This window comes from Paenibacillus yanchengensis, assembly GCF_042684845.1.
Lineage (GTDB): Bacteria > Bacillota > Bacilli > Paenibacillales > Paenibacillaceae > Pristimantibacillus > Pristimantibacillus yanchengensis.
This window is the reverse complement of record NZ_JBHUMH010000053.1, coordinates 1-57,671: the sequence shown is the minus strand read 5'-3', so window position 1 is coordinate 57,671 and position 57,671 is coordinate 1. Positions and strand designations below refer to the sequence as shown.

Sequence of the window (57,671 nt, the reverse complement as noted above, 5' to 3'; positions counted from 1 at the left end):
AAAGGTGCCGTATTGCAGCTGTTGCAAATTATTTATGAACGTAAAACGATTTATCAAGCGATGATGCAGCAATCGAAGGAAAGTAATTTGTTAACGGGCATTTTTAAAGAATTTCGCACAATCTTTTTTCAACGAATTAAAGCAGATCTCGGGGAGCGAACAATTCCAGTTACAGCTTCCGATTATTATTTTACATATATGATTTACGGCTGTACAGGTATTATTAACGAGTGGCTGAAGTCGGAACAGCAAGCTAGCCCAGAGCAAATTTCTCAAATCATTACAGAGCTATCGGAGACAACTATTCGTTTAACGGAGGGACAGAAAAGTATATAATAGTCATTATAAATAGAGAAATTCCGTTGGGAGAGATAGAGATGAGTAGATATCAATGTGAACGTTGTCAAATGGAGATTGGATTTCAAGGCGTGTGTTGGAAGTGTAGCAGTCGTGAAAAACGTGAAAGTTACGAACAACTGACTACAGATCAGTTGCAATTAAAATTACAAACCATCATAGAAAGAATAGAGGAAGTAGAGAAGTGGAAAGAAATCTATGACGATTTTAATGGCTTGCTTGCTTATCATGATATAAATTTGGCGGAAGTAGCAGAAGCAGCATTACAAAAAAATATTTATTACCCCGGCACCTTATATCGAGATGCGACGAAAGTAGTGCAAGAAGAAATAATTAGCCGCTTATTACAGCCGGATTGTCCTTCGCAAGATGCTAGTAGTATGATGCTTTGCTTAGCTGCAAGCGGTGGAGACCGAGTAGTCGAAGTATTCGCTCAGTTGGAGAAAGAGCCGCTGCCGTGGCAGAGTAATTTATATGTAGGTCCTGCCATCTATGCACAAGAAAGTAGTTGGGGATTTAACCGTAGCGGTCAAGCGGTACAACTGCATTATGATACTTGTTTTGCCATGCTGCCTGATGGAGACGGCGATGCCGCAGCTGCTGCTGGGCGATTGCGACAGGACGATTATTGCTCGGATTGTGGTTGCCAAATGATTGATATACTGCGTCTCGATGGACGAGATGATCGTTTTTCTTTTTTGAATGTGACAGGAGTACTAGCTATTCCAGTCTGTCCAAATTGTTGTATGATGCATGAGACAAACTATGTGCGGTACGACGCTTATGGTAATTGTACGCTTATGAAGCAAGAAAGTTCGGGAGAAAAAAATTATGTTTCGGCAGCAGACTTGCAAGCAATGGATCAAATGAAGTTAACACTTACAGCTACTAGTTTGCCTAAATATTATGCTTGCGGTGGGGATGAAGTAATTACTATTGGCGGCGTACCGGAATGGATACAAGATGCACAGTTTGATTCGTGCCCGGATTGCGAAGAACGGATGACTTTTTTTGCTGCGGTTCCGTGGTCGACATTGTATGATAGCGCAGAAGGTACGCTCTATATAGAACATTGCCCGAATTGCCGAACGATTGGCATGCACCACCAACAAACGTAGCAATCCAAAAGCTATCGGTCTGTTTTTTTAGTCATATAGTTACTTGCAAACCGATAGCTTAGTTGATTTTATTATGTTTTTACAAACTAACTAGAATATAGCGAACAGTAGGTTCGATCAAACTTTTGGGCAAGTAAATCCTCTTTTCGAACATAAAATTGCAAAGCACCAGCATCCCACCAACAGAAGCCAATGTCATTGTCAGAATCAAGTTGTAGCAACAATAGTATGTAGGAGATTTCTTGTTTAGCTTTAGATTGGTCACCATTTAGAGCAGCAGTTATTTTTTGCAGAGCATTTTCCATACTATAGTCATACTCTTTGCCAGTTAGGAGCATTAGTGCTGCTTCGTATTCGGCATCATCATGTTGCCCATCAGGGTAGCTGAACATTTGCAGTACATCATGATTGCCTTGTATCGATTCATGGACAGCATCCAGAAAATCTTCATAATCGTCAGACGATGCGTCTTCGTCATCTAAATAATATTTGTTTTTTACGATTGTATCACGTCGAATCTGCAAAATTGAAGGGTAAATCATGAAGGATGTTTGCTGATTTTTAGTAGAATAATTGAAATTTTCGAAACCAATTCTTTGCGCAATGCGTATCAAAACTTTGAACCAATTAGAGGAGGTATTATCTGATGACATTATTTAAGAAAATGCTCGCTAGTGCAGGAATTGGTGCGGCGAATGTAGATCTTATATTAGAACGAGATCATGTACAGGCGGGAGAAACGATTCATGGCGTCGTTCGCATTCAAGGCGGGCGAGTGGATCAACATGTCGATGATATTTATGCATTTTTGAAAACAAGATATATAAAAGAGCAAAGTGATTCGAAAGTTAGTGTGGATGCTACGATAGCGAAGTATCAATTGGCTGGAAAGTTCACTGTTTTGGCGGAACAACGGTATGAATTTCCCGTTACGATGAAACTACCGGATATTTTGCCAGCTACTATAGGTAAAACACCGGTTTGGTTTCAGACTGGGTTAGATATTAAAGAAGCGATTGACCCGCAAGATAATGATTATTTGTCAGTCGCACCACACCCACATGTTGCCGTCGTGTTAGATGCTGTACAACAAATGGGCTTTCGTATGCATGAAGTTTCATGCAAAGAAGTAGCCAGAAGATTTCGTGTAGACAATATTCCATTTGTCCAAGAGTTCGAGTTTATTCCGACAGCACATTATCGAAACGTATTGGATGAATTAGAGTTTATGTTTTATCCCAATGCCAGTGGTATTGAAATGCTTGTACAAATTGACAGACGAGCAAGAGGGTTGTCTGGTTGGCTAGCAGAAGCTGCTGATATGGATGAAAGTTATGTCACTATTCGTTTTGATCGGCAAGAACTAGCAAATGGTAGCTCATATATAGCGCAGCAATTAGCAGCTCATATTAATAAATATACGTAAGCAAAAAACAGGGTGCCTGGGCACTCTGTTTTTTTGTTGAGAAGGACTATATAAACATTGATAGCATAATCATCGTTACGGTGAAGCTACTTGATTAGGCTGCTCTTGCTCTGGATCATCTTGTTGCAGCATACTGCTAATGTCATGTCCGGTTGGGCTTTGGAAGGTGCGTAATCCGAATTCAGGAGCAACAGCAAATATATGATCAAAAATATCGGCTTGTACTGATTCGTATATAGCCCATGTCGTGTCGTTAGTAAAAGCATAGATTTCTAGTGGCAGCCCACTATCGCCCGGAGCAAGCTGTCGTACTAAAAGTGTTAATTGCTGGTGAATTTTAGGATGATGCTTTAAATATTGTTGTACATAAATACGGAATACACCGATATTCGTTAATTGTCTACCGTTTACTTTGCTGGAAGTGTCGATCTGATGCTCATTGTTATATTGTTCTATTTCCTCCATTCTCGTTGTCACATAATCTTTTAGAAAGTGAATTTTTTTGAATGCTTCAATCATTTCTGGTGTACAAAACTGAATACTGGTCGTATCGATATAGAGCGAGCGTTTAATTCTCCTACCACCTGCGGTTTGCATACCACGCCAATTTTTGAAAGAATCAGAAATAAGCGCATAGCTTGGCAGCATCGTAATTGTTTTGTCAAAGTTCATCACTTTCACTGTGTTTAACGTAATTTCGATAACATCTCCATCTGCATGATACTTCGGCATTTCTATCCAATCTCCGACACGTACCATATCGTTCGATGATAGCTGTACACCTGCAACAAGACCGAGAATCGAATCTTTGAAAATTAACATAAATACAGCAGACAGAGCACCTAGCCCACTAATAAGAATGAGCGGATTTTGCCCGATTAAACTAGAAATAACAGAAATACCACCGATAATATATAGCACAATTTTGACGACTTGAATGTAACCTTTAATAGGTCGAACTTTGGAAATGGGATAGGTGTGGTAGATAGCATCTAATGCATTTAGTGATGCGTTGATGATACTAATGATGATAATTGTAATGTAAATAACGGCAGATTTTTCAATCCAATATTGGTATTTGGGAAACGTTTCACCCGAGGAATAGACAATAATAGCTGGTACGAGATGCGATAATTTATGAAATACTTTTTTTTCTAAAACAATATTGTCCCATGTGTACTTATTTTTCATAATCATCGGGGTAATAATTTTAAGAATCACTTTTTTAGTAATAAAATTGAACAAAATGCACACTGCCGCAATGAACAGTATCATAATAATGCTGGCTAAGTAGGTAACAGTCGTTCCTGAAAGACCATAATTTTCTAATTCATTTCTAATGAAGTCCATGCCATCCTCCAAATTGATCTTGTTAGCTTACTATTATAAAATAGTTATTCTTTTTTCGCAAAAATAGGGAATGCTATCTATATTAGTTTAACATGAAAATCGTCATAACGTGGTTAATAAAGGGCATGTTTCTACATGAATCGACATTACTACACGCAAAATTCTGTGGTATAATCTCCAAGTGAGCTTTTTAATATATTACAAGTGGTATAAGGAGATATTATGAGTTTTCAAAAACAATATGATGAAATTTACCGTATTGCACGTACGATTTTTGAACATCCAGAGCTAGGTTATAAGGAATTTCATACAACTAATTTGGTGCAGGAGTTCATAAAGTCGGTCCATCCAGAAGCAGAGCTAGAACTATTCAGTACAACTGGAGTGAAAACTTCACTAGGCAAAGGAAAGTCGCTTAATATTGCGTTTATTGCAGAGCTGGATGCAGTTTATGCTCCTTCTCATTGGCAGGCAGATCCGAAAACAGGCGCAGCACATAATTGTGGGCACTATACTCAAGTAGCAATTGCTCTTGCGTTATACAAACACTATGTAGAAACTAAAAACTATGAAGCGTTGGATTATACCCTTACTTTCATCTTTATTCCAGCTGAGGAATATTTGGATCTTACTTATCGTGATCAGCTGTTGCAAGAAGGTACTATTTCTTATTATGGCGGTAAACCTGAAGCAATGAAACTTGGTGTGTTTGATGATATCGATATTGGAATGTGCGTTCATGCTATCGGTGGAGAATTCGAAAAACGGACAATTGAAATTAATTGTGATCTGGCAGGCTTTTTGTATAAACACTATACGTTTATTGGCAAGGCGACTCATGCTGGATTTGACCCATTTTCGGCAAAAAATGCATACAGTATGTCTACACTCTTTAACGTAGCACTGGGGTTAAGCAGGCAACAGATGAAGGATAGTGAAAAAGTACGAATCAATCCCATTGTGATGGAGTCGGATATGTCTACTAACGTTATTCCTAACCGAATCAAAGTAGGCACTGATTTACGTACGCTGTCTACGGATTATATGAAGGAAGCAGCCAAACTTCTCGACGCAGCAGCGAACGGTAGTGCGATAGCTTTGCAGGGCGAAGTAGAAGTGAAGACACAAATGGGCTATTTGCCATTTCATCAAAATCATGATTTGAATGAGTTTGTAAGAGAAGCGTTTGAACAAAATGAGGAAATTAGCGATATTTGGGATGGCAATACGATTAGTGCAGCAGGAGATATTGGAGACTTGTCGTTTATGATTCCGTGTATCCAAATTGGTCATAGTGGATTCAGTGGGACGATTCATGGTGATGATTTCAAAGATGTCGATCCGGAATTTTTGTTTGACATATTTCCGCAGTTTTTGACGCAGGTGCTGGAGAAAATGAATGGACGTATAGATCGTACGAAGCTTTACCGTCGTTCTTTTGAGCAATATGAACAATTATTACAGTCGATAGTAGCAACAGAGTAGTACGACTTGAATAGATGAATTGTAGACAGAAAAGAGGATCAGGTGTTGAAGTCAAAATTATCACTACTTATTTTAATCGCATTTGTTATGGTCGTAATAGCGATATCAGAACTAATTGGGATTAGACCAATTACGATAGGAAGCCTCAAGATTAGTTTGCTACCACTTGTCTTTGCTATTGTTATTACGATGGTATTAGGGATGGCCATTTTTCGAAAAGGGTTTATGAAACAGATTTACAGTAAAGCGAATGTTGGGTTTTCTAGTAAGTATTTAATTTTTATTATGCTACCGTTGATGGCAAGATACGGGGCAGACGTTGCACCGAAACTAGAGGAAATTATGAAAGTTGGCTGGGTTTTCTTGCTGCAAGAGCTTGGTAATTTAGGAACAGTTTTGATTGGTTTGCCAATTGCGATTGCACTTGGTTTACGTAGAGAAGCAATTGGTTCCACGCTTGGGCTAGGACGCGAAGGAGAGCTCGCCTATATTTCTGAAAAATACACATTGGATTCTCCAGAAGGTCGAGGAGTATTGTCGTTGTATATTATCGGTACGTTGTTTGGCGCTTTATTTTTTAGTATTTTAGCACCGATTATGCACTCCCTTGGTTTTTCGATTGAAGCATTAGCGATAGCGTCTGGTGTTGGCTCGGCTAGTATGATGACAGGTTCATCCTCTGCCCTAGTAGCTATTGCACCTGAGATGGCAATAACGATTAATGGTTATGCCGCTGCCAGTCAGTTGTTAACAAGCTTCCTCGGGACGTATACGATGGTATTTCTTGCTGTGCCGCTTCAACGCTTCATGTACAACCTGATGGTAAGAGGTGGAAAAAAATGAGTCAACAAACAGTGAAAGAACAACCAGAACAACCAGTAGAAACAAGCTTGAATAAATATATTAAATATGCGCTCGTCTTGTTACTCAGTGTTAGTTTAATTTTGTTTACAGAACAAATGAAATTTATAAAAAGTGGCGAAGGATCTATTACGTTAGGTACGTTAGCTGGTTTAGGTGTATTGTGGGGTTTTTCGTTAATAGGTGTTATTATTTCAGAGTTAATGAAAAAAACATCGATTAGAATATTGCAAGAATTCCCTGTTCTCGGCTGGGTTTCGATTGTTTCGTTAGCGGGTTGTTTATTATCTGATGATTTGGTAACAGCAATCGGTCATGTTAATTTCTTATCGATAACAACACCAATATTGGCATTTGCCGGTATTTCCGTTGCTGATCGCTTGGCAGATTTGCGTAAAACTTCTTGGCGAGTAGCGATTATCGCTATATTTGTTTTTACAGGAACGTATATCGGTAGTGCGTTGCTAGCTGAATTTGGTTTATTCGTATCTGGAAATTAGTTGCAATAAAAAAAGTTGTACTTCCAGCCTATTCATTCGGTTGGAAGTGCGACTTTTTTGCAATTTCGGCGGAAGAGTAAATGGTTACCTGCTGTTTGCTAGGTACTAACGCAATCTGTTTCATTGCTTGTGCTACTTCAGCGCCTTGTATCGAACGGAATTTGCGAAATGGACCGATTAACAACGGATTAACTACTTTAAACGACCATTCGCCTAACTTTTCAGCAGTTCGCACTTCAGGGCGCTCACCAGTTAATAAAGAAGGACGCAAAATCGATAAACGCTCAAATGATAGGGCGATCAGTCTATTTTCTAATTTTCCTTTGACATGATTATAGAAAATGGGGGAGGATTCATTGGCTCCCATAGCGGTAATAACGAGAAAATGCTCGGCTTGCTGCTGTTTGGCAAAAGTAGCTACGGTTAGCGGATAGTGATAGTCTACTTGTTCAAAGGCAGGGCGAGAGCCAGCTTTTTTGATCGTAGTCCCTATACAACAAAAGACATCCTGCACGCCATGCAAATGTTCGCTAGTAATATTGTCAAAATGACAAACGGTAACTTCTAATTTTGGATGAGAAAATGAAAGAGAACGTCTGGCAATTACTTTAATCTGTTGATAGTGTTCACCTATGCAAAGCTGTTTTACTAGTTCACTACCGACTAAACCTGTTGCTCCAATGACGAGTGCAATTCTATTATTAGGCAAAGTTATTCCATCCCTTCTCCTATGTTGCTATAATTAATCTATCGCTAATTGCGAATTAAAAACAAATGATTAGTCACTATTGTACATGATCTTTGCCGACATAGATAGGTGAAGAAAGATGATGAAGGAGGAACAAATGAAAACGCTACAATTCCCTTTAACAGAAGATGGTCGAGTAACATTAACGGCATATATTATTGACACGTCACCAGAGATGAGCAATTGGAAACAGCGTCCAGCGGTTTTAGTTTTACCAGGTGGAGGCTATATGATGACATCTGATCGTGAAGCTGATCCTGTTGCATTTCATTATTTGAGCAAAGGATTTCACACGTTCGTATTACGTTATTCCGTTGGGGTACATGCAGCTTTTCCAGCACCGCTGATTGATGTTTCAAGAGCGATGGCATTGATTCGGAATTATGCGGAAGAATGGCATTTGGATGACAAACGGGTGGCTATATGTGGTTTTTCGGCGGGAGGACATTTGGCAGCGAGCTTAGGAACGATGTGGCATGAGGAACAAATAGTCCAGCAAGCGGGCATTGCACCGGGGACGAACGAACCGAATGCATTGATACTTGGATATCCGGTTATTTCGTGTGCTGATGATTCTGAGAAAAGATTGGAGAAGATGTGGGAATGTGCTATGGGAGAACAGCCTTATGAGCAAATGCAGCAGCAATTATCTTGTGAGCTACATGTTGGCTCGCATACACCGCCTACGTTTCTCTTTCACACGTTTGCTGACAATGTTGTGCCAGTAGAGCATTCCTTACTATTTAGCCAAGCGTTAGCAAAACATGATATTCCTTTTGAGTTACATATTTACCCAAATGGAGTACATGGTATATCACTAGCGAATGAAATTACATCCACTGGTAGAGATAACTTAGTTGATCGTGATGTAGCCGGTTGGGTGGAACAAAGTAGTGCGTGGTTATGGCGTTTATTTGGTATGTATGCAACATCTAGTGCTGGTAATAAGCAAGTAGATATTTTATCGAGAGCAAAGCTACTATGAATTATAGTTGCACCCGGTAACTGCTAGGTGTTACGCCGATGAATTTTTTGAATTGACACCCCTTTTGGTTATCTTATATCTTACTACGTTCTTATCCAGAAGAGCATCGTATTTCATACGAAAAAACATATAAACGGTCATGTGAAGGGGCTGGTAACGTAGGTTTTGTATGAGAAAACGTATAAATGGATGTGTGAAGTAGCTAGTAACGTAAGATTTCATACGAAAAAACGTATAAATTGGCTTTTTGAAGGTTGTATTAAGCAATAAACAAAGCAAACAGTACAAAACTATAATCAAAAGCACCTTCCACTAACGATTGTTATGATGACATAAGGTCTGGTGAAAGGTGCATTTTTGATCATTGTTTAGTCTATAACCACTTTGTCTAACTGTAGCTCGTATCCATCCGGTGTTATGATCGTCGCTTTTATATGAGCGGGTATAATGACGCGGAGTGAGAAGAGACGTGATGTATGATCAACATGCCATTCTATATCGACTCTACCGTCACCTGGCAGAGGAACAGTGCCGCGAGCCCAATCTAAATCAACGATATGCGGTTCGATAGTAATCTGATTCCATCCTGGATCATCACTAGTAACGCCAAGTAAATACGCACTCAAGAAATAGGCAGGACCAGCGGACCAAGCATGACAATGACTACGAGTTAACAGCTGTTCATGTTCTCTTACATCTAGTGGTTTCGGATACATTTCCCAACAAGTCGTTGCACCATAACGGAGCATCGTACCGTAATGATGGCGAATGTCGTCAATCATAACTTGCTGTTGTCCAAGCTTCACTAATGCCTCGTAATAAAAGAAAGACATAAACGGGCTACCAATCGGTACAAAGTGTACAGGGGGCTTCAAAATATATTGCTCTAGGTAATGTAGTCGATCTTCTCCAGCAATGTTGCATAGATAGGCTACCGTTTGCGTTTGCATACTATAAATAGTAGAGCGTCTTCCATCCTCATGAATGCAGTCGATATATGCCTGTTCTTCCTCTGACCACAAATGGTGATTAATCGCTAATTGCAAAGTATGTGCTGCTGTTTGCCATTGTTGAATAGGCATGTGCGTTTGATTGGTTAAATTAGCAAGTGTAGCTGCATGTTGCAGCGCCCGTACGAGAAACATATTTTGATGCGAAACAATTCCTTCATTTGGTTGATCTATAGGTGCCCAGTCCAGCAAGTTCCATCCGTTCATGTCAAGCAAACCTTGCGGGTTGATTCGTTGTTGATAGGCATCTAGCACTGTTTCCATCGCTGGAAGGACGTTTTGGGCAAATTGCTGATCACCACTAAACAAATAGTATTCGTAACAAGCGGTTATCCAAAAAAACGTCCAATTGGGAATGACACTATTCCAGCCACTAGGTACTTGATTAACGAGTAGTGGTGACTGAAATCCGGAACCGATCACTAGCTCTAAGCTTCGTTTCGTAATCGCCGTATTACCAAATAAGTAGTAGTTAATTAAAGCTTCATTACGTGCATCTCCAACCCAATATACTTGCTCATAAGAGGGGCAATCGACAAACGTATCTTCCATACAAAGCTTTGTCGTATGTTTACTCATTTCCCAAATATCGTTAAGCAAAGCATCGGAGCTATGAAACTGCCCTATTTCGGCGACAGGAAAATGGCTTTGTAACATCGTTAGTTTTTCGAATCGAACCGGATAACTAGCTTGACGTACAACTATTTGTAAATATCTAAACCCGCGCCGAATATTCGAAGTGTACGTTTGATAACCTTCATGACAAATATAACGCATCGTATTATCTAATTGATAAGTGTGTTGTATCCAATTCGCATTCATATATTCAAAACCATAAAAATCGATAATTGTATTCGCTGCTGCAAATAAAGAAAATGCAATATAACCAGAATATTCTTTGCCGAAGTCAACAATAAATTCTGTATCTGCTTGATCAAATAACGGAATTTCCGCTACCGTTCGATTAGCAATCACTAAGTTATGCAACGTGTAAGGAATGGAGATTGTTTTCGCTTCTGTCGTCCAAACACAGGCTGAAAAAATGTCATCATCGCTCATTAAAGCTGCATCTAATGTACGTAATAGTGGTAGAAAATTTTGTAAGTCTCCAGCGCTTTTTAACGTTGCTTTCGCTCGAATGTACTCTGGATGATTGTCCTTTATTGGTTTAGTAGGCTGGTGATCGATTTTTTCGATGTAATCAAAAGGACCAAGTGTTACGAAAGGAGTAGCCATGATTTTGTTCTGCAATATAGTTAATGGTGAAATAAGCTCGATAGGTATAGGAGCGTCAATAGCGAGATGGTAACTGTGCCCATGGACTGTTCCTTCTAGGTCAAGCAGAACAAAGTGATCCCCAGCTTCTAAGGGGATGTGTAAATATTGTTCGGACATCTTTCGTTCGTAATCTTGCTCAGTATACCATCTTCCATTAATAGCTATCTGTGTAGTAAAGCGACCGCTGTCTACAATGCCGATAGTTAGCGTTGTCGGTTCCGTGAGACGTAATATCGTCGCTGCTATGCCGTATAGTTGAATGACGTTTGCATGATCGGGGCTACTTGGTACAAAGTGGTTGCGCCAATCTATTGCACTACCCCACTGTCGTGGGACAACTGCGCGTAATCGCTCTATGCGAAGCGGATCAACAGCTGTTTCTGTGAGCGGAGGAATGTCTGTAGCTACAATTTCCGTCCACGGATGCATGCCGACAGCACCAATAACGGTCGCTGAATCCCAGTTGCTATCATCGAAATCGCGTGCAAACCAATCCACTTCTGCTTGATTGGCATCAAACATTTCTACAAACGGTAGCTGACAGGATATTCGACTAGCACGTGTTGCATAGCTGGCATGTATCGTTGTTTTCCAGCTATCGTCTGTAGTGACAATGGGGGAAAACTTCGATTGCTCGGCATAAGTATTCGTAGTAGCATCGATTTGTGCTAGCAATCCACCTCTACCTCGCAAATATTGAAACGTCGACACGCCATAATGCATGACCAGTACAGCAATGGAGTTATATTGACCTATGCGTACGAGATGGGTAATGTTGTATTCATCATAAGCAAGACTCGTTTGCCAAGAACGGACTGGTCCTCGCCCGAGTAATTGTCCATTAATATAGACGACATATCTAGCATCTGCTGTTAGTTTTAAAATGAGCGGTTCAGCGGCATCTATATAAAATTGTTTGCGGAATAGCCGCCATTCATTACGGGGACTTGCTTCGCCGACTCCCCAAATCCAAGTAGCGCGCCAATTGTTATGGGGTAGGTGGTGTTGTACGATTTCATTCATCTTCATATTTCCTCCTTGTTAATTTATGTAGTCGTTATTTACACTAATGCATCTATATTAACGATAAAAAATATTAAATAGTAATGCCAATACGGACATTGTATGATGTTTAATAGGACATATTATCAAACGTAAAAGAAGGCGAGAGATGATGCGTAGATTTGTAGAAACAACGACGAAGGAACTGTACTTGAATGCACATACGCCAGTCTATATTAACCGAGTACAAGAGTCGTTTACCCTTTCGGAACATAATCATGAATTTATCGAAATTAATTATGTAAGCGAAGGAACTGGATTTCAATATATTGCCGGAGAAGTTATTGCTGTAACGAAAGGTGATTTGTTTTATTTACCGATTGGCGTTTCTCATATTTTTAGACCTGCTACTTCCGATAAAGATCGGCAACGCCTCATTGTTTATAATTGCTTGATAGAACGGGAGTTTGCAGCACAATTGGCATGTTATGTGGATAAGTCAGATCAATTGCAACGTTATCTGTTACAGCCCTATCCAGAGCAACAGTGGTATCAATGGCGTGATAGTGATGGTACGCTACAATCGATATTTTACTCGTTATATAAAGAATTTACGGGGAAACCGAAAAATTATATGTATGAAATACAAGCACAAATTATTCGTTTACTTATTCATATGGAGCGTTCATTAGAGAAACAACGACATTCTAGTGCTGTACAGGAACATATCGCATCCGATCAATTAATGGAGGAGCTATTACGCTATATCGAACAAAAGTTACCAGAAGCAGCGACAATGGCTACGTTAGCAGCTAATATTGGATTAAGTGAACGCCAGTTACGGCGCAAATTTTTAAATGATGTAGGAATGAATTATACAGAATATATTCAACTCAAACGGATAGAAGCTAGTTGTCAGTTATTGAAGTCAACGAACAAAAAAGTAGTGGAAATTGCTAGATTATCTGGATACGAAGATATTACTTATTTCAATAGGTTGTTCAAAAAAATAGTGGGTATGTCCCCTAACCAGTTCAGGAAATGAGTTCGTTGCCCTCTTCCGTGTAGGTCTGTCTCACTCACGCTAGCAACGCTGTCATTTTTCATTCGACGGTTTCACTATTCTTATTCACATCTGGTGTCAAGGTTGAACGCCGTCCATTCGTTTAAATCAACTACTGATTTATTTACCTTTGACTATAGTTGAAGGTGACTACGCGAAATAGAATGGTTTATATGTGAGCTTCTACAGATACTTTTTATGGAGAACTTGATCAATGTCACCTTGCAACCTTTTGATTATCTATCCAATTAATTAGGTAATTTAACTTGAAATGTAGTACCTTTTCCAAGTACACTCCGTACTTCTACAGTACCTTTGTGCAGACCAATAATTTTTTTAACAATAGATAGCCCTAATCCACTACCGGAACGAGCAACATTTCTTGATTTATCTGCTTTGTAAAATCGATCAAATACATGAGGAAGCTCCAACTCTCCAATGCCAATTCCATTATCGGTAATTTCCACCACAATGTCTCGATCAATTATAATTTCAATTTGAATATGACCACCTACATGAGAAAATTTAATACAATTGGTAATCAGATTAAACCATACTTGATACAAGAAATACTTATCTCCAGTAATAACAACCTCTGGTAAATCAAGATCAATGACCAACTGTTTCTCTGTCCAATGCCACTCTGTAGCAATTAAAACTTCCCGCAGCTGTTCATCCAAGCGAAAACTTCTTCTTTTAATTAAATTCTCCTCTTTTTCTAGAGTTGCCAAAGTAAGCAGTTGTTTACTGAGTAAAGATAATCGTCTGCTTTGTTCATTAATAATTTGGAGATAGTATTCCGTTTCTTCAGGTCCAACTTCTTTATCAATAATACTTTGACTAAAACCTTGAATAGACGTTAAGGGCGTCTGTATTTCATGTGATACATTGGCTACAAATTCCTGTCTCATATCATCCAATTGTTTAATTGAATTCGCCATTTTTGTAAAATGCTTTGCTAAATCTCCAATTTCATCTTGGCTTAAAACATTCAATTTAATATCATAGTTACCTTTGATAATTTGATTGGTTGCCTTAGTCAGATTTTTTATTGGCTTTACAATATAACTAGATAGGATAATAATAAGAACTACACTAGATACGAAAGTTAGAATCAATAGAAGAGCCATGTATACTCTAATTTCGCCAATTTGTTGCTTCATATTGGGACGTATAAAAAGTGCAATTGTATTCCCATCTACTTCTAATGGGATACCAATACTATTATGAATACTATTTTCAAAAAAGTTAATAATAAACATTCCTTGTTCTAGCAAAATTCCATTATAAATTTCTCCACGCAACACACGTTTAATTTGTTCCAATTTAATTTCTGTATCTTTAAAAGAACCACCATAAAATCTACCTTCTAGTTGTTCATTAACAGCATAAATCTGAAAACCCATGTTAGCGATATGCGATAAATATACATCTACATCCATGTTAGGGATTTTGTTGTATAAATCACGTATTTCTTTACTAATGTCCAATACTTTTTGTTCATTTTTGTTCATTAGCTGGTTTTGGTAATAAAAATCAGTTGCAAAAAGTGCAAAAAAACTACTTATCAAAGAAATAAAGATAAAAGTTAAAACAACACGTGTATATAATGTTTTCATTTTTCCTGTGCCTCAATCTTATAGCCTATACCTCGCACCGTTTTAATTACAAAATCATCCGTTTTATTATGGAATCTATCCCGTAACCTTTTAATATGTACATCAATTGTACGACTATCTCCTTCGTATTCAGCACTCCAAATCAATTGTAACAGCTGCTCTCTCGTAAAAGTTCGACCTGGATGACTAGCCAATTGCGCAAGCAATTCAAATTCTTTTAATGGAAGAGAAATGACTTCATCGTTTATTCGTACTTCGTAACTGTTGCAATTTATAATCGAGCCATTCAATTTAATAATGTCTGAAGATACATATTGATACCTTCTTAGTAGTGCTTTAATACGAAAAAGCAGTTCCTTAGGTTCGAATGGTTTTACAATATAGTCATCCGTACCTGATTTAAATCCTTTTTCTTTATCATCCATTTCTCCTTTTGCTGTTACCATAATAACCGGTATATTATAATTTTTTCGTATTTCTTCACAAAGTGCCCAACCATCTTTTAACGGCATCATAACATCTACAACAGCCAAATGTATGGAGTGGCTTTCCATTACTCGAGAGGCAACCTCACCATTTTCAGCTTCATTCACAGTATATCCTTCTTTTCTAAGTATAAGGCGCATCAATTCTCTAATATGTGGATCGTCATCAGCTACTAAAATATGTATGGCCACAGTAATTCCTCCCACTTGTTATGAACATCTTGCTATGATCATTATTGTCTTCTACAGTTACTATATTATCCTCCCAAATAGAAAAAAACCTCACAATTAGCAGGTGTTGAATCTTTCACCTATCTATTGTAAGGGGGGCACGCTGCTGTTACAATTAACTTTATTTCAAAACCCTTTAAAATTTTTAAATCTACACTCGGTTCAATATATAAATATTTTTAACAAGAAGACTAATAAGATTACTTGTTACAACTTACTATAGTCTGAAACTTACTACTAGTATAACGGAAAGTATGGCAAAAATAATGACCAATAATGAAGTAAGATAGGTTCCTCCACGCAGAGATAACGCGGATTGATTATTTCCCACAGATCCTAACCGTTTAACCATTCTGCTACCCATCAGTGCAATAATTGCAATACCCAGTAAGATAACGACACCGCCGCCTCTTTCCATATAGATTAACCATAATGGTTTCGCCGTATCGCCAAAATTCATTTCAATAACCATAAATATACCACTAACCAGCACCAAAATTGAAGTAGGGTGAGCTATCCAACCCAAGGTGCGAATTGTTTTACGTAAAAATAGTCTTGTTTCATTAGACTCAATCTGACGATTCGAAAACAAAATAACAAATGTCATACCCATTAATGATCCGAACCAAATAACCAAACCTGCTAAATGCAGAAATAACATTGTTTCAAACATGAATAAAATTCACCCTCCAAGAAAAAACATTTTTCTTTACTTTTGTAAATTATACTCTGTCTGTTATTCTACAGTAACATTATGAACAACAGATGAATGCAATGTTACAAATTAATTTTCTGAAGATTTTCGCTTCATTGCCAATATGGAAGGTAGCAATATTCCGCGTACCAAAAATGTATCAATGATAATTCCTATCGCCATAATAATTCCGAATAGAAATAACTCTTGCATTGGTTGTGTAATTAGTACAGCAAATGTTGCAGCGAGAATAAGTCCAGCTGATGAAATTACTCCCCCTGTTTTTTCAAGCGCAATCTGAATGGCATGCTTCCATTCATGTTTAGCAGCTTCCTCACGAATTCTTGATACAAGCATAATATTATAATCTACTCCAAGCGTAACTAAGAATATAAACGTGTACACTGGAATTCGATAGCTGATAGCATCATATCCCAAAATATTTTCGAATACCAACCATCCTAAACCTAGAGTAGCTACATATGACAACAATATAGTGGATGTCATCAAAACTGATAACCATATGGATCTAGTTTGGAAAGCAAGCATTATTACGATCGCTCCAGCAATGAGTGAAAAGATTAGAATCATATCACGTGTGTTCATATTGCTAACGTCAAGTTGCTCTGCTGTTTGACCTGCGACATAATAATCGAAATAACCGCCACCTAAACCACTATCTTGCAGCATCTGATCTTTATTTTTTTGAAGAGCTTCCACGACCTGCAATGCTTCCTTATCATACGGATTATCTGATAAAGTTACCTCAAACTTAATCGCGTGCTTGTCTCCCGATAAAAAGTTTCTAGGAAGAGTAGCATCTGCCTGTGCCATTTCAGGTGTCACTTGAGGTGAGATGGAATCAATTCCTCCTACACCATTTATGTCTTCAAGCAACTTCGTCACATTTTGCAAAAATGGCTCATCTATTATAATTTCTTTTTCTGAAGTTAAAACAATATGAACTGGAGCAAGCTTGCCTTTAGGGAAATTTTCTTCCAAAAGCTCAAACCCAATGCGTGATGACAAATCATCAGGGAAAGATTTCATTAAGTTAAATGAGTATTTCATATTAGTTGCATTGATCGAAGCAGCAAGCATAATCAACAGTAAAATACTAGCAAATATAGCTGGACGTTTTACTACAGCTGATGCAACTTTTCCCCAGATTCCTTGCTTATTCACCTTTTCCTCCGTTTCTAGCTTTGGTACAAAAGGCCAGAACGATTTACGACCTAGAAGAGAAAATATTGCAGGAATTAAAGTTAGTCCACCCAGTAAAATAAAAATGACAGCAATAGAAAACACTGGTGCAAAGTTGTGATATGGCTTGAATATAGCTGCAAATAAAATTAACATAGAACCAAGAATTGTCCCACCACTGAACAATATCGGCTCGCCTACTTTAGACATAGCCAGTTTCATCGCATCAAATTTATCACCTACTCTTTTTAATTCCTCGCGATATCGTGAAAATACAAACAAACAGTAATCTGTTAGTACAGCAAATAACAAAATCATCATAATGGATAGAGCTTGAGAATCTATAACAAACCAGCCTTGTTGACCAGCAAACCCAATCACACGATCTACCATTTGATAAACTAGAGCTGCAACGACTAGTGGAATTAGTGCAAGAAGCGGAGAGCGATAGATGGCTAAAAGGAGCACTAAGATTAAACCAACTGTCGCAAAAAGTAATACAAAATCCGCATTTCTAAACAAAGATAAAGTATCAGAAGCGATACCTGCTGGTCCCGTAATTTCTACCTGCATACCTACTGTACTATTTTTGGAAATCCACTGCTTTATTTCTTCTAATGAGTCATGTACTTCATCGGTATTAAGATCTTTCTTCATACTAAAATGATATAAAAAAGTTGTATTATTTTCAGAAAACATTTGGTCTTGAACATTTTCAGGTAAGAAATGGAATGGTAAGGTACCACCAATATTTTCTGGTTTTTCTGATGATGAGATCCATTCGCTAAAAGCGACAATTTCTTTACGTCCCTCTTCATTTATGCCATCCGGTTTATAAAATACAACGAGAGCAGGTAAGCCATCGTCTGTGGGATAATGTTTATCCATAATCTGCTTAGCTATGGCGGAAGGTGTATTTTCATGAATGCTTCCTTCACCTGCGCTAATAGAATAATTTTTGGCTGTTGGTGCAATTCCACTAACAATAACAATTGCTGCAAGCCACACAATTAAAACAATTTTTGAACCTTTACGACTACTTGCCCATCCAGTAAGCTTATTCAATTGCTTCAACATAGTTTCTACTACCTCCTATATTTCTTTCTCTTCATAATGCTCACATTGTATATAAGGAGTATGAATAACAAATGAACAGAACATTACATTTTACAGGTGGAGCGCGGAATATATTGAGATTTGTAGAAAATACATAATTATTTTGAACGTACAGGATGTTGCTAGTAGAGAAAGCGGTTTTCATCTAGAACTGCAGGGAAATACGGTTACTATTACTGGAGAAGAACAAACTGGGACATTATATGGTGCCTATGAGTTGTTACGGATGCAAGGTTGGCGCTGGTTTACACCTGGTGTTGCTGGTGAGATCATTCCTCAACCAGTTTAAGAATTAGTTTGCCCTATCTGTAGTCGGACTGGCACACCTTCTATGAATGGAGCATCATGTTCGCTTTATTTTATGCAGTTATGAAGGACTGGCACGATTTCAGCGCCGACGCAATTCGTACCATCATCATTGATGGCAGCCGGTGATCTCGTAGTTGTCTATCCGATTAACCGTAGCTATGCACATTGGTGGGACGATGAGAGTTGTGATAAAAATAAGCAATATTTAGTGTAGTGGATGAAAGGTCGTTACTTCTCATTCCCTACATAACATCATTAGAGAAAGCGGGAAGGAGATTAACGATGAGAAATCTGCTACGACGTACACCACTATTTGGCTTTAAACAATGTTTATAGAGATAGGCAAAGCATTTGTTGAATATGTTACGCAATTAAGAATGACAAAAGCTCGTAATCTATTAGTTGATCCACAAATGCATGTCAAATTGAAAGGTGCTTTTTTTATTATTTAAAACCTACTTGACACATGGGAATAATGTGTATAAAATTTAAAGTAATCATAGTAAAAATATAGGAATTAATCATATTCAATGCAATTATTCCATTAGTATCTGTAACTTAGTGTGTAAGGAATACAAATAAATACGTTGGAGAGGGGATATGGTAAGTGCTGAATGTAAAGAACAGTCCATTTACAGAGCAGCAAGCGGAGTTGCTTAACCGTTTATTGCCGGAATTTACTGAAAAACAGCAAATTTGGTTAACGGGCTATTTAAGTGCTTTTGGAAGTAGCTGTAGTGATGGACTACTAGCAAGCCAAGTGGTAGCCACTTTAGAACAGCCGCAAACAACCGCTATTAAGCAAAGTGAGCAGGCGCAAGCGGTGCAGGAAATTACTTTTTTATACGGTTCGCAAACGGGTAATTGTCAGCATTTGGCGGAGCGCTTTGCTAAGCAGTTAAGCAATCCAAATCGAAAAATATCGTTAACTTCGTTGAGTGATTACAAAAATAATACGCTTAAAAAAGCGGAATATGTGTTGCTTATTATTAGTACGCATGGTGAAGGTGATCCGCCAGATACTGCCAAATCATTTTATGATTTTATATTAAGTGAGCGTGCGCCTAAGTTAAATGATCTGCAATATGCAATACTCGCATTGGGAGATAGTTCCTATGAGTTTTTCTGTCATACAGGTAAGCAGTTAGATGAGCGATTTGCTGAACTAGGGGCAAGACGTTTGGTCGAGCGGATCGATTGTGATCTCGATTTTGACGTTGATGCGGAGCAGTGGTTTTCATCTATCATCACAGTACTGGAACAACAATCTCCAACTACGACAGCAGTAGAAACAGAACAGGTTATTACATCGTTAGAAGCGGATGCTCCCACTTATTCGAGAACGCAGCCATTTCATGCAACCGTATTGGAAAACATTAATTTGAATGGGCGTGGATCGAATAAGGAAACACGTCACTTGGAGTTGTCAATTGAAGATTCTGGATTTACTTTTGAACCAGGTGATAGCATCGGTATTTATCCTCATAACAACGCCGCTTTAGTGCAACAGCTATTAGCAATTACCGGATTTGCAGCAGATGAGCAAGTAACGCTTCCAAAGCAAAACCAGTCGATTTCGTTGGAAGCAGCACTCACTTCGCATGTGGAAATAACCGTGTTAACAAAACCGTTATTAGTGCAAGCGGCTCCTTATTTAAACAGCAACCTATCAACATTACTACAACAACCAGACCAGCTACGTAGCTATATGAAGGGTAGAGATTTGCTAGATTTGTTGTATGATTACGGCCCGTTTGAAGCGACGGGGCAGCAATTAGTAGAGCTGTTACGCAAACTGCCGGCAAGGTTGTATTCCATTGCAAGTAGCTACAAAGCAAACCCCGATGAAGTCCATTTACTTATTGGTACAGTTCGTTATGAAAGCTATGAGCGGGCTAGAGAAGGAGTTTGTTCGATACAGTGTGCGGAGCGACTACAAATAGGTGATACGTTACCGATATATGTTCACAAAAATAGTAACTTTAGATTACCAACAGATCCTGAAGCACCGGTTATTATGGTCGGACCAGGTACAGGAGTCGCACCATTTCGGTCATTTTTGGAAGAACGAGAGGAAATTGCAGCAACCGGTGAGACATGGTTATTTTTTGGGGATCAACATTATGTAACGGATTTTTATTATCAAACGGAGTGGCAGCGCTGGATTAAGCAAGGGGTGTTAACTAAGCTGGATGTTGCCTTTTCACGAGATACGAGTGAGAAAGTGTATGTGCAGCATAGAATGTTAGCACATCGTACAGAGTTATATGAGTGGTTACAGCGAGGCGCTTATATCTACGTTTGTGGAGACGAAAAACAGATGGCACATGATGTACATCAAACGTTACGTGCCATTGTTGCTCAAGAGGGAAGTATGGATGAGCAAACTGCGGAGCAGTATTTAACACAATTAATGCAGCAAAAACGATATCAACGGGATGTCTACTAACAAAGGAGGAGATGGTAGTGACGAAATCGATTCATTTGGAGCAAGGAAAACCAAGTGATGTAGAAGAAATCAAAGAGCGCAGTAACTATTTACGTGGTAATTTGGCACAAACGATGCAAGATCAGATAAGTGCAGGTATTCCCGATGATGATAACCGTTTAATGAAATTTCATGGTAGCTATTTGCAGGATGATCGGGATTTGCGAGTGGAACGACAGAAGCAAAAGTTGGAGCCCGCCTATCAATTTATGATTCGGGTGCGGACTCCGGCAGGGATAGCTACTCCGCAGCAGTGGTTGGCAATGGATCATTTGGCACATAAATATGGCAATGGTACGTTAAGATTAACGACTCGGCAGGCGTTTCAAATGCATGGAGTACTCAAGTGGAATATGAAAAAGAACATTCAAGAAATGAATGAAGTTTTGTTAGACTCGATTGCTGCTTGTGGTGATGTAAATCGTAACGTGATGTGTAGTCCAAATGTTGATCAATCGCCTATCCATGAAGCTGTTGCATATTGGGCGACGAAAATTAGTGAAGGGTTGTTACCTAAAACGACAGCGTATCATGAAATATGGTTAGACGGTGAAAAGGTGGTCGATAATACACCAGCCGAATCAGAGACAGAGCCCATCTATGGACCGCTATATTTGCCTCGTAAGTTTAAGATTGGAATTGCTGTTCCTCCTGCTAATGATGTCGATGTGTTTTCGCAAGATATTGGCTTTATTGCTATTGTCGAGGAAGAGAAGCTGGTTGGATTTAACGTAGTTGTTGGTGGTGGTATGGGCATGACACATGGTGATACGAACACGTATCCGCAGCTTGCTCGTCCTATCGGATTTATTGAACCAGCATCTATCGTCGATGTAGCCGAAAAAATAATGACCATTCAACGTGACTACGGTAACCGTGCTGTGCGTAAGTACGCTCGATTTAAGTATACTATTGATGCTAGAGGGCTTGAGTGGTTTGAAGAGGAGTTAAAGGAACGTTTAGGCTATTCTCTAGCTCCTGCTCGTGCTTATCAATTTTCATTTAACGGAGATCGATATGGCTGGACTCAAACAGGAGATGATAGTTGGAATTATACATTGTTTATTGAAAATGGTCGAATACAGGATGTAGAAGGTTATTTGCTCATGACTGCGTTGCGGGAAATTGCCGAAATTCACGAAGGTGACTTTCGATTAAGCCCTAATCAAAACTTAGTTATCGGTCATGTTACCAAGGAAGAGAAAACGAAAGTTGAAGCTATTATTAAGCAATACCAACTGGAAAATCCAGTCTATCAATCGCCGCTACGCAAACGTTCGATGGCTTGTGTATCGCTCCCAACCTGCGGTTTAGCTATGGCGGAAGCAGAACGTTATCTCCCCTCTCTCCTTACAAAAATAGAGCAAATGATGGTGGATAGTAGTTTGCAAGAGGAAGAAATAGTGGTGAGAATGACTGGATGTCCCAATGGTTGTGCTAGAGCGGCATTAGGTGAAATTGGTTTTATCGGGAAAGGACCGGGCAAATATAATATGTATTTGGGTGGAAATCATACAGGGGAGCGACTAAGTAAACTATACCGTGAAAATATTGATGAAGCGGAAATATTAGCATTGCTAGAGCCACTTATCGCACATTATGCTAAAGATCGTTTAATTGGCGAATACTTCGGTGACTTCGTTGTTCGCAACGATTACGTTAAAGCGACAGTTTCGGGAGAAGACTTTCATTTGTAGAGCTGGAAAAGAGGATAATTACTGTTTTACTTCATAAAAGTGGAGCAGTAATTTTTTTGTTTTTTTTTATTTTTATATACTATAACTAGGCTTTTATTAAATTACATAATTTGATTTATTTAAATAAAAATATTCGTAATTATACCTTTTACTATCTAATTAAGGTACGTTTTAACAAAGTACACTAGCAAAAGGAAAAGAGGTTAATGTATTTTGAAAGAAAAAACAATTTTATTACATATAGTATTAATAGAACTAGTAAACTGAAATATTTTGTATCCAAATGGCTTGTTACGGCGCTGAGTGGAGGGCTAATTGTTTTTGTGTACGCTATGTTCGGACTAATCTATAGTTTGAGGCTGTCGATTAACTGTTAATAAATAGCTATATCTAACTAATTGTCGTTTCATGATACTAGGTTAAGGGATATAACTATGGTTGGACTTTGCAATGTGTAACGAAGAAATATAGCTTTAATTTGCTGGAATCAGCGATATTTAAAAACGAAGGAAGATATGTAAAGCTATTTGCTTGAAAACAGTTGTTTTAGAGAAAAAAAATTGGCGTTGAATTTGACTATCATGAGCATATGGGAGTAGTTATTAATAAACCGGGCTATATTGAAATATACGATGGTTTAAGGTATATGTTCTTTCGTACAAAGGTGCACTCCGATCATCGAAATTACGGTAGTTTGTTTGTTTTATCGTATAAAATCCATACGCTCAACCTATTATCGGGGTCACTTTATATGATTTTTCATATAAACTTGATCTTCTCCAGTACTTATTTGAATGTTTGTACGTTTTATCGTATAAACTCCTACTATACTCCTCTATTCTAATTTTCACAGTAGATAACAGTAGATATTAAGACCTGATGCGATACAAGCTACGTCTGAACGGTCCAAAGTTAATTGCTACAACACTGGTAAATACAAAAAAATGACCTTAAGGTCGTCTTTTTGCATTTATACACATGTACACCATTTTTAATTAGACTATGAAATGAGTTTTCAGATACATGCTAGCTCTTTTTCTCCAAGCATCAAGCCAATGTTGAAATTCATCATAATGGCTAATAGGGGGAAGATCCCCCTTATTGTACCTGCTTTAGTATTCTACGTTGTTTCTATGATACAATCGCTTCCATAATATTAACCGAGCTTCTGCTTGCTCCAAATACAACGGCGTAGCAGCTTCTTTTAGCCACTTATTCCGCTCTGATCGCTCCTGGACGTGTACTTTAACAAATTGCCGAACCTCTGCTAGAAATGCAAGATAACTTTCATACTTTTCATCGTATTGCTCAGCAAGATCGTCTCGTATTTGTTTCGCTAATGTCGGGCTAGCTCCATCTGTAGCGACGCTAATTTGTAGTTTTCCTCTACGTAAGACAGCAGGTAATTGGGCGTTGCCTAGTGCTGGATTAGCGGCGTGAACGACTAGTTTCCCAGCGGCGACTGCTTGTTTAGCCAATCGATCATTAGCTTGCTCATCGTTCGTGACTAATATAATAAAGTGAGCATCGATAAGATCAGACCATTCCGCAAACTTTTGTTTAAGCTCTATCAAGCCGTCTTTTTCTAATGTTAATAAGTCGGGATGAAAGTGAGGACTTATAACGAGCGGTTTGATGCCAAACCGCAATAAGTTTTTTACTTTATGGTTAGCAATTTCTCCGCCACCAACGACAGTAAAGGAGTAATTAGCTGGATTGATTTGTACTGGAAACATCGATGTTCCTCCCTGTTGTTAACGCTTCTATCGTCCGCTGACGTAATGCTATTTGTAGTAATGGATCGTCTGCTAGTGGATTAGCGATAATACAAGTCGTTTGAGCATCATAACATGGTTGCATCGTCTGAACTGTTCGGATAATATGGTCGGTTAATACGCCTCGAAATAGTAAGTAAGGCAATATTATTAACTGTTTCGGATGCTGAGCTAACAATTGAGATAGTGTCTGCTCAAACGATGGTTGGCTAGCTGCTAAAAAACAAGTGTGAACATGGTCAAAGGGACTATGATGCAGATAGCTGTCTTTCAGCGCTTGAAAGTACGGATATATATCAGGATCACTACTACCACGACCGACGATAAGGATGACGTTCTCAGAGGGTGAAACGGTAGATGCAGGATCGCTCTCTGTAGCAGCAACTGTCGCTAATCTATGACGATGTAACGCATGGTTAGTCGATGCCATCATGACATTAATCATCTGCTCGGTAACGCCAAGCGGTTGTCCATAGGTGATAGCAATGTCAGGATAAGCTGCGGAAGCTTGCTCAAGCTGGACAGGAATATCTCGTTTAGCATGACCAGTAGCGAGGAGAAGAAAAGGTACTGCCGTTATAGCGGTAGCACCTTTCTCAATACAACGTCTAATACCAGCGGTAATATCCGGATCAGCTAACTCCAAAAAACATACTTCTTGAATGGGAGCTAATGTTGGATCGTAAAAATGATTAAAAAAATCAAGCACAGCTTGCTGGCTTTCTCTGACTCTACTTCCATGAGCGATAAATAATATAGCTCTCATCATACCGGTTCACATTCCAAGACAGATTGTTCAACAAACCATTGCAACTGCTCGCGAAGCGTCACGACTGCACCAATAATAATCATACTAGGATTAGATAGTTGTTTTACTAAGGAAGGAAGTGATTCGAGCGTGCCGGTTAATGTCTGTTGTTGCTTAGTAGTGCCAGCATAAATAACAGCAGCCGGTGTTTGCGGATCTTTGCCATGGGTTATTAGTTGCTGCACAATATAAGCAATGTTACTAACTCCCATATAAATAGCCAGTGTATCTATACCTAAAGCAAGTGCTTGCCACTTACGAGCATCATCTTGACCTGTTTGCGTATGACCAGTTATAAAAGCAACAGAACTGCTAAAATTACGATGAGTTAGCGGAATGCCAGCAAAAGCAGCGACGGAAATAGCGGATGTGATGCCGGGTATAATTTCAAAGGAAACATGATGTTTGGCAGCAAAAGCAGCTTCTTCTCCACCTCTGCCGAATACAAACGGGTCTCCGCCCTTCAGTCGAACGACTTGCTTGCCTTGCTTGGCATAATGAACTAAGGAGTGATTAATCGCATCTTGTGGCATAGCGTGATTATTTGGCAATTTTCCACAGTAGATTAGTTCTGCATCCGGTTTGGCGTAAGCAAGTAATTGCTCATTAATTAAACGATCATATAAAATAACATCCGCTTGCTGAATACTGCGTAACCCTTTTACAGTTATTAAATCGATATCTCCCGGTCCTGCACCGACTAGCCATAGTTTTCCCATAACATCACGTCCTTTCTTGTCACTTTAAACTACAAGTCGAATCACTTCATCCAATTACGTTGTTTCATATAATCAAAAATTTGCTGTACACATTGCTCTGTCGTATAAACATCTGTCTGCAATATTACATCCGGTGCAGTTGGCGCTTCGTAAGGTGCTGATATACCTGTGAAGTTGGCAATTTCCCCTGACCTTGCTTTACGATAAAGTCCTTTAGGATCACGTTCTTCACAAACAGTTAGCGGGCAAGCGACATATACTTCCACAAATTCATCTGCTTCTAGTAATTGGCGGACCATAGCACGATCCGATTCATAGGGAGAAATAAAAGCTGTAAATACAATTTGACCGCTATCTACAAATAGTTTGGCGACTTCGCCTATTCTGCGAATATTTTCTTGTCGAGCTTCTTCCGTAAAACCTAAATCTTTATTTAATCCATGTCGAACGTTGTCGCCGTCCAAGACGTAAGTTTGCGCGCCTTGCTCGAATAATTGCTTAGCAGCTAGATTGGCAATGGTAGACTTGCCCGAACCGGATAATCCGGTAAAGTAAAAAACGACACTGTGATGGTTGTTTGCTAGTCGTTTATTTTCTTTTGTAATCATTTGTTCATGCCACACAATATTTTGGGATGGACCTTCTGTTGAAAAGCTCATTAACTCACCACTTTTTGCTCGCGTAATCCGCGAATTAATATGTCGACCACTTCTTTACGGCTAAACTCAGGCGGTGGCACTACACCATTGGCTAGCATTTCTCTTACCTTCGTTCCAGACAGAATAATATGGTTTTCTGAGTTGTGTGGGCATGTTTTTGGTGTAGCCATATTGTCGCAAGCGGTGCAATAAAAACTATGCTCGAAAAATAATAACGAAATCCCAATTTCTGCTTCTGTAAACTGGTCAAATATATGCTGCGCATCATATGTGCCATAGTAGTTGCCGACACCAGCGTGATCTCTGCCGACAATAAAATGAGTGCAACCGTAGTTTTTGCGGACGATAGCATGAAAGATCGCTTCTCGTGGACCGGCATACCGCATAGCAGCAGGAAACACCGCTAGCTTCACTCGATCTTGGGGATAAAAATGTTGCAGCAACGTTTGGTAGCTTTCCATTCGAATATTAGCGGGAATATCATCCGCCTTCGTTTCGCCAACTAAAGGATTTAACAGCAAAGCATCGACTGTCTCTAGCGCTACTTTTTGTATATATTCATGTGCTCGATGTACTGGATTTCGTGTTTGGAAGCCTACAATTGTTTTCCAGCCATTACCGGCAAAGATTTCTCTTGTTTCACGGGGGTCAAAATAAAACTCACTAAATTGTTCATGCGTCATTCGCTTGACTAGTTCAATAGGTCCTCCAATGTAGGTGCCGCCTCGTGCTAGGAGTTTAGCTACTCCGGGATGATCTAAATCTGTCGTTTTGTATACTTGTGCTGCTTCTAACGTTTGATCCGGCTGAAAAATATCAGCTATCGTTATTACACCGTAAGTTTCTTCCTGATAAGTTAAGCGAACTTGATCGCCTACATTGTAATGACTGCTGTCAGTAACAGGCAGTGTAATTGGTAAACTCCATACTATGCCATTTGCTAATCGCATATGTTGCACAACGTGATCGTAATCCGCTTCGGTGAGAAACCCGTCTAAAGGGCTAAATGCTCCCGTTGCAATTAATTCCAGATCGCTCAGAGAGGTAGCATCCAATGCAATGGTTTTCGTATAAGGAGTTAGGTCGAGATTAGGGTTATAGCGATTAATAAGTGTGCCGCCGTGCGGTTGAATAGTTGACATAAACTCATTCCTTTCGGTTTATAAATATAATAGTGTGCATATGCGAATACTAGGTATTTTTATTAAAAGATGTAGCGGTATGCAAACCGCATTCTGTTTTTAGTGTGCCATCCCAGCGACCAGACCGAAAATCATCCGCACTAGTAACGGCACGTGTACAAGGTTCACATCCGATACTAGGATAGCCTTGATCGTGTAAGACGTTGTAATCCAGTTGATGGATCGTAACAAAATCGGTTACTTCTTGCCACGTCCAATAAATGAGCGGACAGATTTTCACCTTTTCAAATCGTATATCTTGGTTAACATATTGTGTTTGCTTTCTCGTCTCGGATTGTTCATGCCTTAAACCGGAGAGCCAAGCTGTATAAGGGGCAATGACTTGTTCTAAAGGTTTTATTTTTCGCAGTTCACAACATTTATTCGGATTGGATGCATAGAGGTTTTCGCCATACTGTTCTGTTTGTTCTGCAATAGTTAGCGCTGGCTGCTGCAAATGAATATTCAATTGAGGATAGCGCAGCTTTACTTTGTTAATGACATCGTACGTTTGTGAAAAGTGGTAGTTCGTATCGAGAAATACGACTGTTGCTGATGGATTTACTTTGGCGATTAAATCGAGTAGAACGATGCCTTCCATCCCAAAACTACAACTGTAAATTAACTGTTCGCCGTAGGAGTCATACGCCCATTGAATAACTTCAAGTGCTCCTTTCGTTGCAGAATGCGAGGGAAAGGACGGAATTAGTTTTTCGTCCCAATGATGGTAAGTAATCATCTTTTCACTCCTTTTTATAAAAAATGGAATTAATAATATTGTAACAGCAAATTTAAAATGGTCAATACCCATTTGAATAGTTGGAATTAACTTATTGTAATTTTTTTAATTATATTATAGAATAACGATTAAACGACTATATATTTATATATTATGTAAATTAATTCTTGAATTTAACAGTTTATCTGCTGTAGTTGATGTTTTTGTAGTAGCAATATGGGTGAAAACTCTATTTCGCTTTAATTCTGACTAAATAAATATGAAAAGTGGTGATTATTTTGTATTTAAAAGTATCTGGAGTCGAAAAGTTTTTTGTTAATGACCAGCAAGAAGCGACGAGGGTGCTTGGTCCGATTGATTTGGCAATTGAAAAAGGTAGTTTTGTATCTATTGTTGGACCATCAGGTTGTGGTAAATCTACGCTATTGTATATGATTGCTGGTTTGGAAGAAGTAGATCAAGGGCAATTAACGATGAATGGCAAGCAGATTGTGCGACCTGGGGTCGATCGTGTTGTTGTATTTCAAGAAGCTGGTTTATTTCCGTGGATGACGATACTTGAAAATGTTACTTACGGTTTAAAAATTAAAAAGATAGCGAAACAAGCAGCAGAAAAAAAAGCGATGGAATATTTAAAAATGGTTCATTTGAGCAAATATAGAGATGCTTATCCTCATCAATTGTCTGGTGGGATGAAGCAACGAGTGTCGATTGCTAGAGCTTTGGTAATGGAGCCGGAAGTGTTGTTAATGGATGAACCATTTTCCGCATTAGATGAACAAACGAGAATGGTGCTACACAAAGAATTAGTTGATATATGGCGCAAAACAGGTGTAACGATATTGTTCGTCACTCACAACATTCGTGAAGCGGTACTCTTATCAGAGAAAGTGTATGTGTTTGGTACGAGACCGGGCATTATTAAAGCAGAAATTGCTATTCCTCGTTTAACAAATGGTATATTACCAGATCAACTCACTTTGCAAACGGAGCAAAGAATTTTAACGATTTTACAAACAGAAATTGAAAAAGTACTGAAGGAGGAGTTGGGTGATGATTACCGCTTTGAGACGGAGCTTCTTCATCTTGATGCTGATCACGATATGGGAAGTTACATCTAGATTGTCTACACTACCGGATTTTATGTTCCCTAGTTTTCTGCAAGTGATGAATACGTTATGGGATGGCATCATGAATGGTCAACTAATTATCGCTGTTGCTCAAAGTTTGGGTAGACTGGTTACGGGGTTTTTAATTGCTATCGTTATTGGTGTATTGCTTGGGTATTGGATATGGAGATATAAAGTGGTGGAGGATACGTTGGGCTTTTTAATTACCGCACTACAGTCGATTCCTAGTATCGTTTGGTTTCCGCTCGCTATTATGTGGTTTGGGCTAAATGAAAAAGCAATTTTGTTTATCGTTACGATAGGAGCTACATGGACGATGACAGTAAATGCAACTAGTGGATTCAAAACAGTGCCGTTATTGTACCGTAGAGTAGCTCGAACATTCGGATCAAGTGGGCTACATTTTATACGAACGGTCATTATACCAGCATCTATTCCACAATTATTATCGGGATTACGAATTGCTTGGGCTTTTGCTTGGCGAGCATTAATGGCAGGAGAATTATTGGGATCAGCAGGTGGATTAGGTCAATTATTAGATAGTGGTCGTTCACTTGGTCAAATGGACGTCGTCATTTCCGTGATGCTTATTATCGGTTTAGTAGGTACAGTGATGGATCACATCGTCTTTTTGCGATTAGAAAACCGTATGCAACGTACATGGGGACTTACTGTTTAGTGTCATAACAAAGGGGAGCAATGATGAGAAAGATTACTATAGCTGTATGCAGTGTGCTGCTACTATTAGTTGGTTGTTCAGCTAACACTGATTCTTCAAAAACGATTCGAATTGGTTATTTTCCTAATTTAACGCATATTGCAACGATCATAGCACTGGAAAAAGGATTTTTTGCTGAAGCATTTGGTGATGCCTACACCATTCAAACCAAGGTGCTGAACAACGGTAGCTTGTTTATGGAAGCATTAATGACAGATGCCATTGATATTGGTACAGTCGGACCGGGACCTGCTATTGTTTTTTTTGAAAAAAATCCTGTGTTTCGAATGGTTGCAGGTGCTGCAAATGGCGGTACGCTGTTAATGGTTCGGGAAGCAAGTGAAATTATAACGCCAGCACAATTGGCTGGCAAAAAGGTAGCTATTCCGGTTATTGGTGGAACACAGGATATCATGCTTCGGCAAGTATTAGAACAAGTACCGTTATCTCCTACTACGAGTGGTGGAAATGTAACGTTGGTCAAAGCTAGTTCTGCGGATATGGTGACATTATTTCGACAGAAATCAATAGATGCAGCGATTGTGCAACAACCGTGGGGAGACTATTTGCAATCGGAAGTAAATGGTCAAGTACTAGTAGATTGGAATCAATTTGCTTGGGGAGAAGAAATGACGAATACCGTCGTCGTAGCGACAGATAAATGGATAGACGAGGGAGATAATATTACGAAATACTTGCAAGCGCATATGCAGGCATTACAATTTATAAAAGACTATGAACAGGAAGCGTTACAGCTCGTAAGTGATCATTTGCAAAAATTATCGGGGAAAGTAGTACCTGAAGCGCAACTAGCGGCTGCATTTCAAAAAATGGCAGTAACTGCGGAGCTTAATGAACAGGTTATAGCAGCAATGGCGCAAACGAGCAAAAGTGCAAAATATATAAAAGATTCGAATATAGACGGTCTAATTGACCTATCCTACCTTAATGCCATCATCCAGCGTTAAAAACAGCACTCTCTCTTTGATAGAAATAAAGAGGGAGTGCTGTTATATATTTATTTGGTATTCCAAACTTCTTCCGTTAATCATAGCTTTAAACTATAACAAAGTACTTCGAATAGCAAAGTGCCAATAGTAAAAAGTGCCTTGTATAATAATTGGAAGTGCATCTTCTTTACTAACAATGAATATGTCTAACGTATGATATTATAGAATTTGTCGATTTTTGTATAAAAAAAGAACAAATGTCGAAGGAAAATAGATGTTTTTGGAGAATAAAATGGTATGTTGATTGCATGAGAATAATCCCTCTTACTATCATAAGATAAACGATTGAAACGGAGGAGCGGTAATGCAGAAGGAACAGATGAGGTATTCTCGCTTAGTAGAGTTAACAAAACGAATTAATATGAACATTGAACTACGAGAGATGCTTAAGGATGTCACAGCTGCAATATCAGAAGAAATAGTACAATGCGATTCTGTCGGTATTTATTTACCACAGGAGGATGGAACATTTCGTGGATACGTCGGCAAACCCGAAATGATAAATGGGCGAACGTTAGATACGCATATTTTAGATACGAATGTGGACTTACTGGCAAAAGAAGTGGTAGAAACAAGAAAAGTAATTTATATTCCAGATACAGCGATAGATAGCCGTCCGGATCGACAAGCGGTGGAAGGTTTTTATATTAAGTCATTATTAGCTTTGCCAATATCTACAGGGGATGAATTGTATGGATTAGTCTTTTTATTTAACTATGGAACGTTAATGAATTTAACAAAATCTGAAATTCAAATTGTACAATCCTATGTAAATATGGCAGCGGTTGCTATACACAATGTTAATAATTTAACTTACAAGGAAAATTTGCTTGCAGAGAAGCAGTTATTACTTGATGTGACAAGAAATTTATCTTTGTGCCAAACGATGGAAGATAGTATAGATAAATGCTTTTATTATTTAGAAAAAATATTACACAACGTTAATATTGGTATTCATTTGCTCGATCCGCTTTCTGACAAAAGAATGCGACCGTCAAAGTTGAGTAAAGCTAGTGATTGGTTAGAAGAAGATTGGTTAACTACCCATCTGGAAGCACAGAATGACGAAAGAAAAGATGCTGTCTTTCAAGAAGTAATTCGCACGAAAAAGGCAGTCTATATTCCCAATGTTTTTGATGATCATCGTCCTAATTTATCATTGTGTCGTAAGTTTGGTATTCGGGGAATGTGTTTGTTTCCCCTTGTTTCTATGGGTGAGATATTAGGTGTTATTGCAGTTGTTGAGTTGGAAAATGAGGAATTGAAAATAAGTGCCTCCGTGATGCAGCTGGCACAGTCGATTGTAGATGCAACAGCTTCTACATTGTCCAATCTGTTGTTTATGGAGCAACAAGAAAGCATTATTCAAGAAAGAACACTGGAAATAACAGTAAAAAATAAAGAACTAGAACGAGTAGTAATGGAGCTTCAGCAATTAAGTAGAGAAAAGGAATTGATTCTAAATTCAGCAGGAGAAGGAATATTTGGCTTGGATTTAGATCGTAATATTACGTTTTGTAATCCGGCTGGTGCGATGATGTTAGGGTATATGAGCAAATGTGACTTAATCAATCGTTCCGCAGCTCATATCCTTGTTCAGGACGATGCAGACCGATTTCTAATAGACAATACTACGATGAGTAGTAATCGAGATTATTATACAGGGGAAACTGCCTTTATTCGACAAGACGGGACAAGTATACCGGTGGAGTTTGTTATTTCGCTTATTTATGAAGAAGGAAAGGTAGTAGGGGAAGTAGTCACTTTTAAAGATATTACGCAAAGAAAACAACTGGAAGAAAAAATAAGGTATCACGCTTATTATGATAGTCTTACTAATTTACCTAATCGTGTACTGCTCAAAGATCGACTGGATCAAGGGCTTCTACAAGCACAAATAAATAACGAAAAGCTCGCCATGCTTTATTTGGACTTGGATCGCTTTAAATTAATTAATGACTCACTAGGTCATAGTTATGGGGATAAGTTATTGTGTGAGGTTGCGAATAGATTAGTTAACTGTACACCGAAAGGGGCGACAGTATCACGGCAAGGTGGAGATGAGTTTACCATTTGTTTGCCGAATATTAAACATGAGCTGGATGTATTAAAAGTAGTTCATCTCGTTATTGACTCTTTTGTGGAACCATTTTATTTGATGGACAGTGAAATTTATATTAAAGCAAGTATTGGGATCAGTCTCTATCCTGACAATGGGGAAAGCAGTGAAGTATTAATTAAAAATGCAGATACGGCTATGTACAAATCTAAGGAGATTTCTGGAAATAGTTATCACTTCTTCAGTGAAGATATGAATACGAGAACGTTAGAAACGGTACAACTCGAAAATGCACTATATAAGGCGTTGGATCGTAACCAGCTGTTATTATTTTATCAACCTCAAGTAGATGTTACTACTAATAAAGTTATCGGCTTTGAAGCACTTTTGCGTTGGCAGCATCCAGAAAAAGGGTTAGTCAATCCTGATCAATTTATCACGATAGCGGAGGAAACCGCGTTAATCGTGCCGATTGGTAATTGGGTATTGCAAGAGGCATGTCAGCAATTAAAACGTTGGCAGCAATTAAGTGGAAATCATTCGATGACGATGGCTGTCAATTTGTCTGCTCGTCAGTTTGAACAAAATAACTTGTATGAAACAGTTACGCAAGCTATTGAAGAGGCAACCATTTCGCCAGAATGTTTACATTTGGAATTAACAGAAAATTTAATTATAAAAAATACAAAGACGACATTGCAAACGATGAAAAAATTGCGAGCATTTGGTATTAAGATTGCTGTTGATGATTTCGGTACAGGATATTCTTCTCTAGGTTATTTGAATCGATTACCTATCGATACATTAAAAATTGATAAGTCTTTTTTGCACGATATTATGATAGATAATAGCCATGCTGTCATTGCCAATATTATTATTACACTGGCACATAATTTAAATTTGAGCGTAATAGCAGAAGGTGTGGAAACAAAAGAACAGGTTCAATTTTTACTTGAGCGTAATTGCTATTTAATGCAAGGCTATTACTTTAGCAAGCCTAAAGCTGGAGCCGAAATAACGGAAATCTATTTCAGTATACAACGATGAAGAAGTAGGAGGAATAAAGTGAAAACAGCACGAGCAATATTGGAATATTTGAAAGCGAATGGAACAACCCATATCTTCGGCATACCTGCAGGATCTGTCAATGCTATTTTTGATGAGTTATATGAAATAAAAGATATTACTCCTGTTGTAACAAAACATGAAGGAGCAGCAGCTTACATGGCGGCAAGCTATGCAAAATATGCTGGTGGGCTTAGTGTATGTATAGGGTGTAGTGGTCCGGGGGCAACTAATCTAGTGACAGGCGCAGCGAGTGCGATGCGAGAACAATTGCCCATATTATTTATAACGGGTGCAGTACCAGTGAGTACGATGGGACTTAATGCATCACAAGAGCTGGATGTTGCTTCAATATTTTTGCCAGTGACGAAATATAGTGTCATTGTTAAAGAGGCATCGTCCGTATTATCGGAGCTACAAAAAGCTTGTCAGTTAGCTATCTCTGGCGTACCAGGTCCGGTACACATTGCATTGCCGATTGATGTACAGCATACAGCTATTTCTATGACACCAGAAGAAGAACAATCGTTAATGACACAAACATGGTTTAAAAATCCCATATTACCGAATACGCTTTATATTGATCAAGTGGTAGATAGGTTACTAGCCGATCGAAATGGTTTCTTATTTGTCGGGCAAGGTATTCGCGGTGCGGTTACGGAGTTAATCACATTAGCTGAATTATTGCAGTGGCCGATAGTTGTAACGCCGCAAGCGAAAGGGTACATACCAGATACTCATCCACTGCTAGTAGGAATATTTGGATTTGCCGGTCACAAGCAAGCGTCTGATTTTATAGCGCAAGCGCGTGGGACAGAAACGATGCTCATTGTTGGATCTAGTTTAGGAGAAACGGCTACAAGTAATTACAATGCGACACTGACACAGCATCGTTTTGTTATCCAACTTGATCGAGATGAAACGGTGTTCAATAAAAAATATGTGGTTGATATAGCAGTAACCGGCGATATTACGTTAAGTTTACGTCAAATAATAGAGCGGCTAGAAAATCGATTATCTATATCTGAGCATCAGCAACTAAGCAGCACATCTGGTAGTGTAGTACGAGAAGTAGCTATTAGTTTAGAGAGTGATCATGAAGAAGAACCGTTTTTTACGAAACAAGTATTACATCGATTGCAGCAGCAGTTACCTCATCATACAAGATTTACAATAGATATCGGTGAATTTATGTCTTATGTTATTCATCATATGCGTACGTTAAGTAAGGACTCCTTTGATATTAACGTTCACTTCGGTGCGATGGGAAGCGGGATTGGTGCAGCAATCGGATCGAAATTAGCGGAGCCAGATCGTCCGGTAGTATGTATAACCGGCGATGGCTGTTTTTTCATGCACGGTATGGAAGTGTTAACTGCCAAAGAATATAACTTAAATATTTTATTTGTTGTCATGAATAACGCGAGACTGGGTATGGTTTATCATGGACATGCTTTGCAATTTAAAAGAACACATACAGTCTTTGAACAAGAAGAAACGAATATTGCCAAAATGGCAGAAGCAATGGGCATTCCAAGCAAGCGGATAAGTAGTTTCGCTGAATGGAAGCCAGATATAATCAATCAGTTGTTATCCGAAGGCGGTCCAGCAGTATTAGAAATTGCACTTGTTGATCATAATGTACCGCCAATGGGTGATCGGGTGAAGTTTCTATCTTCTTTTGGAAAATAGTTTAACTTCTCATTAATGGATGAATCACATGATTTATATGCTGCATCGTTTTTCCTTTAAAGGCATCTGGTACAGGTTTTAATGTCGGATCAACATAATAGCAATATTGCGTGTTTATTTGTGTAATAGCATCGTTATAAAAAGAAATGACTTCATCTGCTTCATATAAGCGGTAGCCGAGTGAAAGTAATCCTTTGATCAAAGCAGGTGGCAATTGATTGCTGCCTGTTTGTTCTATATAGTAGCTGGACGGCATGATAACTACTTCAATATCGTTAATATCGGTATAGAGTTCTATGTAATTAGTAGGATGACGCAGTATCCACTGCCCTTTGGAATAAATCGAGATAGCAGCATGTTCTAAATTCGATAATGCTTGTAAGTTTACACCATATAACTGATTAATCTGTTCGGAAAGTTGGCTACTAGTTAAATGATTATGATCAATGGAAGCGAGATAGGTGGCAAATTGTTTCTTTGATGATGGCACTAAACCAGGAAGTTTATGTAGAGAGATGTGATACGTTTGTTCCACAGCTATAAAAATTGCTTCTATAGTTAGAGGTAGAGGCAATTTGGCAATGTACAGATCTAATTTTTCTATTTTTGATAACGAAAACATGAACACCTCTCCTAATTCATTTAATGACTATTTTGATTGTATACTAATACTATCGTAGAACGAAGCAAAATTGTTAATAGTGTGAGTAGTCAAAATAGATAGCAATAAAAGAATAGTTTTATTAATGGAAAGGTATTCAAAGTGAATGATCATTAATTATATCAGTACGATACGAGTCAATTTGAAGATGATAATGAAAACGATAGGAACGAATATGGTCTTTTCGACTACAAGTATAAATTCTCAATTGCATAGTTTTTCTTACTATGAAAATACCGTGGGCAAGGGATTGGAAAAGAAGTAGCACTTCTCTTGTTTCTTTAAATTCAAGGACCGATGCAAATTGGTTGGATTCGAGCGGAGAAAAAATCGGCTAGCAAAGCGAACTTATATCAACTATGTAAGGAACAATTTCAAACGGAACTCCGAGAACTGCATAGATAGCTGCCGCAGAAAAGGACAGATATAGTATGATATATTTAGTTACAGTATTCGGAACATTTCAGTGGTTTTGCTATAAGCAAGAACAGGAAAAACGGGAGGATTTACAATGATACAAGTTACAATGAATTTGGTAGATGATTGGGTAAATACAGTAAAGGAAGTATTAAAGGGAACAGTTGGCTATGTGGAAGAAGAAGCTACTGCGCAGCAATTAGCTTATCGATATTATCAGCTATCCTTACCAGAAGCAGAGGCAGCAACAGAAACGGCGCATACATTAGAGCGTTTAAAAAATATTGAACAAACGATTAAAGATAATATGGATGCTATCATCATTCCCGATATTCGTAAAAGAACGAACTATGAAGGAAATGAATTTCATTTTTGTTGGGTATATCAACAAGGGGAGCATATTGTCGAGATGAATTCGCAGTATCGGATACCGTTGTAGATGCATGTTAAGCATGATTTACCATTGCAATTATATTGCTACTAATTCACAAAATTTAGAATCCTAACTCAGCCGGCTTCAATCAAGGTACATAGCAGTTACGCCATATTGACTCGACTGAGAGGTGTATGTCGATGTTTTTTTAGGTATTTATTTCATCCTCATCCAGCAGTATCTAGAACAACTAAAATATCAAAAATAAGTAATGACGTTAGAAGTACACCCCAACCTGTATTATTGGTTGTATCCTCTCCCCTATTTATTTTTTCATAGTAGCTACTAAGTTTACATATAAAATTGCAGCAATAATGAGGAGACCTTAAAAAAATCCCATCAAATAATCCACGCCCTTCTATAATAATTTTGATGCGACACTAGTGGTTTTTTTATATAAAAATAATTAATAGGATTATTGGAATATGATTAAATATTACCGCTATTTTCTATATTTGCAAATAGGAAGTTTTATTTACAATTACACCTTACTTGAATGTTAATTGTTTGCTATAATTAACTATGTATTTAAATGCAAAGGAAATGATTATAAATTGTACAAGGGTGGTAAAATTTAATGGTTTTTTTTACATTTTATTAGGGCGTGTCTGAAATTTAATAAATTTATGGTAAGATTTGAGAAAAACGACTGGAGTATCAATCATGATACAAAGACGCATGAAGTAAGTGATAAACAATTAGAAGAGGATGCAGCTACTGAAATTCTTTTTATTGAAAACTACATAGATAAATATTTTGAACAAGAAATCAAAAAAGAATAAGTTTGTTCCCCGCTCTCTTTTTAGCTTGAACTAAAGAAAGGTACTATATTTGATTTCCATAACAAAGATCTTAAGTATTTTGAAAAAATTAAAGGAGAACTATAAAAATGAAATATTCATTCCCAAATTTCAAAAAACATACTTTTAGATTGATAATAATAAGTTTAATAACCATTGCTGTGTTATGGACTCTCTTTCTAGTTTTTATATTTATTTCTGCATATACGGGACCAGCGAGGGATGATGTGGTACTATTTGATGGAGGAATATATGTCATTTCAAAATATCCTAATAGCTATAGTTTATTTGAGGAAGATAATGAAATATTATCTCATGTGAAAGGATATTGGATAGGAATAGATAAAAGTTATGTGAAAAATGATACTGTCTTAGTTACAATAGATCAAATTGATAGTACTTACTCAAAAAAACACTTATCTGAAATTAATGGTTTTGAGAAAAATATTATAAAATCTATGAACACATTACCTAACAAACTAAATAAATGAAATAATTCTTTAGAATAGACGCCAAAATAGTCTCTTGGTATTCAGGATATTTTCAAATCATCTTATTTAAAAGTTAGACGGTAGTAGAGTTTATGGCACTTCTAAACGCCCCCCTTTCTTTTTACAGATATTCTGAGCGAGAAAGCCCTCTCGTTTGGTGTGGGATGATAGCGAAGTAGGGATGAGGGTTCGCTTTAGCGGACTCGAAGCCCTATAGTATGCTATTTCTTGTTTGTTTTCTTCTACTATGATATGTGTATTGTTTCATCAAACTAATATTTTTGTGCTATCATACAGGTATGGAAGATTCTTGTAGAGCCAAAACAACATTTGGTTTGAACATATTGCAGGTATGAAACAATCCTGCGCAGCATGTAGAAAAAGAGAATGTAACACAGGAGTCTACGGAATTATTATCTTTACATAAAAAATAGACATGGCTATACGTTTAGCTGAAACCGGTATTAGACCCACAAGATTTTTTGCTACACATGGATATTCGTACGCTGAAAAAATATCTATCTATGTCTGAGGAGGAAAGAAATGAAAAATATCATAGAAGTTCTCGACAGTCCACATATCAGCAAAATGTCTCCAGAAAACAGAAAGTGATAGAAGTAGTAAGAGAATTACACCAAAAAGGTTTTTCGAAAATGCCACGGCAAAAGAAGTTGGTATTAATCGTAAAACCGTTACCAATTACTTAGATGAAAATAGATCCTTCGTGAACGGAAATTACGGAGTAACTAGAAGTAACACGTTACCACCTCCCTATCATGATGAAATTAATCAACTGCTACTAGAGGGATACACCTTTAAAAAAATAGAAGAAGTTATTAAAGCTAGAGGATATACAGGCTCAAGTTCAACGATACGTATGTATGCCAATTAACACGAGAAGCAAGGAATGAATCGGTTAGTATGCATGTAGCGTTCGTCGAAAGATCTTTGCTCCTCAAGCTTTTATTTAAGTCCTTTAAAAGATATGAAAAAATTAACTGAATCTCAATTACACCGCATCCTATCCTCCTCTCCAGCGTTCGCCAAGATCTACCAACTTGTCTTGCGATTCAAAGATGTTTTAAAAGGAGCAGATGCTAATCAGCTAGATTCGTGGATGGAAGAAGCAAAACAATTAGGAATAAGTGAAATAAACAGTTTCATCCATGGAATCAATAGGGACATAGATGCCATAAAAAATGCTGTCACTTATAGCTATAGCAACGGATTAGCAGAAGGCAGTGTGAATAAAATAAAAGTTATAAAAAGAATCATGTATGGACGATGTCATTTTGCAACCTTACGTTTAAAAGTTTTATTACTCGAAAGATCACGAGAAAGCGACTGATTCTACTAACTGTGGAAAGAACGACTAAATTAAACAATTATTTTAGGGGCTTTCTATCGATATTGCACAGGCGTTACATAGCCTAGTATTTATGAATACGGTGATTATTAAACCAATGGGCATAGTCCTAATAATTCTATTTGTAGTTGTTGAAGGGTATAGAAAGAGATTTGATGAACAAACTCTTTTTTCGTACTCTTAAGTGTTGCTTCTGCAACTGCGTTAGCATAATGGCATCCTTTAGCACTTAAGGAACATTCAATTATAAATGTTTCTAAAAGCTCATCCATTGCTTTATTTTTGAAATTGACTAAAGAAAAGGGATTGCTCCCTTTCCCTCGTCTAAGAACCGTACGTGAGAGTTTCCCGCTCATACGGCTCAAGCATTTCTTCACCATTTCTGGCGGCAACCAGTGATTTTAATTTCATCTTTTTTTTAATAAAATATCCTTCGTCTAAAAAGGGATTTTTAGAAATCTGTAATTTAGGTTGTCGGACGATATTTATGCTTCTCAAGTTTATGAGACTGTTTTCTTCCGACATGAACAACCATCTCTTGTCATTCTTTTCATGCCAATATTTATTTAATCTCCACCATTTGTTTTTGTTAGGATGCCGATGTTTTGCCCATTGTTGCAGTAAAAGATATAGTGTGTTATTGATATGCGAAAAGGTTTCGCTTGCCACAACATGCCTGTGGTAATTTGACCAGCCCCTAATCACTTGATTGAGTCTTCGGATTAATTCAGATTGGCTCATGGCTTTTCCTTCTTTAAGGATGATCGTAGAGCATTTCCCGATTATTGACTTTATTGCACTCTTTGATGGTTTGACCATTAGTTTTTCCCTGAACTTACGAAATGTCCATCCAAGAAAGTCAAAACCATCGTCGATTTGTGTAATCATTGTTTTTTCTTCGGATAGAGTTAATCCTCGTGATGTGAGAAATTGACTGACTGTCTCTTTGAGTTCTACTGCCAATTCTCTTGTGTTTGCAGTAATGATAAAATCATCGGCATATCGTACCAAATTCACTTTGGTTTTTGCTCGATAGTGGTTTTCTATTTTTCCTTTCGAGTTTCGATGGTATTTGTCTTGTATTAGTTTTTCAAGGCCATCTAGTGTCATATTTGCATAAAGACTTGAGATTGCACCACCTTGCGGTGAGCCTGTGTCTGTAGGAAATAATTTGCCCTCGTAAACAAATCCTGACTTTAGAAATCGCTTCATTATTCTTTTGTCCATCGGAATATGAGCTTGTAACCAATCGTGGTTGATGTTATCAAAGCAGCCTTTAATGTCTCCTTCCAATATCCATTTTGGAGAGCATTTCCTGGCTAGCACACAAAATATCTGTTCGCAGGCATCTTTAGCGCTTCTTCCTTTGCGAAAACCAAAGGAAATGTGATCTCCTGTAGTTTCAGCTACGGGTTCGAGTGCTAAAGCGTACAATGTCTGCATGGCTCTATCATACATGGTGGGGATTCCTAGCGGTCGTTTCTTGTTTTTTCCTTTCTTTGCAATGTAAACTCTTCTGAGGGGCATTGTTCTATAGCTTTTATCTGACAGCAGGAATACTGCCTTCATTTTCGAAGCTGGTGTAGACCATAATTTGTGGTCTACACCCGAGGTGTTTTTACCCTTGTTCGAGGTTACTTTCTTTACCGCATAGCATTTTGCACAGAATGAATGTGTGAGTAGGTATTGTAGCCTTTTCACTTTGTTCCTGTTTCCCTTCGCTGTTGCCTTGGCGATTCGGGTCTGTAGCCTATTCACATCTTTTTGCACTTGCTCCCAATCTATGGATTCCCATTGGGCAGCTAGCGCATTGGTGTTATTTAGTCTCTCGGTTTTATCCGTCGTTGAGTTACTAAAATTCATAAGTTTACCGTCCTTTCAAGCCAAGAAATACCATAGGATAAGTCAGCACCCTTTCAGGTTAGAGCAAATTTTGAACTCTTATCTTCTTTCATTACAAAAGTAGCGTTCGCTTTTTATCCTGTTCTTCTGCCCTCTATGCCATTTCATCCCCTTGCGGTTAGATACCCTGTGAATTCGGGGACATGTAGGGTTTACCAAGTTCCGCTACATACATAATGATGAAAGCCTTAGGAGCCACCTTTAAACCGGGAGTTCTTCATTCATTCGCATTGGTTTGCGAGTTCGCCAATGCCAGACTCCTTACCATTTTGGTCGAAGCGTTACAGCCTATTTCGCTTCCTCCGCGTAACGATTCATACAGTGATTCACTTTACGTTCTCCATAGCTTTCTTACTCTAGCAGTTGTCCCAGTCTTAGGCTACTCGGATTTCCACATTGTCTCGTGAGCTTTCTAACCTAGACGTTACCATCTATGCTAGTCACGATAGAGTTACCCCGAATGGATGGGGTAGCCTTTCGGCAATATATTAAGCGACTTCTTGTCGCACCTCACTTCCAAGGTCTGTATGAAACCATGCAATATTTCGCAAATCACCTTCCACGCTTGAAAACGTTCGGGAAACAAGGGCTACGTCTTTGTGTTCACCTGCGCTATGTCCTATGATTTCTAGATTGAACAAGTCAACTAATGCGCAAATATCATGCCAACGGTTACCTACTCTTACGTACGTGAGATCGCTGACTACAACAGGCTTTACTTCTGTTTATTGAAACTGTCTGTTTAAGCTATTAGTTACATTATCTTCGTTATTTGTTTTTTGTGGTTTGTATTGCACTATCGTATACACAGATACAAGTCCTTGTTCTTTCATGATGCGATTAATTCGTCTTCTAGATACGATCAGACCAAGCTCATTTAACTTTACTTTTATCTTTCGAGTGCCATAGACTCTTCTGTTTTCATGAAACATAGTAATAATGTCATCTTCGGACACTTTCTCTTTTGCTTCATAATAAAAGGTACTTATTGCGATTTGTAGGACGTTACACATTGCTTAACCTAAGTACTTATCACGATTATTCTGGATTATAGCTACGATCAATCCATTATCAGTGCTGCTTACTTTAAAAAATCGATCTCCATTTTAAGCTGCTGAATTTCTTTACATAGTGCGATAAGTTCATTTTCTTCCGTGGATCGACCTTTGTTAATCCACCTATCTAGAGCTGATACTGTAAGAGCATACTCCTTCACAATTGCTGCTCTAGGCTTTCCATTTTCATCGATCAACCATTTGCTTTTTAAATACGGCAATAAATGTTCTTTGTTTGGACATGGTAGTAGTTCCGCTCCTTCATTTATTTCTTTTATTCTACTACCCCTTATTTTTTCTGTTTAACTTAGTATAGCCTCTCCAGCTTGCGCCTATAGGCGTTGGAGTGTCAATGACTAACGTACCAAACATCCAGAAGTGAAACAAAAGATCATCAGGCAACACTGCTTGACGGATCATCCATGTTCAGAGTAGTCGCTTGACTATATCAGGTGGAGCCATAGGTGCTTTCTCGTTTTACCAAATGGTGTGAAACATCAAATAAACCTTCCGTAGGAGGAAGGTTTATTTGATGGAATGAGGTAATCCTTGTCCCATCTACCATGGCAAATTCCGAGAGATTATCCAATTGAACAGGTAGATTATATATTACAATCAATATTGTTTATTTTTCTAATTTTCAAATCTATCTTTATCAAGAATAACTCCCAGGAACATAATTACTTTGTTTCATATAAAGTTGAATATAGTAAGGAGTAATTGCTCCTACTTGTTGTGCATCTGCTGCGTGATTATTAATAGTATCTATTAAATTTTGCGGAAAATTACTAGGTACATTTTTTACAGTTTCAAAGTCATACTTATCACTAATATTTATATATACAGTCCATTTTCCGTTTGATTCTTTCTCTGCCGCCCAAGAATAATTATATTTATTAATGCTTAAATACCAATCCATCCCTGCATTGTTCGCTGAGGCAGTATTACTACCAGTTCCTGAAACAACTGTTTTATTTTGTGAATGCGCTTTGTTAATAGCTAAAGCCATTGGTATGGATATTTCAGTATATGAAGTTGTATTAGAAAACGAATTAGAATAAGGTGTGCCAGCAGCGTAACTCTTAACTGCAGGACTATTCGTAAGTGAATGTCTTAAAAATCCAGCCGCTTTATCCCAAGCAAAAGTATTAAACGACGCAGCTACAATTGTAAATTCTGCACGATACCACAATGTTGATTGAAGCGCAAAAGGTTGTACTAAGTTATTAATATTATTAAATTCGTTTTCTACTATTGATAGATAGTTCATACCTAATGATTCTTCATTCTCAGCTTTAATACTTTCTAAAACTTTACGAGCATCCTCCTCATATAAAATTTCACTATTAGATTCAACTAAACTTGAAGCCTTATTTGAGTTACTAGGCTCTTCATCAAAATAATATACTTTTTCGTTATTCCAAGGGTTTATAATATAAGATTTTTGACTACTAACCTCAACATCACTACCAGAAATGTGTCCAGCATCCTCAGCTGAAGCAATACCTGCGAACAACAATGAAGTACATACGAGTGTTACACCTAAAGATTTTACAAGTTTCAAAACTAACATCTCCTTTATAGTATGTATATGAGTATATTAAAATTGCTAAAATATACTCATATACATACTATAACATAATATACTATTTATTGGAACTATTATGGAAATAATTAAAAAAATATACACTTTTGTTAGAGAAAATACATATATTCCATGAAAATCATATGTTACTATCTATCAACAAAGTATTAAGGAATATATCTGTTTTGCTAGTGGTGATTTTAGCAATTAACACTTTTATTAGTGTTATCTCTGAAAGGAAACAAGTCATATTTTTACAACAAGTTGAAACAACGATCAATGAAAAAGGCAATCGCCAATTCGGCCGAGCAACTATTGATATTATTTAGATTATTTTTTATCATCTTGTTGGTGATTAGCTTAACCACAGGCTGTACTACTCAATCCCCTGCTGTTATCAAAAATTCTGCATCATCATCCACAATAAAAAATGAAAGTCCGGACAAGCAAGTTCAACCAACTGACTTTGTGAATTACGACGAATTAGCTGAACTAGCCCGTCGAATGACGAACTTTACGAGTACCGATTACTCGGATGAACAGCTTAATAACATGAGAAAAGAAGATTGGTGGAAAAATTGTTCGGGACTTTGCAAATACAAAGCTATTGATTGATGTCACGTTTATATTCATTGCCTGGAACTTATAATCCAAAAACCGTAGTTGTAGGGAGTACAACAGGAACGATCTACCATATTGATTTTGTCAAAAGACATAATTAAGATGGAATTTGGACAGCTACAAATTATGGAATAGTAAGGGAATCCAACATCGGGATGGAGAGCCAAAATATAGCTTATAACGTCATTACTTTAGATATGGTAGCTCCAAAAGTAGAGGAATGGGCGCAAACCTACCTAAATAGCACGCAAGGAGCTTAAGAAGTTTTCGTTTCTGGCAATGCAAACATGAATGAAGATAAAACCTATATTTTACTTGTCGCTGAACCCAAAGCATCTATTGAACTACTAAATATTCGAGCTGCTGATCAAATGGTGGTTGTCAATTATGCAGAAAGTATTCATCTGTTACAGTAAAAGACGTCGTCCATAGATGTAAATGCTGAAGCCCCCTTACGTGAGTTGGCTGACGCCAAGTCCCTATAATGGGGTTATTATATCAAATTATGCCCAAGTGTCAGCATTAACAGTCACCATTGTTTGAATTGCTCTGTTTTCTCCACCTGCATCCCAGTAGCTTTTAGTTCCCGATGAAGTTTTCCACGCTATTTGACTAGAACCCCCACCATCAAGCATTACCCCCATAGAGCAACCAATCATATTTTTCATATTGTTGCGAACTTCCCATGCGCTTGCGGTTGTAAATACAGCCAAAACGGTCTGGTTACCGTATGTGCTTTGAAAACGAGACCCAATTGCCGTTCTTTTATTTGGTGATTTGGGACCGAAGCGACTGACGTTCTCCGTATTATTGGCATATGAATTTGCTTGAATATCTGCATAATAATCAGCAGATGAGGAATAGGCTGTACCAATAAACAAACTATATCCTTCCAATGCCCATTTGATATTACTGCAAGTTGCGCCAGAAAAATCAGTAAAATCAACTACAGGCATAGACCAAGAATTATATTTGTGCACCTAGAATAAAAAGTGAACACTTTTTATCGACATACGGATAATGAAGTTAACTTAACTAAAAGGTGGTCAGGACTATGGATGTCAAAAGATAAAGCGACAACGAAACGTTTAAAAAAGAAGCTGTGAAATATGTGCAGGGACAATCAAAATCAATTCCACGAATTGCAGATGAACTGAATGTAAATCCTGAAACCTTGCGACATTGGGTAGCAAAATATCGAGAGTTTGAAAATGAGCCCATTAACTATGGCGAGACTGTCCGCAATCATCCCAAGTTATCCATGACCAGAAGTGCAATTGAAGATTTAAAAGAGGAGATCGCCATCTTAAAAAAAGCTATGCACATCTTCAGTAAGGAAAGGATTTAACTTTCCAATTTATCGAAGAGTATCACTCCGAGTTCGAGTGGAGAAGATGAGCCAGGTGCTAGAGGTGTCCAGGAGCGGATTTTACAATTGGTTGAATCATTCATGTACCAAGTGAGCAGCAGTTACGTAGAGAAGAGCTTATAGCACGCATTAAGCGGCACTTTATCGATTCAGAAGGACCCTCGCATTTAATGCGAAAGCATGGACTGCGCTCTTGTATGATCCCCAAATTCAAAGTCGTGATAATCGACTCCACACATGATTTACCTTAAGCGCCTAACCTGTTCACCTAAAACTTTGAGACAATCGCTCCAAACTAAAAATGGGTAGCAGATCTACCCTATATTCCTTGTTGCCAAGGGAATTTGTACATGGCAAGCATTTTAGATTTATACACCAAACAAGTCGTGGGCTGGAAGCTGGGAGATCGAATGACAACGGGTCTAGTACTCGATGCCTTGAATCAAGCTTATGAAACTAAAAGACCCAGTAAAGGAATCATTCACCACTCAGATCGTGGTTCACAGTATGCCTCCAAAGAGTACCGCAACAAATTAGAGCAATTCAACATCACAGCAAGTATGAGTCGTAAAGGCAACAGTTACGATAATGCTTGTATCGAAGCCTTCCACAGCATTTTAAAACAGGAGCTTATTTACTGTTCGTCAAGATTCCAAACAAAGCAAGAAGCGCATGAAAAACTTTACAGATACATCGAATTTTTTTACAATCGTAAACGCTCCAAAAGTAGTTTGGATTAAAAGTCACCTTCCCGTTTTGAGGAGCAATTTTATCGCAATCAGATAGTATAACTCTTGTCCGTTTTCTTGACAGAAGAACAAGTAGTACCTGCGTTGGTTTGATGAGCCTTCCAAGTTATATATGCTCGGTTTAAGTTATTTGTATGTAGTATTGGAAAAAATAGTGGGGTCTATTGAAATTTACAGTATACTATTAATGGAACAATAGATTGGGGTGTTTATAATGAAAATGAACCGTTTAGGTCAATCGGAACTAATGGTTAGTGAAATAGGGTTAGGTTGTATGTCGCTTGGTACAGAAGAAGTGGTAGCTACGTCTATTATACAGACCGCTTTTGATCAAGGAGTTACTTTTTTTGATACAGCTGATTTGTATGATGAAGGGCAAAATGAAGAAATAGTTGGTAAAGCATTAAAAGGACATCGACATGAAGTAGTTATAGCGACCAAAGTAGGTAATCGACGTATAGATGGACAAGCTGGCTGGAGCTGGGACCCGTCAAAAGAATATATTTTGTCTGCGGTCAAGAAAAGTATGCGGCGACTGGGTACAGATTACATTGATTTGTATCAACTGCATGGTGGTACTATCGATGATCCGATGGATGAAACGATTGCGGCATTTGAACAACTAAAACAAGAAGGCTGGATTCGCGAATATGGTATATCTTCTATAAGACCCAATGTGATACGTCACTATGCGGATCATTCTAATATCGTATCAGTGATGAACGCTTATAGTGTGGTCGATAGACGGGCGGAGGAAGAAGTACTTCCTTTATTAAAGGAAAAACAAATTAGTGTTATTGCTCGTGGACCACTTGCTAGTGGCGTACTCGCAACAGGTAGACAACCAGACAAAGCAGTTAACGGTTATGAAATAGAGGAATTAAACCAATTGCGTCAGCAATTGACTTCGCTAATTGACGAAGAAGGCGGAAGAACGTTAACTCAGTTGGCGATTCGTTACTCTCTCAGTGATGAAACTGTAGCGACAGTAATACCTGGTGCTAGTTCTGCTCTACAATTATTACAAAATATAAAAGCGTCTACCGTGATCTTATCTGACACAGAGAAGCAGTTTATTCAACAAGTAAGCAAAGCGAATAAATACGAATTACATAGGTAAAAGTGACAGCTACAGTCTTATTATACCTCGTCTTTTTTCACCGCATGTTGGTGACTGAAAAAAGACGAGGTTTTCTTTGTAACGAAACCGTCTTTTTTCGGATATATAAGTTGCAGATGGAAGGAGGGGAGAGTATGACGGAAGATTTTGATAGCCTATATCGGGAGCATGCAAGCGGTGTTTATAAATATTTACTAAGCCTTACTCGTAATGAACAGATAGCAGAAGAATTAACGGCAGAAACGTTTTATCGTGCAATGTATTCCTTAAAAAATTATAATGGCACATGCAAATTTTCAGTATGGTTATGTCAAATCGCTAAACATATATGGTACCAAGAGTTAGATAAAAAGAAAAAATATGATGGCAATCCGTTGACCGAGCATTTACATGCAACTTGTAAATCGCCAGAAGAACAAGCACTGTTCCGTTTTGACAAGATAGAACTATATCGTGCAATTAGGCAACTAAATACAGCAATGCGAGAAGTTGTCCATATGCGAATGACGGGTGAATTTTCTTTTGCAGAAATCGGTGAAGTAATGGGGGAAAGTGAGAACTGGGCAAGAGTTACCTTCTTTCGTGCGAAACAAAAATTACAGGAGGTTTTATTGTTATGAAATGTTATTTAGCAGAGGACTTATTACAAAACTACATAGATGGCTTACTGCGAAAAGAAACCGAAGAGGAATTGCAAGATCATCTACAACAATGCTCTAATTGCCAGCAGTTACATGCACAACTCATTGCTGCTCCACAAACGGTACTTGAAGTTAGTCAAAATAAGCAATCTTTAGGTTTATGGAAAAAATTCAAACGAAGAATGACAAGAAGAACCACTTATAGCATCATTATTATAACGGCTGTACTGTTAGTATGTGCTTATTTTTTTGCAATAGGAACACTGACTAAGTCGAAAAATTTTATTTATGAAGCAAAAGTAATAGGAGAGCTATGGCAAATTGATATGGACATCACTAATGGAATGTCGTTATTACCGTTGACGGAAACGTTGTATGGAGAGGAAAACGAATTTGGTTCTAAACCGATTATAGGACATATTATAAAACCAAAACAGTTAGTTCCGTCTCCACTTCTAGAAAGTGGAAATAGTGGATTTTTATTTGGCGTTTCGTTACACCATTTTGCTAATCCTGACTATAAAGTTATTGTTCGTTTGGCTGATCAAGATATTATATTTATGAAAGAAAATTTGGAATAAACGATACTATAATAACAGACATACGTCCAACAGTTGACAGAAATAGCGCACTACTTTATAATGAATGACAGTCAGTCGTAATTATGAATGACGTTCAGTCAAGGAGGTAGAGCGATGAATAAATCATGGATTTATGTCGTATTAACGTCGCTATGTGAGCTGTTATGGATATATGGATTTAACGTTGCATCCACGGGATGGCACTGGGCAATTATTATTGCGTTAATTGTAATTGACTTCTATTTTCTAGCGAAAGCTTGTGAAAACTTGCCTACTGGGACGGTCTACGCTATTTTTGCAGCGGCAGGTACGGTCGGGACAGCTTTAATGGATATATTTTTATTTGATGCTCCAATTAGCGGGTCTAAAATATTTTTTATTATCGTTATTGTTATAGGTGTCATTTCATTGCAACTCGCAGATAACCGAGAAGAAGCAGCCAAGAAAAAAGCTAATGTTGCCAAAGCACAATCAGTTATCAAATAAAAGCAAAGGAGGAATACATCATGGGTTGGTTGCTCGTTATTGTTGCAGCTATTATGGAGTTGATCGGGGTTATTGGATTAAATAAGTTTAATGAAAAGAAAAGTATTCCGAATGCGCTAATTTTTGCGAGCGGTTTTGGCATGGCATTTGTCTTGCTTTATGCATCCTTTAATTACTTACAAGTGAGTATTGCTTATGCGGTATGGATAGGGATTGGGACGGCAGCAGCTGTAATTGTAAATATGATCTTTTTTAATGAGTCAAAGAGTTTAGGAAGAATTATAAGTGTCATTATTATTATTATTGGTGTAAGTGGATTGAAGTTAGTATCTTAATGGCAAACATTAAAATAAGAGTTGGTAGAGAGTTTACCATCTCTTTTTGTTTTTCATTAATTAAAGTTGGAAACGTAGGTGCTTGGTATGAAAAAATAGGGAAACAATAAGGAAGAGAGTAACAAATGAAAGAGCAAGAGGGTTGATAAAAAGTTGAATCGTTCTTATTACTCGTTGGATGGCGTAGAAGGTTTAGCTTTAGAAGGGATAGAGAGTGCTTCTTCTGTAATCTGAGCGATATTAATCGGAGATTTGGAGCCTTCTTTGACCATGTCGGGTAATATTTCTGCTAAAAAGTAGTCTACACAGTGTAATGTAATCCCTTTGATTTTAACTAGTGCATCTCGGTACATTACAATAAATTCTTTTTCGGTATTTCCTCGTTGTAATTCTGTAAAAGCTTCATAAATTTGATCTAACTTGTCAGCAACTTCTAATATTTTTCCTTCGACGGAATTGTCTTTACCTTCTCGTAATTGTCTACGAAAAATGGTTTTGAACTGCTCTGGAATATGTTCGTCAATGAAATGAGCGACCATTCCTTCTTCGACTTGTTGCAGCATAGCTCGTAATTCAAGGGAGTAATGTTTGACCGGTGTTTTAATATCTCCGATAAAAATTTCACCATAATCATGACTGCTTGTAATTTCGTAAAGTTTTTTCCAATCAATCGTAGCTCCATTGCTTTCTTCAATGTCAGCTAAAGTTTTAGCATATTGAACTACTTTCCAAGAATGTGCGGAAACGCTGTGCTCTTGAAATTTGAACTTGCCGGGACACCGTATAATTCGTTCTAAGTCTGTTAGTGACTGAAAATAAGTGTGAATACCCATAGTAAAACTCCTTTCTTTTGTTTGTAATACCTCTATATCATAACCTCTGAATGTAATGGGCAGATTAATTGTAACGCAATGTTTTGTAATCATTTAAGCTGCATGCAAAAAATATTGGCGATTAGTCCAAATGTTGACCGTAAAAAAGCCAGCCACCACCTAAAAGAAAGGTTCGGGCTGACCGCTTTGTAAACTTTGCTCTACATCGATAATTCGCTGGTTCGAAGAACCTCGATATACTAATGTTAAATCACGTTTTGCTTCAACAAATTTACCGTCAATGATAACGTCACATAACTGTAATAGCTGATACTTACTATCGGCTGGATCGGCGATTAATTGTTCGAAAGTAAAGCCAGTATAGCTCCATACATCGAGATGAGATAGCTTGGATTTTAAGGTTTTTACAAAAGGAACGACATCTACAGCCGAAAAAAAAGGATCACCACCGCATAATGTTACACCTTGTAGTAGCGGGTTGCTACTAATATCAGTTAATATTTCTCTTTGTTTTTTTTCATCAAAAGGTTCGCCCGCTTTGAAAGACCATGTATGTTTGCTGAAGCAGCCTTGGCAGGCATGTATACAGCCGCTAATGAAAATGACCGCTCGCAATCCAGGTCCTTCATTGATGCTTTCTGGATAATAACCGCAAATATTCATAAATGTTTGAGCCGATCTCTTACTTCCGCTACTTTGGCAGCGTTGAACCGAGTCATATAATCGCCTGTGAGATAACCAGTTACTCGCCGCAACCGACGAAATGGCTGTTCTTCGTCGCTAATTCCACAGGTGGGACAAGTTTCTCCAATCATTCCTTCATAACCGCAAGCGGGGCAGCGATCAATCGGATGATTTACGCTAAAGTAGCTTATTTGTTGCTCTAATGCATATTGAACAATACGTTGAAAAGCGACAGTGTTGTTTCGTGCATTGCCATCTAGTTCAATATAAGATATTGCGCCAGCATTACATAAAGCATGAAAAGGTGCTTCTAACTGTATTTTTTTGGCGGCACTAACCGAATAATAGACAGGAACATGGAAAGAATTCGTATAGTATTCTCGATCAGTAACACCTTGTATCAAACCATAAGTAGCGCGATCTATTTTCGTAAATTTACCACTTAATCCTTCTGCTGGAGTAGCAAATAACGTAATATTCAGTTGATGTTCTTCGCTTCTCATATTGCAGTAATGACGCATATAACTAACGAGCTCTAAAGCTTTGTTATATACAAATTCATCTTCCGCATGATGTTTGCCAAACAGAGCTTTCATACATTCAGCGATACCTATAAAGCCTAGTGATATGCTACCATGTCGTAATAGCTGCTCTACTGGCTCATTGGGAGCGAGTTCTGCACCACCCTCCCATACATCTTCTCGCATCATAAAGTCTGATGCTTTGGCGGGCTGGATAGCTTGTAATTGATAGCGATGCAGCAAGCCTTGCAATGCTATATCTAAATATTTGTTCAAAGCAATATAAAATCCAGCTTCATCACATTCGGAGCGGTTATTCGTATAAATACCATATTCGATCCCTAATTTTACTAAATTAATTGTATTAAAAGATAAATTACCTTTGCCGGATAAATGATTACATCCGAATCGATCACCAACTAATCTAGTGCGACAGCCCATCGTAGCAAATTCCGTATCTGGTTGCCCTTCGATATAGTATTCGGCATTAAATGGTGCATCGATATTAGCAAAGTTAGGATAGAGACGTTTCGAAGCACATTCAATGCTTTTCAAAAAGAGATGATAGTTAGGTTCACCTGGTTGTTGGTTAATCCCTTGCTTACATTTAAAAATTTGAATCGGAAAAACAGGTGTTTCTCCATTACCAAGCCCTTTGATCGTTGCATTCAACAATGCATCAATGACGAGCTGCCCTTCAGGCGATGTACATGTTCCATAGTTAATACTAGTGAAAGGAATTTGACCGCCAGCACGTGAAGACATGGTATTTAAGTTATGAATAAGCGCTTCAGCAGCTTGATTCGTTTCTTCAACTGTCCATTCATAAGCTATCGCATAACTAAGCGGATAACGATCGGCTAACGCATTATTGGAGAACATTATCGGTAACTCTTCCTGCTCATGAGCTTCTAATGAACCATCACTCATAATGGCAATTTTTGCTTGTTCTTTGCATATTTTTTTTGCTTTGATAAAATGTTTTTGGAATGACTTATTAATGTATGGTGCTAAATCCCAATCTAACTTATTCGCGGAAACACCACCAAATTGTGCATTCTGTTGTGATTGAAAAATAATGGCTGTTAACGACATTGCTGTCGTAATCGAGTTTGGTGGGCGAACACTACCATTTCCTGTATTAAATCCTCTAGCTAACAATTTATCAAAAGGAATGAAAATACAATTTGTTGTGCCTAGTACGTATTGATCGAGATCATGGACATAGACATAGTTATGCTCGATTGCTTGTACAAGCTCGGATGGCATCACCGTATGTTTAGCGTACCATTTTGCAAATTCACTGCCTAGTTTACTCATTTTTCCAGAAAAACTTTCGCCATTCATATTGGCATTTTCACGAGTAATATCTTCATCTTGTACATCAATAATAGTTTGAGCTAACTGTACAAACTCTTTAAATGGTAAGGACATGGGAGCACCTCTTTAATTATTTTTGATTATGTAGTCATTAAATTAATGGATAAATTCCATCGTTATATCGGAAGTGAGAATCAATATATAGTTATAATTTGATGATAAACGATAATGCGACACAAGTTCTAGTGTTTTTTGATAAATACACAGAAAAGGCAAACATTGCTGTATATTTGTTGAAATATCGTCGCAAAGTTGTCATTAACAAATCTATTATGCAACTTGCATTCTATAAGTTCGTATAATATAGAAAATTGAATATGAGGTATGGGAATGATGAGTGAACCATTTTTAATAGATGATGTAAAAAGTTATAGGAATGCCGAGCAGGAAGCAGCCCAATATTTTACCACTTTACATTCGTTGCTAGAAAATAATACGTATATGGAACAATTAGTAGTGGATTTTAAGCAATGGGAAAAAGATAATAGACGACAGCAATCGTGGTATTATCGTTGGTTTAAGTTGGATTATCGCAATGTGCCTGGTGTATCCTCTAATCATTATTTGCACACATTGGAGAAGCAAGGGAAATTAGATGATTATTTGGAACGAAGTATTGCTTATTTATATATGAGGGATTTGGGCAAAAATATGGATGCTGCGGCGACTTGGACAAGTGTACAGCGAATGGCTAGCCGCTTGAAGACTAGGTTGATAAAGCAAGAGAAGAACCAGCAGCACGATGAAATGGAATGGTTAAGTACGGATGGATTTTTTCGCTGGGCTCAACGACATCAGATTACGGAAACGGCTATTTGGTTAATGGAACGATTGCATCAAGTAGCTGTTCATATTCCGGAAGGAATGGATGCTGGGCACGCACAACGAAAATTAATAAAAATAATTATTGGTGTTGTGATGCATGCACTAGAAGATATGGAAGAACAGATTGATCCGGTAGTGAAAGCAGAGCGACTAGATGAAGCATTTCGACTGGGCTATTGCTACGGTATAACGTATCCGTTTATTGACGATTTGTTAGATGCACCATCTTTTTCCCTAGAGGAGAAACAGCTCTATTCGAATATGATTCGCCAAACATTACTTACTGGTATCGTTCCACAGCAACAAACGTGGGCTGGAGCGCATCAAACGTTTATTTTATATGTGCAAGAAGAACTACAGCAAGCATTTCTATATATTCAACAGCACTTACCTCCAGAGAAACAGCAGCAATTTTTTGAACAAGCTTATGTTTTTTTTCATGCGCAAGAACAAGATCGTGCCAAGTCATTATCGGTGCAGCATTATACGAATGAAGCGTTATATTATCCGGTTATTATTAAGTCATCATCATCTCGTTTAATTGCTCGGGCAGTCGTTCATAGTGAGGAAGATGAGGGGTTTACTGCCCGTACGTTTTATTATGGTATTTATAACCAGTTGGCTGATGATTTTGCAGATTTTATGGACGACCATAAACAAGGATCGGTTACGCCATACACGTACTATTTAACCTATAAAGATAAACGGGCCGATATTATAAATCCATTCGAATTGTATTGGACAGTTATTCATTATTTGACGCACGTTGTATATCAACAGAATGAACAAGTGTGCACTTTAATTTTGAATCGAGCGATAAATGGATTGCAGCGTTGTAGACAGCGGTTAGGGGACAGCGCCTATGAGCAATTGATGGATACGTTGACTGCGAATAACACTGTATTGAAGTATTGGTTAAACCGACTGGTAAAGCGTGTGACCAATGTTAATTTTTTGGACAAATGGTTTCGAGATCAATATATGGAGCAATTTCATCGGATGAAGCGAGTGGAACTAGCATTTCGTGAAAAGATGGAGCAAGCCCGGGCTCATATTAACGATACGCTTCCAGTTACAAAGTCGCATGGAACAGGAGAGACGCAACTATTGTTGGCTGATGCTGCTAACTATAGTTTGGAAAGTGGCGGCAAACGATTGCGCCCATTATTGACTTGGGTAGTAGGAGTAGAATATTATCAACTGCAAACGACAGATATTACTCCACTATTAAAGTCACTCGAATATATGCATACAGCATCGTTAGTATTTGATGATTTGCCAACACAAGATAATGCAGAGCAGCGGCGGGGGAAAAAGACGTTACACATACTACACAATAGTGCGATTGCTGAATTGACTGGTTTATTTCTTGTCCAAAAAGCAATTCAAGCACAAACGTCATTGCGGAAGGCGAATGTATTTGCAGCCGAAGACATTGTAGCACTTATTGAATATTCAGCACAGAAAGCGGAAGATTTGTGTATAGGGCAAGTGATGGATTTGCAGGCGAAAGGAAAGCAACTTACTAGCGAGCAGCTGGATGAAATTTGTTACTACAAAACAGGTGCTGCCTTCGAAGCGGCTATCGTTATGCCGGCGATATTAGCAAAAGCAAGTGAACAAGAGATAGCGACGTGGAAACAATTTGCCTATCATGCTGGTATTGCCTTTCAAATAAAAGATGATTTGTTGGATCGAGAAGGAGAAGCGGCTGTTCTTGGTAAGCCAATCGGACAAGATGATCATAACAATACTTCTAATTATGTATCGGTATTTGGGGTGGCAGGTGCGAAGACAGCGATGTGGGAACATTATAGCAGTGCTGTGGAAATATTAAAAACGTTGCAACAACCAACTGATTTTATGCAATTAATATTGCAATATATGATTCAGCGCAGTAAGTAATAATTTACACAGAAAATATACTAGGAAGTGTCTGAAAACTCATCACTGAGTCCATTTAAAAATGGCAGCCACGTATACAAAATGAAAAGCCGATCTTAAGGTATCTTATGGTCGGTTTTTTGCTTTTACAAATTTTATAACAGGAGAGTATAGTGGGACATTATGCGAAAAAACGTACAAACATACAAATAAGTACTGGAGGAGAAGTAAAGTCCATATAATTGTGTAAAATGCATCTGGAAGAAAATAAGAAGAGCCATGATGAATTATTTCCTTTAGAATGAAGTTGTCGAGACGACATTCAATGGAGGGATTCATCATGACTCAATAT

General features: G+C 38.0%; 49 protein-coding genes and 2 pseudogenes (1 of these 51 running past the window's edge). 29 read left to right on the top strand and 22 right to left on the bottom strand.

From position 1 onward, the window contains the following. On the top strand, positions 1-336 hold the 3' portion of the coding sequence (locus ACFSTH_RS14075; RefSeq protein WP_377774018.1) for a TetR/AcrR family transcriptional regulator. It extends 252 nt beyond the left edge of the window; only the last 336 of its 588 coding nucleotides appear in the window; its start codon lies beyond the left edge, outside the window; its stop codon occupies positions 334-336. 41 nt (positions 337-377) lie between these two features. Further along, complete coding sequence (locus ACFSTH_RS14070; protein ID WP_377774020.1) at positions 378-1,475, top strand: hypothetical protein; 1,098 nt, start codon at positions 378-380, stop codon at positions 1,473-1,475. Positions 1,476-1,561: 86 nt separating this feature from the next. Here the strand turns inward: ACFSTH_RS14070 and ACFSTH_RS14065 are convergent, their stop codons facing one another. Then, positions 1,562-2,128: a DUF1963 domain-containing protein gene (locus tag ACFSTH_RS14065; RefSeq protein ID WP_377774021.1), complete on the bottom strand. Its 567-nt coding sequence runs from the start codon at positions 2,126-2,128 to the stop codon at positions 1,562-1,564. On the opposite strand from ACFSTH_RS14065, the gene ACFSTH_RS14060 reads away from it, so the two are divergent. Then, positions 2,122-2,901 carry a sporulation protein gene (locus ACFSTH_RS14060; protein WP_377774022.1) on the top strand — a complete coding sequence of 260 codons (780 nt, stop codon included), beginning with the start codon at positions 2,122-2,124 and terminating at the stop codon, positions 2,899-2,901. The two genes, ACFSTH_RS14065 and ACFSTH_RS14060, sit on opposite strands and share 7 nt — an antisense overlap. A 75-nt stretch (positions 2,902-2,976) precedes the next feature. Here ACFSTH_RS14060 and ACFSTH_RS14055 read toward each other — a convergent pair whose 3' ends face one another. Continuing rightward, entirely contained in the window at positions 2,977-4,251 is a 1,275-nt protein-coding gene (locus tag ACFSTH_RS14055) for a mechanosensitive ion channel family protein (RefSeq protein WP_377774024.1), read from the bottom strand. Positions 4,252-4,473: 222 nt separating this feature from the next. Here ACFSTH_RS14055 and ACFSTH_RS14050 point away from each other — a divergent pair, with 222 nt between their 5' ends. From ACFSTH_RS14050 to ACFSTH_RS14040, 3 genes are read left to right on the top strand one after another with little or no spacing between them, the layout of a single operon-like run. Next, the gene (locus ACFSTH_RS14050) at positions 4,474-5,736 is read left to right on the top strand and encodes a M20/M25/M40 family metallo-hydrolase (protein WP_377774026.1); all 1,263 of its coding nucleotides are present in this window, start codon (positions 4,474-4,476) and stop codon (positions 5,734-5,736) included. 45 nt (positions 5,737-5,781) lie between these two features. Beyond that, positions 5,782-6,579, top strand: a complete 798-nt coding sequence (locus ACFSTH_RS14045) for a DUF3100 domain-containing protein (protein ID WP_377774028.1) — start codon at positions 5,782-5,784, stop codon at positions 6,577-6,579. Beyond that, positions 6,576-7,097 (top strand): hypothetical protein, encoded by a 522-nt coding sequence (locus tag ACFSTH_RS14040; protein ID WP_377774030.1) that lies wholly within the window; start codon positions 6,576-6,578, stop codon positions 7,095-7,097. The genes ACFSTH_RS14045 and ACFSTH_RS14040 overlap by 4 nt, the downstream gene beginning before the upstream one ends. 28 nt (positions 7,098-7,125) lie before the next feature. Here ACFSTH_RS14040 and ACFSTH_RS14035 read toward each other — a convergent pair whose 3' ends face one another. Then, complete coding sequence (locus ACFSTH_RS14035; RefSeq protein WP_377774032.1) at positions 7,126-7,806, bottom strand: NAD(P)H-binding protein; 681 nt, start codon at positions 7,804-7,806, stop codon at positions 7,126-7,128. A gap of 136 nt (positions 7,807-7,942) precedes the next feature. Between ACFSTH_RS14035 and ACFSTH_RS14030 the strand changes: the two genes are divergently transcribed. Then, a complete protein-coding gene (locus ACFSTH_RS14030; protein ID WP_377774034.1) occupies positions 7,943-8,830 on the top strand; it encodes an alpha/beta hydrolase in 888 nt (295 codons plus the stop codon). 368 nt (positions 8,831-9,198) lie between these two features. Here ACFSTH_RS14030 and ACFSTH_RS14025 read toward each other — a convergent pair whose 3' ends face one another. Continuing rightward, on the bottom strand, positions 9,199-12,141 hold the full coding sequence (locus tag ACFSTH_RS14025) for a family 78 glycoside hydrolase catalytic domain (RefSeq protein ID WP_377774036.1): 2,943 nt from the start codon (positions 12,139-12,141) through the stop codon (positions 9,199-9,201). A gap of 148 nt (positions 12,142-12,289) precedes the next feature. Here ACFSTH_RS14025 and ACFSTH_RS14020 point away from each other — a divergent pair, with 148 nt between their 5' ends. Further along, positions 12,290-13,165 (top strand): helix-turn-helix domain-containing protein, encoded by an 876-nt coding sequence (locus ACFSTH_RS14020; RefSeq protein ID WP_377774038.1) that lies wholly within the window; start codon positions 12,290-12,292, stop codon positions 13,163-13,165. A gap of 266 nt (positions 13,166-13,431) precedes the next feature. Here ACFSTH_RS14020 and ACFSTH_RS14015 read toward each other — a convergent pair whose 3' ends face one another. The 4 genes from ACFSTH_RS14015 to ACFSTH_RS14000 all read right to left on the bottom strand — a co-directional run bounded on the left by ACFSTH_RS14015 (position 13,432) and on the right by ACFSTH_RS14000 (position 18,492). Next, positions 13,432-14,802, bottom strand: coding sequence for a sensor histidine kinase (locus tag ACFSTH_RS14015; protein ID WP_377774040.1), 1,371 nt, complete (start codon positions 14,800-14,802; stop codon positions 13,432-13,434). Continuing rightward, a complete protein-coding gene (locus tag ACFSTH_RS14010; protein WP_377774042.1) occupies positions 14,799-15,479 on the bottom strand; it encodes a response regulator transcription factor in 681 nt (226 codons plus the stop codon). The genes ACFSTH_RS14015 and ACFSTH_RS14010 overlap by 4 nt, the downstream gene beginning before the upstream one ends. Positions 15,480-15,735: 256 nt before the next feature. After that, on the bottom strand, positions 15,736-16,191 hold the full coding sequence (locus ACFSTH_RS14005) for a hypothetical protein (protein ID WP_377774044.1): 456 nt from the start codon (positions 16,189-16,191) through the stop codon (positions 15,736-15,738). 111 nt (positions 16,192-16,302) lie between these two features. Next, the gene (locus tag ACFSTH_RS14000; RefSeq protein ID WP_377774046.1) at positions 16,303-18,492 is read right to left on the bottom strand and encodes an MMPL family transporter; all 2,190 of its coding nucleotides are present in this window, start codon (positions 18,490-18,492) and stop codon (positions 16,303-16,305) included. 142 nt (positions 18,493-18,634) lie between these two features. On the opposite strand from ACFSTH_RS14000, the gene ACFSTH_RS13995 reads away from it, so the two are divergent. The 3 genes from ACFSTH_RS13995 to cysI all read left to right on the top strand — a co-directional run bounded on the left by ACFSTH_RS13995 (position 18,635) and on the right by cysI (position 23,025). After that, a complete protein-coding gene (locus ACFSTH_RS13995) occupies positions 18,635-18,820 on the top strand; it encodes a hypothetical protein (RefSeq protein WP_377774048.1) in 186 nt (61 codons plus the stop codon). A gap of 627 nt (positions 18,821-19,447) precedes the next feature. Further along, a complete protein-coding gene (locus ACFSTH_RS13990; RefSeq protein ID WP_377774050.1) occupies positions 19,448-21,289 on the top strand; it encodes an assimilatory sulfite reductase (NADPH) flavoprotein subunit in 1,842 nt (613 codons plus the stop codon). A gap of 11 nt (positions 21,290-21,300) precedes the next feature. Beyond that, on the top strand, positions 21,301-23,025 hold the full coding sequence (gene cysI / locus ACFSTH_RS13985) for an assimilatory sulfite reductase (NADPH) hemoprotein subunit (protein WP_377774052.1): 1,725 nt from the start codon (positions 21,301-21,303) through the stop codon (positions 23,023-23,025). A 1,112-nt stretch (positions 23,026-24,137) separates the two neighbouring features. Here the strand turns inward: cysI and ACFSTH_RS13980 are convergent. The 6 genes from ACFSTH_RS13980 to ACFSTH_RS13955 are packed head-to-tail and all read right to left on the bottom strand — an operon-like array spanning position 24,138 to position 28,906. After that, entirely contained in the window at positions 24,138-24,761 is a 624-nt protein-coding gene (locus ACFSTH_RS13980; protein ID WP_377774054.1) for an NAD(P)-dependent oxidoreductase, read from the bottom strand. Continuing rightward, complete coding sequence (locus ACFSTH_RS13975; protein WP_377774056.1) at positions 24,733-25,569, bottom strand: sirohydrochlorin chelatase; 837 nt, start codon at positions 25,567-25,569, stop codon at positions 24,733-24,735. The genes ACFSTH_RS13980 and ACFSTH_RS13975 overlap by 29 nt, the downstream gene beginning before the upstream one ends. Beyond that, the gene (gene cobA, locus ACFSTH_RS13970) at positions 25,566-26,327 is read right to left on the bottom strand and encodes a uroporphyrinogen-III C-methyltransferase (RefSeq protein WP_377774058.1); all 762 of its coding nucleotides are present in this window, start codon (positions 26,325-26,327) and stop codon (positions 25,566-25,568) included. Before cobA ends, ACFSTH_RS13975 begins: the two co-directional genes overlap by 4 nt. Positions 26,328-26,368: 41 nt before the next feature. Further along, a complete protein-coding gene (gene cysC / locus ACFSTH_RS13965) occupies positions 26,369-26,986 on the bottom strand; it encodes an adenylyl-sulfate kinase (RefSeq protein WP_377774060.1) in 618 nt (205 codons plus the stop codon). After that, complete coding sequence (sat, locus tag ACFSTH_RS13960; protein ID WP_377774062.1) at positions 26,986-28,128, bottom strand: sulfate adenylyltransferase; 1,143 nt, start codon at positions 28,126-28,128, stop codon at positions 26,986-26,988. The genes cysC and sat overlap by 1 nt, the downstream gene beginning before the upstream one ends. A 49-nt stretch (positions 28,129-28,177) precedes the next feature. Continuing rightward, entirely contained in the window at positions 28,178-28,906 is a 729-nt protein-coding gene (locus ACFSTH_RS13955) for a phosphoadenylyl-sulfate reductase (protein WP_377774064.1), read from the bottom strand. 278 nt (positions 28,907-29,184) lie between these two features. Here ACFSTH_RS13955 and ACFSTH_RS13950 point away from each other — a divergent pair, with 278 nt between their 5' ends. The 5 genes from ACFSTH_RS13950 to ACFSTH_RS13930 all read left to right on the top strand — a co-directional run bounded on the left by ACFSTH_RS13950 (position 29,185) and on the right by ACFSTH_RS13930 (position 36,580). After that, a complete protein-coding gene (locus ACFSTH_RS13950) occupies positions 29,185-30,027 on the top strand; it encodes an ABC transporter ATP-binding protein (RefSeq protein WP_377774066.1) in 843 nt (280 codons plus the stop codon). After that, positions 29,960-30,715, top strand: coding sequence for an ABC transporter permease (locus ACFSTH_RS13945; RefSeq protein ID WP_377774068.1), 756 nt, complete (start codon positions 29,960-29,962; stop codon positions 30,713-30,715). The genes ACFSTH_RS13950 and ACFSTH_RS13945 overlap by 68 nt, the downstream gene beginning before the upstream one ends. A 20-nt stretch (positions 30,716-30,735) precedes the next feature. Continuing rightward, positions 30,736-31,722, top strand: a complete 987-nt coding sequence (locus tag ACFSTH_RS13940; RefSeq protein WP_377774070.1) for an ABC transporter substrate-binding protein — start codon at positions 30,736-30,738, stop codon at positions 31,720-31,722. A 346-nt stretch (positions 31,723-32,068) separates the two neighbouring features. Further along, positions 32,069-34,870, top strand: coding sequence for a sensor domain-containing phosphodiesterase (locus ACFSTH_RS13935; protein WP_377774072.1), 2,802 nt, complete (start codon positions 32,069-32,071; stop codon positions 34,868-34,870). Between the two features lie 18 nt (positions 34,871-34,888). After that, complete coding sequence (locus ACFSTH_RS13930; RefSeq protein WP_377774074.1) at positions 34,889-36,580, top strand: thiamine pyrophosphate-binding protein; 1,692 nt, start codon at positions 34,889-34,891, stop codon at positions 36,578-36,580. 1 nt (position 36,581) lies between these two features. Here the strand turns inward: ACFSTH_RS13930 and ACFSTH_RS13925 are convergent, their stop codons facing one another. Further along, positions 36,582-37,202 (bottom strand): hypothetical protein, encoded by a 621-nt coding sequence (locus ACFSTH_RS13925; RefSeq protein ID WP_377774076.1) that lies wholly within the window; start codon positions 37,200-37,202, stop codon positions 36,582-36,584. A 550-nt stretch (positions 37,203-37,752) separates the two neighbouring features. Between ACFSTH_RS13925 and ACFSTH_RS13920 the strand changes: the two genes are divergently transcribed. The 4 genes from ACFSTH_RS13920 (at position 37,753) to ACFSTH_RS13905 (ending at position 40,730) form a co-directional block, all read left to right on the top strand. Further along, positions 37,753-38,097 (top strand): hypothetical protein, encoded by a 345-nt coding sequence (locus tag ACFSTH_RS13920; RefSeq protein ID WP_377774078.1) that lies wholly within the window; start codon positions 37,753-37,755, stop codon positions 38,095-38,097. Positions 38,098-38,980: 883 nt separating this feature from the next. Next, positions 38,981-39,382, top strand: coding sequence for a hypothetical protein (locus tag ACFSTH_RS13915; RefSeq protein WP_377774080.1), 402 nt, complete (start codon positions 38,981-38,983; stop codon positions 39,380-39,382). A 724-nt stretch (positions 39,383-40,106) separates the two neighbouring features. Further along, positions 40,107-40,274, top strand: coding sequence for a hypothetical protein (locus ACFSTH_RS13910; protein WP_377793722.1), 168 nt, complete (start codon positions 40,107-40,109; stop codon positions 40,272-40,274). Between the two features lie 93 nt (positions 40,275-40,367). After that, positions 40,368-40,730, top strand: a complete 363-nt coding sequence (locus ACFSTH_RS13905; protein ID WP_377774082.1) for a transposase — start codon at positions 40,368-40,370, stop codon at positions 40,728-40,730. 342 nt (positions 40,731-41,072) lie between these two features. Here the strand turns inward: ACFSTH_RS13905 and ltrA are convergent, their stop codons facing one another. The 3 genes from ltrA to ACFSTH_RS13890 all read right to left on the bottom strand — a co-directional run bounded on the left by ltrA (position 41,073) and on the right by ACFSTH_RS13890 (position 45,269). Next, positions 41,073-42,611, bottom strand: coding sequence for a group II intron reverse transcriptase/maturase (gene ltrA, locus ACFSTH_RS13900; protein WP_377774084.1), 1,539 nt, complete (start codon positions 42,609-42,611; stop codon positions 41,073-41,075). Between the two features lie 764 nt (positions 42,612-43,375). Then, positions 43,376-43,606: an IS3 family transposase gene (locus tag ACFSTH_RS13895; RefSeq protein ID WP_377793720.1), complete on the bottom strand. Its 231-nt coding sequence runs from the start codon at positions 43,604-43,606 to the stop codon at positions 43,376-43,378. Positions 43,607-44,360: 754 nt separating this feature from the next. Then, the gene (locus ACFSTH_RS13890) at positions 44,361-45,269 is read right to left on the bottom strand and encodes a hypothetical protein (protein ID WP_377774088.1); all 909 of its coding nucleotides are present in this window, start codon (positions 45,267-45,269) and stop codon (positions 44,361-44,363) included. 929 nt (positions 45,270-46,198) lie between these two features. On the opposite strand from ACFSTH_RS13890, the gene ACFSTH_RS13885 reads away from it, so the two are divergent. Further along, complete coding sequence (locus ACFSTH_RS13885) at positions 46,199-46,327, top strand: hypothetical protein (RefSeq protein WP_377774090.1); 129 nt, start codon at positions 46,199-46,201, stop codon at positions 46,325-46,327. A gap of 87 nt (positions 46,328-46,414) precedes the next feature. Here ACFSTH_RS13885 and ACFSTH_RS13880 read toward each other — a convergent pair whose 3' ends face one another. Next, a complete protein-coding gene (locus tag ACFSTH_RS13880; RefSeq protein ID WP_377793717.1) occupies positions 46,415-46,792 on the bottom strand; it encodes a phosphodiester glycosidase family protein in 378 nt (125 codons plus the stop codon). 212 nt (positions 46,793-47,004) lie between these two features. Here ACFSTH_RS13880 and ACFSTH_RS13875 point away from each other — a divergent pair. The 7 genes and pseudogenes from ACFSTH_RS13875 to ACFSTH_RS13845 form a co-directional block, all read left to right on the top strand. After that, a pseudogene (locus tag ACFSTH_RS13875) lies at positions 47,005-47,259 on the top strand (transposase); the annotation flags it as partial. Between the two features lie 332 nt (positions 47,260-47,591). After that, positions 47,592-48,020 (top strand): annotated as a pseudogene (locus ACFSTH_RS13870) (IS3 family transposase); the annotation flags it as partial. 223 nt (positions 48,021-48,243) lie between these two features. Further along, the gene (locus ACFSTH_RS13865) at positions 48,244-49,149 is read left to right on the top strand and encodes an aldo/keto reductase (RefSeq protein WP_377774094.1); all 906 of its coding nucleotides are present in this window, start codon (positions 48,244-48,246) and stop codon (positions 49,147-49,149) included. 134 nt (positions 49,150-49,283) lie between these two features. Next, positions 49,284-49,769: an RNA polymerase sigma factor gene (locus tag ACFSTH_RS13860; protein WP_377774096.1), complete on the top strand. Its 486-nt coding sequence runs from the start codon at positions 49,284-49,286 to the stop codon at positions 49,767-49,769. Further along, on the top strand, positions 49,766-50,371 hold the full coding sequence (locus tag ACFSTH_RS13855; RefSeq protein ID WP_377774098.1) for an anti-sigma factor family protein: 606 nt from the start codon (positions 49,766-49,768) through the stop codon (positions 50,369-50,371). Before ACFSTH_RS13860 ends, ACFSTH_RS13855 begins: the two co-directional genes overlap by 4 nt. A gap of 114 nt (positions 50,372-50,485) precedes the next feature. After that, a complete protein-coding gene (locus ACFSTH_RS13850) occupies positions 50,486-50,857 on the top strand; it encodes a DMT family transporter (protein ID WP_377774100.1) in 372 nt (123 codons plus the stop codon). 20 nt (positions 50,858-50,877) lie between these two features. Then, entirely contained in the window at positions 50,878-51,192 is a 315-nt protein-coding gene (locus ACFSTH_RS13845) for a DMT family transporter (RefSeq protein ID WP_377774102.1), read from the top strand. 167 nt (positions 51,193-51,359) lie between these two features. Here the strand turns inward: ACFSTH_RS13845 and ACFSTH_RS13840 are convergent, their stop codons facing one another. The 3 genes from ACFSTH_RS13840 to ACFSTH_RS13830 all read right to left on the bottom strand — a co-directional run bounded on the left by ACFSTH_RS13840 (position 51,360) and on the right by ACFSTH_RS13830 (position 54,664). After that, the gene (locus tag ACFSTH_RS13840; protein ID WP_377774104.1) at positions 51,360-52,025 is read right to left on the bottom strand and encodes a YfbR-like 5'-deoxynucleotidase; all 666 of its coding nucleotides are present in this window, start codon (positions 52,023-52,025) and stop codon (positions 51,360-51,362) included. A 159-nt stretch (positions 52,026-52,184) separates the two neighbouring features. Further along, the gene (gene nrdG / locus ACFSTH_RS13835) at positions 52,185-52,688 is read right to left on the bottom strand and encodes an anaerobic ribonucleoside-triphosphate reductase activating protein (RefSeq protein ID WP_377774106.1); all 504 of its coding nucleotides are present in this window, start codon (positions 52,686-52,688) and stop codon (positions 52,185-52,187) included. Continuing rightward, positions 52,685-54,664: an anaerobic ribonucleoside triphosphate reductase gene (locus ACFSTH_RS13830; protein ID WP_377774108.1), complete on the bottom strand. Its 1,980-nt coding sequence runs from the start codon at positions 54,662-54,664 to the stop codon at positions 52,685-52,687. The genes nrdG and ACFSTH_RS13830 overlap by 4 nt, the downstream gene beginning before the upstream one ends. A 276-nt stretch (positions 54,665-54,940) precedes the next feature. Here ACFSTH_RS13830 and ACFSTH_RS13825 point away from each other — a divergent pair, with 276 nt between their 5' ends. Continuing rightward, positions 54,941-57,340: a polyprenyl synthetase family protein gene (locus ACFSTH_RS13825; RefSeq protein ID WP_377774110.1), complete on the top strand. Its 2,400-nt coding sequence runs from the start codon at positions 54,941-54,943 to the stop codon at positions 57,338-57,340. Positions 57,341-57,671: the final 331 nt, after the last annotated feature.

What these genes read in the sequence shown, in the direction of transcription:
- ACFSTH_RS14070 (WP_377774020.1), top strand. Translation starts at nt 378, where the DNA reads ATGAGTAGATATCAATGTGAACGTTGTCAAATGGAGATTGGATTTCAA.
- ACFSTH_RS14060 (WP_377774022.1), top strand. Translation starts at nt 2,122, where the DNA reads ATGACATTATTTAAGAAAATGCTCGCTAGTGCAGGAATTGGTGCGGCG.
- ACFSTH_RS14065 (WP_377774021.1), bottom strand. Translation starts at nt 2,128, where the DNA reads ATGTCATCAGATAATACCTCCTCTAATTGGTTCAAAGTTTTGATACGC.
- ACFSTH_RS14055 (WP_377774024.1), bottom strand. Translation starts at nt 4,251, where the DNA reads ATGGACTTCATTAGAAATGAATTAGAAAATTATGGTCTTTCAGGAACG.
- ACFSTH_RS14050 (WP_377774026.1), top strand. Translation starts at nt 4,474, where the DNA reads ATGAGTTTTCAAAAACAATATGATGAAATTTACCGTATTGCACGTACG.
- ACFSTH_RS14040 (WP_377774030.1), top strand. Translation starts at nt 6,576, where the DNA reads ATGAGTCAACAAACAGTGAAAGAACAACCAGAACAACCAGTAGAAACA.
- ACFSTH_RS14030 (WP_377774034.1), top strand. Translation starts at nt 7,943, where the DNA reads ATGAAAACGCTACAATTCCCTTTAACAGAAGATGGTCGAGTAACATTA.
- ACFSTH_RS14025 (WP_377774036.1), bottom strand. Translation starts at nt 12,141, where the DNA reads ATGAATGAAATCGTACAACACCACCTACCCCATAACAATTGGCGCGCT.
- ACFSTH_RS14020 (WP_377774038.1), top strand. Translation starts at nt 12,290, where the DNA reads ATGATGCGTAGATTTGTAGAAACAACGACGAAGGAACTGTACTTGAAT.
- ACFSTH_RS14015 (WP_377774040.1), bottom strand. Translation starts at nt 14,802, where the DNA reads ATGAAAACATTATATACACGTGTTGTTTTAACTTTTATCTTTATTTCT.
- ACFSTH_RS14005 (WP_377774044.1), bottom strand. Translation starts at nt 16,191, where the DNA reads ATGTTTGAAACAATGTTATTTCTGCATTTAGCAGGTTTGGTTATTTGG.
- ACFSTH_RS14000 (WP_377774046.1), bottom strand. Translation starts at nt 18,492, where the DNA reads ATGTTGAAGCAATTGAATAAGCTTACTGGATGGGCAAGTAGTCGTAAA.
- cysI (WP_377774052.1), top strand. Translation starts at nt 21,301, where the DNA reads ATGGTAGTGACGAAATCGATTCATTTGGAGCAAGGAAAACCAAGTGAT.
- ACFSTH_RS13980 (WP_377774054.1), bottom strand. Translation starts at nt 24,761, where the DNA reads ATGTTTCCAGTACAAATCAATCCAGCTAATTACTCCTTTACTGTCGTT.
- ACFSTH_RS13975 (WP_377774056.1), bottom strand. Translation starts at nt 25,569, where the DNA reads ATGATGAGAGCTATATTATTTATCGCTCATGGAAGTAGAGTCAGAGAA.
- cobA (WP_377774058.1), bottom strand. Translation starts at nt 26,327, where the DNA reads ATGGGAAAACTATGGCTAGTCGGTGCAGGACCGGGAGATATCGATTTA.
- cysC (WP_377774060.1), bottom strand. Translation starts at nt 26,986, where the DNA reads ATGAGCTTTTCAACAGAAGGTCCATCCCAAAATATTGTGTGGCATGAA.
- sat (WP_377774062.1), bottom strand. Translation starts at nt 28,128, where the DNA reads ATGTCAACTATTCAACCGCACGGCGGCACACTTATTAATCGCTATAAC.
- ACFSTH_RS13955 (WP_377774064.1), bottom strand. Translation starts at nt 28,906, where the DNA reads ATGATTACTTACCATCATTGGGACGAAAAACTAATTCCGTCCTTTCCC.
- ACFSTH_RS13945 (WP_377774068.1), top strand. Translation starts at nt 29,960, where the DNA reads ATGATTACCGCTTTGAGACGGAGCTTCTTCATCTTGATGCTGATCACG.
- ACFSTH_RS13940 (WP_377774070.1), top strand. Translation starts at nt 30,736, where the DNA reads ATGATGAGAAAGATTACTATAGCTGTATGCAGTGTGCTGCTACTATTA.
- ACFSTH_RS13935 (WP_377774072.1), top strand. Translation starts at nt 32,069, where the DNA reads ATGCAGAAGGAACAGATGAGGTATTCTCGCTTAGTAGAGTTAACAAAA.
- ACFSTH_RS13925 (WP_377774076.1), bottom strand. Translation starts at nt 37,202, where the DNA reads ATGTTTTCGTTATCAAAAATAGAAAAATTAGATCTGTACATTGCCAAA.
- ACFSTH_RS13920 (WP_377774078.1), top strand. Translation starts at nt 37,753, where the DNA reads ATGATACAAGTTACAATGAATTTGGTAGATGATTGGGTAAATACAGTA.
- ACFSTH_RS13915 (WP_377774080.1), top strand. Translation starts at nt 38,981, where the DNA reads ATGAAATATTCATTCCCAAATTTCAAAAAACATACTTTTAGATTGATA.
- ACFSTH_RS13905 (WP_377774082.1), top strand. Translation starts at nt 40,368, where the DNA reads ATGAAAAAATTAACTGAATCTCAATTACACCGCATCCTATCCTCCTCT.
- ltrA (WP_377774084.1), bottom strand. Translation starts at nt 42,611, where the DNA reads ATGAATTTTAGTAACTCAACGACGGATAAAACCGAGAGACTAAATAAC.
- ACFSTH_RS13885 (WP_377774090.1), top strand. Translation starts at nt 46,199, where the DNA reads ATGAATGAAGATAAAACCTATATTTTACTTGTCGCTGAACCCAAAGCA.
- ACFSTH_RS13865 (WP_377774094.1), top strand. Translation starts at nt 48,244, where the DNA reads ATGAAAATGAACCGTTTAGGTCAATCGGAACTAATGGTTAGTGAAATA.
- ACFSTH_RS13860 (WP_377774096.1), top strand. Translation starts at nt 49,284, where the DNA reads ATGACGGAAGATTTTGATAGCCTATATCGGGAGCATGCAAGCGGTGTT.
- ACFSTH_RS13855 (WP_377774098.1), top strand. Translation starts at nt 49,766, where the DNA reads ATGAAATGTTATTTAGCAGAGGACTTATTACAAAACTACATAGATGGC.
- ACFSTH_RS13850 (WP_377774100.1), top strand. Translation starts at nt 50,486, where the DNA reads ATGAATAAATCATGGATTTATGTCGTATTAACGTCGCTATGTGAGCTG.
- ACFSTH_RS13845 (WP_377774102.1), top strand. Translation starts at nt 50,878, where the DNA reads ATGGGTTGGTTGCTCGTTATTGTTGCAGCTATTATGGAGTTGATCGGG.
- ACFSTH_RS13840 (WP_377774104.1), bottom strand. Translation starts at nt 52,025, where the DNA reads ATGGGTATTCACACTTATTTTCAGTCACTAACAGACTTAGAACGAATT.
- nrdG (WP_377774106.1), bottom strand. Translation starts at nt 52,688, where the DNA reads ATGAATATTTGCGGTTATTATCCAGAAAGCATCAATGAAGGACCTGGA.
- ACFSTH_RS13830 (WP_377774108.1), bottom strand. Translation starts at nt 54,664, where the DNA reads ATGTCCTTACCATTTAAAGAGTTTGTACAGTTAGCTCAAACTATTATT.
- ACFSTH_RS13825 (WP_377774110.1), top strand. Translation starts at nt 54,941, where the DNA reads ATGATGAGTGAACCATTTTTAATAGATGATGTAAAAAGTTATAGGAAT.